The following is a 57671-nucleotide window of genomic DNA, read 5'->3' as shown; positions in this document are numbered from 1 at the left end:
ATTTTGGAGGAGAGAGATATGAAACGAATGCTAAAGATATTGGGGACTGTAGGGATTATAAGCCTTCAATTATGTGGATGCAGCTCACAAGAAAAAGTGCAAGATACAATGAAAAAAGAAGAAACAGTTTATAAAGAAGAGAAAAATAAAAAGGTGACAAAGCCTATACCGGAAAAAGAAGAACAAGCAATTAAAAAGATCATAGACTCCTATATTCAAACTATAAATGAGAAAAATTTTGATGGACATATGGCGCTTTTTTCAACGAAGTCACTAGGGTTGGAGGATACAAAAGCTCAAAAAGTAGCAGAATTTAAAAATAAGAATAAAACAATCAGCTTATTGGAATTTCATGTTGAAAATTTTGATGGGGAGTATGCTGTTGTAAGAACAAAAGAGAAAGAAGAGTCTGTTCAAAAGAAAGTGCGTTACACTGTAGGGAAAGAAAATGACGTATGGAAAATAGAGGATGTGCGTGTGATTGGGGAAGGATAAAAAACATACTAAGAATAGTAGAAGTGAAGAATAGGTCGTGTCAGCTCCTTTCATTTTTCAGTATGATTCAGCTCAGCGAATCGACTATTTATATGTCGGATATCGGCGAGTAGTCTTTAAATCGTGTCGAAGCGCCGATATATTGCAAAGAATGGTCGATAACAGAAAAAAGAACTGACTTCAAAAGGCACTTATGTGCCTTTTGAAGTCAGTTTCTTTTACACAGGTAATAAAATACGATCGGAACATGCCCCAATTTCATCGATATCTTGACGAATAGATGCCATCTTATTGTCAAGTTCTTCAGCTTTCATCGCAGCATCGTGTAATTCATTTTTTAAATACTCAGGGATATTTCCTTCATATTTATAGTACATTTTATGTTCTAGACTTGCCCAGAAATCCATTGCTAACGTACGTAATTGAATTTCTGCAAAAACATCTTGTGTTCCTGAATTTAATGCTAATGGATACTTAATGATCATATGGAGGCTTTTATAGCCGTTTGGTTTTGGCGTTTTTATATAATCTTTAACTTCCACGATCTCCATATCTGTTCGTTTCTCTATCAATTTTTTTAAATAATAAATATCTTCCACGAAACAACATGTAATTCGAATACCGATAATATCGAATAAATGTTGATGGGCGTTTTCGACAGTTGGTGCTAAGTTTTTTCGTTCTAGCTTTTTAATAATACTTTTCGGTTGTTTTAATCGTGTTTTTATATGTTCAAACGGGTTGTAGTCTTCTAGAAACTGAGCTTCCCGGTTCATAATTTCGAATTTTGTTTTCAGTTCTTCAAGAGCAAATGTATAAGGTAATACAAATGCTTTCCAATAGTTAACGGTTGTTTGGTTATAATCCATTTTCTACACACCTTTTTCTTATTTGGAAAATAGGGTTGGTTAAACTAAATACCAAATCATATACGCACATGCTGCGAATGATGAGATCATAAAGCGATAACGTGTTTTCATTTGATGTCCCTCCTTTTTCATGGGATTTATTGTATGTAAACGCTGTATACTCTTTATACTAATCGATTGATGTGAATTTCGTATGAACAAATTGTTTCAGCTTATTGTCTTTTTTGTTTTGTTTATAAAAAATAAGGAGAGACGTGAGCATCTTGCCCGCATAGTAGCGACTTATATGTCGGGAAAAGTATATATAGCGTGGAGTTGTTCGTATATTTGAGTTGCTTTCCAATAATTCCATTAATTCCAAATTTGCCTATATTTTGTGATACGATATAGATATATTTTTTGTCATAGGGGGAACATGATGAATCAAGTAGATAGGAAGAGAGTGCAGCAGGTAGCTCATATTGTTGAAATTCCAAATGATTATACACTTGTTGTTGATGAAGAAAACGTAAATGAAGGTGCTCATTTATTATGGTGGGAGAAACGGGAGAATCCTGAAGAATATATGCAAGTCTGTTTACGAAAAGAAACAGGAGAGCTAATGGAGTTATCAATACATAAAGAGTGTGCTCCAAAGCAGCTAAGTGTAAGTAAAGAGGAAGGAAAACGCATTGCGGATGCATTCTTACAGCAGCATGCACCACATACATACAAAGAATGTACGGTTATTTATATAAATAAAAGAAATGAGAGTGTAGTAATTGAATATAGGCAGGAAGTAAATGGCTATTCGTTGCCTCGAACTGGTTTTGTAGTAGAAGTTGATGGAGATGGAAATGTTATTAAATTTAGAAACGAGGGCATAAAGGAAAAACCAATGTGGCCGAGTTCTATTGTAGAGAAAGAAGTTGTGACAAAGCAGTTGAAGCAAAGACAGGCTATGGAGCCTGTTTTTACACAACTTTCGAATTTGTTGTTTGAATGGGAGGATGGCGAAATAGAAGAAGGCTATTATCTTGTATATGAACCGATTCCTTCACACGCTTTTATTGATGTACAAACTGGAGAGGACTTGCATAATCGTAGTCATTATGTGATTGAAACAAGAGAATTGCCAGTTGTAAGTGAGAAGTCACAACTAGAAGCAAATATTGAACGGTTATTTCATATTGATAAGAACGTTATGAAGAAAGTGCACGAAGAAGAGGGAGAAACAGAGAAGACAATGATTTGGGCAAAGGTACCAGATAAGCAAGAGGGTGCAGAAGAAAATGACAAATCTTTCGATGCTTACTGTAAGAAACAGTTTCATATGTTCAAGTATGATACGTCAATTATCGTGAAAATGGACAAAGGAACAAATGAACTGCTTGAATATTATGAGCGAGGAAACCACCACGGAACACCGGTATTAACCCGTGAACAATGTTTTGAAAAAGCACTGCAATTTTTAGGAAAGGTATTTCCAAATTACGAACAACATCTTCGTGTATGGAGCAATCAAGATGATCCGGATGAAGAAGAGCCAGGACATTTTCATTTTTACGTATATGTAAATGGTGTTCGAATAGAAAGTGAGTTGGTGCGCGTTGTTGTAGATGGAGAAACCGGCCAAATAAGAGTGTATAGCGGCATATCGCAAAGTCTTATTCCAAGATTACTTACTTATGACAAGGAAGTGAAAGTGAGCGAAGAGCAAGCGTTAGAGCGTTATTGTCAATCACTTCAGGCAGAATTAAGATGGTTTGAGGAAAGGGAACAAGAGCTACCTCAATATCGACTTATTTATAGTCAAACAACAGCAGAAAACAATGAAGAGTACAATGGGGATTACAGCAATAGACGAGAAATTCGCTATATAGATGCGAGCACAGGAAAAGCAATTTGGTGGAAAATTTGAAATGACTGTATGTAGATAAGGAATGTTTTTCGCTTTGTCTATCAATCTGTACAGACACAAACAATCACACGCCCACATACATTTAGTAAAGACCACTATTTTTGCGGGGGTGAAGAGTTTGAGTCTGTTCGCCGCAATTGGATATATGATTCGTGAAATGTTTGTTTTCGTATCATATGTCAAAAATAATGCATTTCCACAGCCGTTGTCTCCTGATGAGGAAAGGAAGTACTTAGAGCTTATGGAGCAAGGGGATGCGCACGCAAGAAATCTCCTCATCGAACATAATTTACGTCTTGTGGCACATATTGTGAAGAAATTTGAAAACACAGGAGAAGATGCAGAAGACTTAATTTCCATTGGCACGATTGGCTTAATTAAGGCAATTGAAAGCTATTCGCAAGGAAAAGGAACGAAACTCGCAACATATGCGGCCCGTTGCATTGAAAATGAAATCTTAATGCATTTACGTGTATTAAAGAAAACGAAAAAAGACGTTTCCCTTCATGACCCAATTGGGCAGGACAAAGAAGGGAATGAGATTTCCTTAATCGATATTTTAAAATCAGAGTCAGAAGATGTAATTGATACGATTCAATTAAGTATGGAGCTTGAGAAAATTAAAGAATACATCGATATATTAGATGAACGTGAAAAAGAAGTAATTGTGAACCGATTTGGCCTTGGTATGGAGAAAGAGAAAACGCAGCGTGAAATCGCGAAGGCGCTTGGTATATCGCGGAGCTATGTATCACGCATTGAGAAGCGGGCGTTAATGAAGATGTTTCATGAATTTGTTCGTGCAGAGAAGGAGAAGAAGGGGAAATATTAAAGAAGAAAAGTGCTTGCTTTTATTCGAAAGCAGGCACTTTTTTTATTTAAATAAAATGAAACTCCTATGATAAATCGATGTTCAAGGTTGAAAATGATGGGTTCTATCTGTAATATTAAAAGGTGCTAATAATTTATGATATAGAAACAAGAATAGGAAAAACTATATGTAAGGGTCTTATTACAACATTATATATCATAGTAGGGGGTTTCGCAGTTTGCGACGTACGTTATATCGATTAATGATTGAACTTACAAACGGTCGTTTTACGTCCTATATATTGCGTAAATTTGCACAGTCTCGTTTAAGCTCAATGATTATTCCATCTTATGCGAAGGTATTTCAAATTAAACAAGATGAGATGGAGAAGGGTTTAAAAGAGTATCAAACGCTTCATGAATTATTTACGCGTAAATTAAAAGAGGGTAAACGATCAATTGATACGGAAGAGTCTGCTATTATGAGTCCGGTTGATGGCGTTTTTGCAGATCATGGTCCCATTGATGAGGCAAAAATGTTTGAGATTAAAGGGAAACAGTATTCAATTGTAGACATGCTTGGTACGGACGAAAGGGCAATGCGTTACGCAGGTGGTACATATATGGTTATTTATTTAAGCCCGAGTCACTATCATCGTATTCATAGTCCACTTTCAGGTACAGTTACAGAGCGCTTTGTACTTGGAAGGAAATCATATCCTGTTAATGCAGCAGGTATGAAATATGGAAAAGATACGTTATCTAAAAATTATCGCTCTGTAACAGAGATAGAGAGCGAAGGCGAGCGGATGGCGCTTGTTAAAGTAGGTGCAATGTTTGTAAATAGTATTGAACTGTTGCATGAGAGAGAAACTATGCAAAAAGGTGAAGAGATGGCCTATTTTACCTTTGGTTCCACAGTCGTGCTATTATTTGAAAAAGGTATGGTTGAAGTCGTTCAATCATTAGCTAGTGGACAAGAGGTTCGTGTTGGTGAGAAAGTTGCAACTCGATTATAAAAGAGCCGTCTTATAAGATGGCTCTTTTTACAGGTAAAGCAGTATCTGGGGGATCTCGTTCAACTAATCATAAGCGGTTAAATGTCACCTATGGAAGTTTTACTGTATATATACTCAAGACGATTTTAACAGCTTGTCCTCTAATGAGCGTCTAATGATTTCTTGTTTAATAAGTAAAATGAAGTCAGGATTTAATTTTAATTCTTTTGCTTTATAATAAGACTCAGTGAGTAATTCAGTAGATAACTGTTCCATATGTTTCGCCGTCAAGGCGGTTCACCTCCTGCGAAAAAGGAAATTTGTCTCATTTAATGTACCAAAAATTGTCTTATGTCACAATCTGTTGGTTATCCACATTCTGCCGTGGATAAAATGTGTAAGAATTGTTGATAATTTTCGAATTTGCTGAATATAACAAGAGGAAAATTGTGTACAAGTTTATCCACAGATGTATAATCGAAAAATGCTGTCGAAAAATTTTATCCAATTTTAGCAGATAGTAGCTTTTAGCTGAACTATATAAAACTCCTCAAAGAGGTGAAAGAAATTGAGTTTATTTTTACCGAATGAATACGTGAAAAATGTGTATCATATTCAACCTGAAGAATTGAAAAATCGAGGTATAAAAGGAATCATTACTGATTTAGATAATACCTTGATTGAATGGGATCGTCCGAATGCGACCCCGCAATTGGAAGAATGGTTTGCGAAAATGAAGGAACACGGCATTCAAGTGACAGTTGTTTCGAATAATAACGAACAACGTGTAAAAGATTTTGCTGATCCACTTGGTATTCCGTTTATTCATAGTGCACGTAAGCCGCTTGTTCGTGCTTTTAAACGAGCGCTAACGAAAATGAGTTTGCGTGCCGAAGAAGTAGTTGTAATTGGGGATCAAGTATTAACAGATGTACTTGGAGGTAATCGTGTTGGACTGCACACGATTTTAGTTGTTCCAGTTGCAAAAACAGATGGACTTATGACTCGTTTTAATCGAAAAATTGAGCGTAGAATTATGCGTAGTATGAAGAAAAAAGGTCTAATTAATTGGGAGGAATAAAGTTTGACTGAGACATTTAAATGTATTGGGTGCGGAGTTGGCATCCAAACAGAAAATAAAAATGAAGTAGGTTATGCACCTGCTTCCTCGTTAGAGAAAGAAAGTATCATTTGTCAGCGTTGTTTCCGTTTAAAGCATTACAATGAAATTCAAGATGTGTCATTAACAGACGATGATTTTTTACGCATTTTAAATGGAATTGGACAATCTGATGCATTAGTTGTTAAGATTGTTGATATTTTTGATTTTAGTGGAAGTTGGCTCCCTGGCCTGCATCGCTTTGTTGGGAATAATAAAGTACTTCTTGTTGGAAACAAAGCTGATTTAATTCCAAAATCAGTAAAACAGGAAAAGCTTACACATTGGATGCGCTATAGTGCAAAGCAACTTGGTTTAAAGCCGGAAGATGTTTTCTTAATTAGTGCTGCAAAAGGTCAAGGTATTGAAGAGCTTGCGAGCGCAATTGAACAATACCGTGATGGAAAAGATGTGTATGTTGTTGGATGTACAAATGTCGGAAAATCAACGTTTATTAACCGTATTATTAAAACGTTTAGCGAGGAGACAGAAAATGTCATTACGACATCACATTTCCCAGGTACAACGCTAGACTTAATTGATATTCCGCTTGATGAAACTTCATCTTTATATGATACACCAGGTATTATTAATCATCATCAAATGGCGCATTACGTTGGAAAGCAAAGCTTAAAAATAATTACGCCAACAAAGGAAATTAAGCCGATGGTCTTCCAACTGAATGAAGAACAAACATTATTCTTCGGTGGACTTGCACGACTTGATTATATAAGTGGTGGTCGTCGTTCGTTTACTTGTCATTTATCTAATCGTCTTACGATTCATCGTACGAAGCTTGAAAAAGCAGATGCATTGTACGAAAAGCATGCCGGGGAAATGTTAAACCCGCCAACACCAGAAGAACTTGAGAACATGCCTGAGCTTGTGAAGTATGAGTTTACCATTCATGAACCGAAAACAGATGTTGTATTTTCAGGTTTAGGATGGGTGACAGTGAATGAGGCTGGTGCGAAAATTGCAGCGCATGTACCAAAAGGAGTTAGTGTTTCATTACGTAGATCATTAATTTAAAGTGGTGAGGACTTATGAAACAATTATATGGTGTAATTGGAAATCCAATTGGACATTCCTTATCACCGCTTATGCATAATGATGCATTTGCTCATTTAGAGATGGATGCGCATTATCATGCTTTTCTTGTTCAAGAGAGTGAATTAGACGAAGCGGTGAAAGGATTGAAGGCACTTGGAGTTGTTGGATTTAATGTGACAACGCCGCACAAAGTTTCGATTATGCAGCATTTAGACGAAATTGATCCTTTGGCAAAGCAAATTGGTGCGGTCAATACAGTGCTTCATAAAGAAGGAAAATTAATTGGCTATAATACAGACGGAATAGGGTATGTTCGTTCATTGCAATCTATTAGTAAAGAGCCATTGACGAACAAACGTATCTTACTGCTTGGAGCTGGCGGTGCGTGTCGTGCGATTTATTATTCACTTGCAGATGCTGGTGTGAAAGAGATTGACATTGCCAATCGTACAGTCAGGAAAGCAGAGCAGCTTATTGCAGATTGCAGAAGTGAAGTCGTGTCTTTGGCGCTTTCCTTAGAAGAAGCAACAGATAAACAAGCATTGTATGATATTATCATCCATACAACGACGGTAGGGATGCATCCTCATGTAGAAGATACACCGCTTTGCATTCAAAATTTGAAAAAAGGAAGCATTGTATCTGATATTATTTATAATCCGTTTGAAACGAAGTTATTGCATTGCGCGAAGGAGCATGGAGCGATTGTACAAAATGGCATTGATATGTTTGTCTTTCAAGGCGCACTTGCATTTGAAATTTGGACGGGACGATTGCCGAATATAGAACGAATGAAACAAATAGTAATGAAAAAGCTTGGAGGCTAAATACATGTTAACAGGAAAACAAAAACGATTTTTACGTGCAGAGGCGCATCATTTAACACCAATTTTTCAAGTTGGTAAAGGCGGCGTAAATGAAAATATGGTAAAACAAATTGCAGAAGCGCTAGAAGTACGCGAGTTGATAAAGGTTAGCGTACTACAAAACTGCGAATTTGATCGTCATGAAGTAGCAGAAGAGGTTGCGCAAGGTGCAAAAGCTGAACTTGTACAAGTAATCGGAGGTACAATCGTCTTATATAAAGAATCAAGAGAAAATAAACGTATTGTATTACCAAAAACAAAGTAACGATTTCTAAAAGTTAGTTGAACCAATCGAGTTCGTATAGGTACCTCGTTTTTCATTAATGAGAATGATCACCTATAAGGACGAGGTAAAGGGGCGTTTTCTTTGAAGCGAATCGGGATTATTGGCGGGACATTTGACCCACCTCATAATGGGCATTTGTTAATTGCAAATGAAGTGTATGATGCATTGGGGCTTGATGAGGTTTGGTTTTTACCAAATCAAATCCCCCCTCATAAACGAGATAAGAAAGTTACAAGTGTACGTAATCGTTTAGAAATGATTCATTTAGCAGTTGAACAAGACAAGCATTTCTCTATTTGTTTAGCGGAGCTAGAACGTGAAGGTCCGTCTTACACATATGATACTATGTTACAATTGACAAGGGCGCATCAAAACGTTCAATTTTATTTTATTATTGGCGGGGATATGGTGGAGTATTTACCAAAATGGTATAACATTGATGAATTGTTAAAGATTGTTACGTTTGTCGGTGTTGCTCGTCCTGGTTATACACTTTCTACGCCTTATGATATTGTAACGGTGGAAATTCCGGAATTTGCTATTTCTTCTTCGCTTCTGCGTGAACGTTTTACAAAGAAGAAGACATGCAAATATTTGCTTCCGAAAGGGGTACAGGAATATATTGAGAGGAATGGGCTATATGGATCGAAAACGGGCACTTGAAATTGTAAAACAACAAATGCGTGACAAGCGTTATATTCATACAATTGGTGTTATGGAAACGGCTATTGAACTTGCAAAGCAATATGGTGTTGATGAAAAAAAAGCGGAAATGGCAGCGATTTTTCACGATTATGCAAAGTGTAGATCAGTTTCAGAAATGGAAGAGATTATTAAGCGAGAAAATTTTCCAAAAGATTTATTGCTTTATAATAAAGAATTATGGCATGCGCCGGTCGGGGCATATTTAGTAGAACGAGAAGTCGGTATTACAGATGCTGACATACTACAAGCTATTACGTATCATACGAGTGGACATGAACAGATGACGATGCTTGATAAAGTGATTTACGTGGCGGATTATATTGAACCTAATCGTAAGTTTCCAGGTGTTGAAGAAGCACGGAAGTTAGCGCGAGAAGATCTCAATCAAGCACTATTATATGCTTTAAAGCATACGATACAATTTTTAATGGAAAAGAATCAAACGATTTATCCATTAACATTTCAAACGTATAATGCAGTCATTAAGGAGGACCTTACGAAATGAAGGACAGAGAATTATTAATATTGGCAGCGCGAGCAGCTGATGATAAAAGAGCAGAAGATATTGTTGTGTTGAATATGCAAGGGATTTCCCCACTTGCTGATTATTTTGTAATTTGTCATGGTAACTCTGATAAACAAGTGCAGGCAATTGCTCGTGAAGTTAAAGCACAAGCGCATGAAGCACAGATCGATGTAAAACGCATGGAAGGCTTTGAAGAGGCGCGTTGGGTACTAGTTGATCTTGGTGATGTCGTTGTACACGTATTCCATAAAGATGAGCGTGGTTATTATAATTTAGAACGTCTTTGGGGCGATGTACCGCGCGAAGATGTTACAGAAGAGTTAGGTCAATGAGATACGAACAATTTGCATTGTTATACGATGAGCTAATGAATGATGTCCCATATGAAAAATGGGTAGAATTTACGGAACAAAGCTTGGAGCAAATTGGTAAAACAGATGCGAAAATTCTTGATGTAGCTTGCGGAACGGGGAATGTTACGTTACCTCTTGTACAAAAAGGATACGATGTAATAGGAGTAGATTTATCAGAAGAAATGTTAACAATTGCTCAGCAAAAGTTAGGTGAAGAAGGACAATTTATTCCTTTTTATCAACAAGATATGCGTGAGTTAGATGTTCCAGGCGAGTTCGATTGTGTAACAATTTTTTGTGATTCTTTAAATTATGTACTAGAAGAAGAGGGCATTCGAGAGACATTTCGACGTGTGTATCATCATTTGCGCCCAGATGGTTTGTTTTTATTTGATGTGCACTCTCTTTATAAAATTCATCACGTATTTCAAAATGAAACGTACACAATGAATGAAGATGAAATCTCGCTTATTTGGAACTGTTTCCCAGGTGAAGTGCCAAACAGTGTGGAGCATGATTTGACATTTTTTGTACGAGATGAAGAAGAAGATGTGTATCATCGATTTGATGAATTGCATATGCAGCGTACATATCCTGTTGAGGAGCTGACAAATTGGCTTGAAGCAGCTGGTTTTACCGTTCTTCGTGTAACGGGAGACTTTGAAAGAATGGAAGTCACAGAACAAACAGAGCGAATTTTCTTTGTGGCTACAAAGAATGCATAATAAAAAAAGCAACCGAATGGTTGCTTTTTTTTATTAAATAGTAAAAAATAAAATGCTTTATGAAGGAATATAGTTGTTTTTGTCGTAAAAGATATATTAATGTTTATGAAATTGCTGTTCGATGTGCTCTACATCCTCTTCGTATTTTTCATGTGTTCGTTTTAACACCTTGTTAAATGTATCTCCAATATGTTCTTCTAAAACGCGAATCCCTTCGCCTGTAATTCCTCCTTTTACACAAACTTTTTCCTGTAAAGTCGGCAAGGTGAAAATTTGTTTTTCTAGCAGTTTCCCCATTCCAATAATCATTTCACTCGTTAAAACTGTAGCTTCTTCACGTGTAATATTTGTTTCTTCTACAGATGCGTCAATAAAACGTTGTAATAAGTAGCTGAAAAATGCCGGGCCGCAGCTTGCGATATCGGATGCTACTCTTGTGATATTTTCATCAATGATGGTAGGTTTAGAGATTTTTTGAAACAAGTTCAGTATCTGCTTTTGCCATTCTTGCGAGCAGTTTTTCCCGAATGTGCATAGAGAGACCCCGGCTAATGCACGATTTGTAATACTTGGAATCATACGAGCGACATGACAAGAAACGATCGTTTCTAATTGTTCAGTAGATATGGGACTTGTAATGGAGATTAGACATTTATCGTTAGTAAGAATTGAAGCATGCTTTGTCAAAATAGGATGTATGTCTAATGGTTTTACACAAATAAAAATCAGTTCAGAACGTTCGATTACTTCTTGAATTGTTTTGGCTATATGAATTGAAGGATACTTCTCTTTTATATGATATGCTTTTGCGAAAGTACGATTAATAATAGTAAGACACGAAGGTTTGACAGCGCGGGCTTCGATGCATGCATCAATAAGTATATTCCCCATATTCCCTGTTCCTATTATTCCTATGTTCAATGTTTCATCCCCTCCTTCGTAACATCTTTCTCCTAAACAATATGAAGTTTATTTTGAATTTATGAATTAGAGGTGCAAAATGATGATGAATTTGCCAAGAAAGTGGTTCGTTTTATTTGCAGCAATTGGTATTGTCGTTATTTTATTTTTATGGCAAACAAAACATGGACAAAAACAAGCGGTAATGAAAGTGGAAGCGAATGCGAAAATGGAAGAAAAAAAGGAAAAAACAAAGGGAACGGAATCTAAATTGCAGTCAAAAACGATTCTTGTTGATACGAAAGGAGCTGTAAATCATGAAGGAGTATATGAATTACAAAGCGGGGCGCGAGTGAAAGATGCTGTTGAAAAGGCGGGAGGTTTCTTACCAGAAGCGGATATAACAAAAGTAAATTTAGCGCAGCTTGTCCAAGATCAAATGCTGATTTATGTACCGAAAAAAGGAGAAGCCCTTGCGAATGGAGCACCTTTGTCAGATGGAAAAATACAAATAAACATAGCGACAAAGGAACAGCTTGAAAAAATATCGGGCATTGGTCCTAGAAAAGCAGAAAATATTATCAAGTATCGTGAGCAGCATGGCCCCTTTCAAAAAGTAGAAGATTTATTAGAGGTCGATGGAATTGGTGAAAAATCACTGGAAAAAATGAAAGATGAGATAATTGTTCATTAAATAAACATTGACGGCTATTTTCTTATTTCGCTAAACTATAAGCAGATTAAAAAGTAGGTGAAGATAATGGAGCGAGTTTCTTGGGATCAATATTTTATGACACAAAGTCATTTATTATCACTTCGCAGTACGTGTACAAGGCTTGCAGTTGGCGCGACAATCGTGCGTGATAAACGGATTATTGCTGGTGGCTATAATGGATCGATTGCTGGCGGTGTGCATTGTATAGATGAAGGGTGTTATGTGATCGATAATCATTGTGTGCGTACAATTCATGCGGAAATGAATGCATTGCTGCAATGCGCGAAATTTGGTGCGAAAACGGATGGCGCAGAAATTTATGTCACCCATTTTCCATGTTTACATTGCTGTAAGGCGATTATCCAAAGTGGTATTACAGCCGTGTATTACGCACAAGATTATAAAAATCATCCGTATGCACTTGAATTATTTGAACAAGCAAATGTAAGAATAAAACATGTTCCTCTTGCATTTGACGTGACAACATTAGAAGAACAACAGAAAATGCAGGAGCTAAAACAGCTTTTGTCTTCGTTACAATCTGACGAAATGACGTTAGAACAAATGCAACAAGTATTACAACAAGCAAAAAATATGGTATAAACCGTGAGGTGAGTACGTGTTGCACGGGCAATGGATTTGCGTTGCAATCTCAGTTATCTTTGGGATTGCAACAGCTTATTCCTCTTTTTTTATCATTCCTCTTCTTATATTTGGTTGTTATTGTGTAGTTTGTTTTTTGCGTACTTCTCTGCCGCTACTCTTCTTGATTGTCCTCGTATTTGTTCTTACATATGTATATGCAATCTATGTAGATTCACAAAATCATTCTAAGCTTTCTTTTCAGGAAACAAATGTAACAGGTACCATTCAAAGTACGCCGATTATAAATGGAAATCGCCTTTCTTTCCAGTTGCAAATGAACAATGACGAAACAGTGCAGTTGTTTTATAAAATTCCTTCTCATGAATTAAAAGAAAAATTGAAGCAGTTAACACCTGGTATGGTGTGTACGTTTACTGGTAAGTTGAAAGAACCACCATCTCCTCGTAACTTTTATGCGTTTAATTATAAAGATTATTTGTATAAGCAGCATATTCATGCTCTTTTTGAAGTGGAGTCGATCTCGAATTGTGTGCAAAAAAATAAGTCGTTTGTTCATTGGTTATTTTCGGTGCGAAAAGCAGCTGTTTCTTATATAGGAGAGAATTTTTCTGGGCAATCAGCAGCTTTTATGAATGCTTTATTGTTTGGGGATCGTCAATATATGACGTTTGAAGTTGAAAAACAGTATCAAGAGTTTGGACTTGTTCATTTATTGGCGATATCGGGATCGCACATTGTTTTGTTAACTGCAATATGTTATTTTGTATCACTTCGAATTGGGATGACGCGTGAAAGCACAACAATGTTTCTACTTGTTTGTATTCCGTTATATATGTTTTTGGCAGGGGCCACGCCATCTGTTGTTCGGGCATCTATAGCAGCTGTTATTGTATTCGGAGCCCTTACGCGAGCAGTGCGAGTGTCTGGGATGGATGCTTTAAGTATGACATTAATAATCATGCTTTTTTATGATCCGTATGTATTATTTGACATTGGGTTCCAGTTTTCATTTGTTGGAAGTTTTTCTCTTTTGTTATCTTCATCACGTCTGCTAGCTAACGAAAACGGTATAGTGAAAAATTCTATATACATTTCCGTTATTTCTCAATTAACAAGTATACCTATTCTACTCTATCACTTCGGTTATGTTTCTCCTTACAGTATCCTTCTTAATATGATTTATGTCCCGTTTTTATCTTTACTTGTTTTGCCTGTTTGTATTGTCATTCTTGTATGTCACATATGCCTTCCAATCGTATCTCAATGGTTAGCTAATTTGTTGTCTCTATGTATACATGTTTCGAATGTGATGCTTCGAATGTGCGAAGCTTTACCGTTTGTACGTCTTACCTTTGGAGAAACCGAACCGTTTCTCGTTGCTTTATATTGTATAAGTATTATAACGGTTCTTATATCATGGGAAGGGTTTATGTGGAGAACATATCGTCTGTTATTTCTATCAAGCTTTTTTCTCCTTAGTACATGCCACTATGCCTTTCCATATGTAAATGCATACGGAAGTGTTACTTATATTGACGTCGGACAAGGGGACGCCATTTTAATTCGCCTTCCATACAATCAAGGGACGTATTTAATTGATACGGGCGGAACAATTCCAGTTAAGAAAGAAGAATGGCAGCAGAAAAAACATGAATTTTCTGTTGGGCATGATATTCTCGTTCCTTTTTTACAAAAAGAGGGTGTCCGCACGATTGATAAATTAATTGTGACACATGGAGATATGGATCACGTAGGAGCAGTGCAAGAGGTAATGCAATCTATTACGGTAAAAGAAGTCGTGTTCGGGAAGAAGGTAAAATTTTCTTTGCCTGAGCAACAAATACAACGGCTTGCTGCGCAAAAGAATGTGCCCGTTCGAATTGTAGAAAAAGGAGATAGCTGGAAGGCGGGAGAGGCGGTGTTTTCAGTATTATCACCAAAAGGAGAAGAAAAAGAAGATAATAACCAATCTATTGTACTTTGGACAAAAATAGGGGGACTAACATGGTTGTTTACCGGTGATTTAGAAGAAGCAGGTGAGAAACACTTTATAAAATGGTATCCAGAGCTGCGTGCAGACGTTTTAAAGGTTGGACATCACGGAAGTAAAACGTCATCTTCAGGGCCGTTTTTAGATGCTGTTCAGCCGAAAAAGGCCATTATTTCTGTTGGTGAGAAAAACCGTTATCGACATCCGCATATTGAAGTGTTAGAGCGTTTAAATATGCGTGGAATTGAGGTGTGGAGAACCGATGAACAAGGAGCGATTTCTTATGTTTTCCGAGAGGAGACGGGAACGTTTCGCAGTAAGTTGACATATGATGAAACACAGAAAAAAAAGAAGACTGCCACATGCAGTCTTTAAGAACCGATTAATTTAACGACTGTTGCGATGATAAATAAGGTGGCAAAAAATCCGAACGAAACGATAAAGCCTACACCTGAGTCGACAGCGTCATTACGCTTACTTTGAACGTTTTTTTCAAATTCATTCATCTTTGAATCCCTCCCAACATTCCACTTTAGTATAAAATATTGTCAGAAAAAAATCTACAATTTATCTAGTTAATCGTGGCCTGTAATCTTATTGTTAATAGAAAATTCAAAATGCTAACACTTAACAATTGGTAAAGTCTCTTTTCAAGGTTTTCAGCGGTGGGATAACTGCTGATTAAGGCTCGACTGCTTCAATGCTTTTCCAAGTGTGCTAACAGTTGTCATTCATAGCTTGTAATCTCGGTGCAAACAATAAAATTAAAGGGGTCACCGTTACGAAATAAGAATCCTGGGGCTTATTTTGTAACGTTTTATATAGATCAAGGAACGGGTAGCTGCCTGTTCCTTTGGACTTGTAAAACGGCAGTTGTCACATTACTATAAGTATATAAAGTGTTAGGGAGTAGGAAATGACATGAGTGATATACATAAAAAAATAAAGAAAAAGCAATTTGCTTCGTTATACTTGTTGTATGGGACAGAGGCATATTTTATAAATGAAACGCTCCAGCTTTTAACATTAGAAGCGTTAGCTGAAGAGGATCGTGAGTTCAATGTTGTTACGTATGATTTGGAAGAAACATACATAGAGGAAGTTGTTGAAGACGCACGAACGCTTCCTTTTTTTGGGGAACGTAAAATAATCGTTGTAAAATCACCGTTGTTTTTAACAGCGCAAAAAGCAAAAATTGAGCAAAACGTCAAAGTACTAGAAGAATATATTGCTGAACCTTCACCATTTTCCATTCTTGTGTTTATTGCTCCGTTTGAAAAATTGGACGAGCGTAAAAAAGTTACGAAGCTCTTGAAAAAAACAGCGGATGTAGTAGAAGCGAATGCTCTGCAAGTACAAGATGTACGTAAATGGATTATAAGCCGTACGGAAGAAATGCATATTCAAATAGAAGAAGCGGCAGTCAGTTTACTATTAGAGCTTGTTGGAAGCAATGTAACGATGCTTGCTAAGGAAATGGATAAATTGACATTATATGTTGGAGTAGGCGGTGAAATAACGGCAAAGCTTGTCGCGGAACTCGTTCCAAAGTCTGTTGAACAAAATGTATTTTCTTTAACAGAAAAGGTAGTAAAAAAAGATATTGCAGGTGCGATGCGTATTTTAGAAGGATTATTTACGCAACAAGAAGAGCCGATTAAGCTGCTTGCGCTTCTTGTGAGTCAATTTCGTTTATTATATCAAGTGAAAGAACTTCAGCAGCGTGGTTATGGGCAAAATCAAATTGCATCGCATATCGGTGTACATCCGTATCGTGTGAAGCTGGCTATGAATCAAACAAATTTTTTCTCGTTTGAAGCGTTAAAACGAGTGATTCACGAACTTGCTGAGGCAGATTATAATATGAAGACGGGAAGAATGGATAAACGTCTTGTACTAGAATTTTTTCTTATGCGTTTAAATCATATTGGATAGTGGAAAAATGTTCATGTAGACAACTGCATGAACATTTTTTTGTAAATAAAAAACGACCCATACGGATCGTTTTTAAACGCCTTACGCGTTTACTTGTTTCGCTAAGCGAGATTTTTGACGAGATGCAACGTTTTGGTGGATAAGACCTTTACGAGCTGCTTTGTCAAGTTTTTTAGAAGCTACTTTGTATGCCTCTTTTGCTGTTTCAAGATCGTTATTGTTAACTAAAGCTTCTACAGTTTTAACAGCTGTACGCATGTCAGACTTGATAGAAGCGTTATGTGCACGACGCTCTTCGCTAAGTTTAGCGCGTTTGATAGCAGATTTAATGTTTGCCATATATTTCACCTCCCTGGTGCAATCGAGTGACTCGATTCTTACATAGAACAAGTGATATTCTATCAAACGGAGAAGAGAATTGCAATAGCGAGAACGATGAAATTTCAATATAGGAAAAGAATGACTGAGAATAAATTGGGGAATTCTATATAAATCCAAATTAAAAAAACGGCATAAAACCTCCCTCTTTTTAGATGATTGAGAGCATCTGGCCATGCATAGAAGCGGTCAGGGTCTTTTTCTACCACATGCAAAATTCAAACAAAGGGAGCAAGAAAGTAGCAGATTCCTTTTTTCTGCATAGCAGCAATCTATATGTCGAAAATTTGTGGGGGATGAAGAAAACTCTCACTGATGGAAGTTTCACTTTAAATATGAATAGTGGAGGAGATTGTATGAGTGAACCGCTTGATTTAAGTAAATATGGGATTCGAACAGATCTTGCATTAGAAGCCCATCAAATGCTGCAAGAGAAGCAAGAAGAAAAAACAGCGATTCAAGGTGTGATTGTAAAAGAGCGCGAAGAAGAAGGGATTACAATTACAAAGGTGACGATTGATGAAAGTGCTGCTCCGGCGATGGGAAAGAAACCAGGAAATTATTTAACTTTAGAAGTGCAAGGAATTCGTCAGCAAGATACAGCGCTGCAACAAAAAGTAGAAGAGATTTTTGCAAAGGAATTTTCGCATTTTCTAAAAGAGATTGGAATAAATGAAGAAGCAAGTTGTTTAATTGTGGGGCTTGGTAATTGGAATGTAACGCCGGATGCCTTAGGTCCAATTGTTGTAGAGAATGTCCTTGTTACGCGCCATTTGTTTCAGTTGCAGCCGGAAAGTGTTGAGGAAGGGTTTCGACCTGTCAGTGCAATTAGACCGGGTGTTATGGGAATTACAGGTATTGAGACGAGCGATATGATTTATGGTGTTATTGAAAAGACGAAACCAGACTTTGTCATTGCGATTGATGCACTTGCTGCTCGTTCTATTGAGCGAGTTAATAGTACGATCCAAATTTCGGATACTGGTATTCATCCTGGCTCTGGTGTTGGGAATAAACGAAAAGAATTGAGCAAAGATACGCTAGGTATACCGGTGATTGCAATTGGTGTTCCGACCGTTGTAGATGCAGTTTCAATTACAAGTGACACAATTGATTATATTTTAAAGCATTTTGGGCGTGAACTGCGTGAGGGAGGAAAACCATCTCGTTCTTTACTTCCAGCCGGTTTTACATTTGGTGAGAAGAAGAAGTTGACACAAGAAGATATGCCAGATGAAAAAAGCCGCAATATGTTTTTAGGGGTTGTTGGTACGTTAGAAGAAGAAGAGAAGAGAAAGCTAATTTATGAAGTGCTAGCACCGTTAGGACATAACTTAATGGTAACACCTAAAGAAGTAGATGCGTTTATTGAAGATATGGCGAATCTAATTGCGAGTGGTTTGAACGCAGCTCTTCATCATCAAGTTGATCAAGACAACACAGGGGCATATACGCATTGATTGGAAAAGGAGAAATAAGAAGTGGAGCAGTTTACACGCAAATGCATCATTGTCGTTGTTAGTGCATTTCTTATAACGTTAGCGGGTATGCAAGTTGCTAATAGCGGATTGAAACGAATGAAAGGTTATCATAATCCAACATATGAACAAATTGCTCATATAACAGGCGCAAACTACGGGGATAGAGAAAAAGAAATTTTTGGGAATGTATTTTCCGTTGAGGAAAAACAAAAGCAACTAGAAGAATTAAAAAGCTTTAATATGTTTGAGAGTATGGGAAGAGGATTGACTTCTTTAGTACAACGTGTCATTTGCAGCATAACATATATGATTGTTGATAAAATAAAAGGTGCATTTCATTAATGCACAGTGTAAAAAAGGCGGCTATCTTACGGACAAGTAGGATAGCTTTTTGTATTTTTAGGAAAGGTTTGTCTATTGTTTACGAATTGCATATGATAAAAGTAAGAGTACTTGCTTATAACGCTGCACCAGTTTTCATTGAATCTTTTTCCTGGTATTGATATAATCAGTGCTAGTGTATATTGGCGAGATTAGTAGGAGTGATAAATAGATGAACAAAGAAGAAAGAGCAAAAAGGCAGTCTAACATTCGTAACTTTTCCATTATTGCTCACATTGATCACGGGAAGTCAACGTTGGCAGACCGTATTTTGGAGAAAACAAATGCGTTAACACAACGCGAGATGAAAGCACAGTTGCTTGACTCCATGGATTTAGAGCGTGAGCGCGGGATTACAATTAAATTAAATGCAGTACAATTAACGTATAAAGCGAAAGACGGAGAAGAATATATTCTTCACTTAATTGATACACCAGGTCACGTCGACTTCACGTATGAAGTGTCTCGTAGTTTAGCGGCTTGTGAAGGTGCGATACTTGTTGTGGATGCGGCGCAAGGAATTGAGGCGCAAACATTAGCAAACGTATATTTAGCACTTGATAATAATTTGGAAATTTTACCGGTTATTAACAAGATTGACTTACCAAGCGCTGATCCAGAACGTGTTCGTCAAGAGGTAGAGGATGTAATTGGCTTAGACGCATCAGAAGCTGTGCTTGCTTCTGCAAAAGCGGGGATTGGTATTGAAGAGATTTTAGAACAAATCGTTGAAAAAGTACCAGCTCCAGCAGGTGATTCGGAAGAACCATTACAATGTATGATTTTCGATTCTTTATATGATCCGTACCGCGGTGTAATTGCTTATATCCGTGTTGTAAACGGTACAGTAAAAGTTGGCGATAAAGTACGTATGATGGCAACAGGTAAAGAGTTTGAAGTAACAGAAGTAGGTGTGTTCACACCGAAAACAACGCAGCGTGAAGAATTAACAGTAGGTGATGTAGGCTTCTTAGCAGCATCGATTAAAAATGTTGGTGATACGCGTGTAGGTGATACGATTACACATGCAAAACGTCCAGCGGCAGAACCTTTACCAGGGTATCGTAAATTAAACCCAATGGTATTCTGTGGTTTATATCCAATTGATTCTGCACGTTATAATGATTTACGTGATGCATTAGAAAAGTTAGAATTAAATGACTCTGCTCTTGAATTTGAACCAGAAACGTCTCAAGCACTTGGATTTGGTTTCCGCTGTGGATTCTTAGGCTTACTTCATATGGAAATCATTCAAGAACGTATTGAACGTGAATTTAAAATTGATTTGATTACAACAGCACCAAGTGTTATTTATAAAGTATATTTAACAAACGGTGAAGACATGACAGTTGATAACCCATCTAACATGCCAGATCCGCAATCTATTGATCGTGTGGAAGAACCGTATGTAAAAGCATCTATTATGGTTCCGAATGATTATGTTGGAGCGGTTATGGAAATTTGCCAAGGAAAACGCGGGACGTTTATTGATATGCAATATTTAGATGAAACACGCGTTACTTTGACATATGAAATTCCACTTTCTGAAATCGTATATGATTTCTTCGATCAATTAAAGTCGAATACGAAAGGATATGCATCCTTTGATTACGAGCTAATTGGTTATAAACCGTCTAAGCTTGTGAAGATGGATATTTTATTGAATGCTGAACAGGTCGATGCGTTATCTTTCATTGTGCATCGTGACTCAGCATATGACCGTGGAAAAGTAATTGTAGAAAAGTTAAAAGAGTTAATTCCAAGACAGCAGTTTGAGGTGCCTATACAAGCGACAATCGGAAATAAAGTCGTGGCGCGTTCTACAATTAAGGCGATGCGTAAAAACGTATTAGCAAAATGTTACGGTGGTGACATTTCTCGTAAACGTAAACTTCTTGAAAAACAAAAAGAAGGTAAAAAACGTATGAAGTCTGTTGGTTCTGTAGAAGTACCGCAAGAAGCATTCATGGCTGTACTGAAAATGGATGATAACTAATAAAAAGAAGCCGTACAAACGGCTTCTTTTTATTTAGGAAGTAGAAATCTAAAGTTTTGGTTAATATTTAGACATCTTTGTATCTCTCCTATACAATAGTGGTGATACTTTTGATTGTAAAAGGAAGAATCAGAATGGAGAAAGTTCGCATAGGATTACAGAAGTAAATAAACCTCCGAAGTGCGGAGGTTTTCTTTTTAGAAAGGTAGGAACAGAATTTGATACAAGCTGCATATATTCATATTCCGTTTTGTCAGCATATTTGTCACTATTGTGATTTTAATAAAGTGTTTATTGAACGTCAGCCAGTTGAACAATACTTGCAATATTTAGAGAAAGAAATTGTGAATACAATCAACAAAACGCCTTTTAAAGAAATGAAAACGATTTTTGTTGGTGGAGGAACGCCAACAGCGCTAAATATGGAACAGACAAAGCAATTGCTAGATATTATTAATCGTCGTTTACGGCCGTTTGCGCCAAATTGTGAACTAACTTTTGAAGCGAATCCGGGAGATTTACCAAAAGAGAAATTAAATCTTCTACAAGAAGGCGGCGTAAACCGGATTAGTTTTGGTGTTCAAACGTTCCGAGATGAATTGCTGAAAAAAATTGGGCGCGGGCATACGAGAGAAGATGCGTTTGTAGCGATTCGTGAGGCGCAGGAAGTTGGTTTTACAAATATTAATGTTGATTTAATTTATGCATTGCCAGGGCAAACGATAGAAGACGTGAAAGAAACGTTAGAGATTGCATTTACCCTTGGGGTTCAACATTTCTCAGCGTATTCTTTAATTGTGGAGCCGAAAACGGTCTTTTATAATTTAATGAATAAAGGAAAGCTGAGACTCCCAGGTGAAGACAATGAGGCTAAAATGTATGAAATTGTGATGGATGAGATGGCGAAGCATGGTTATCAGCAGTATGAAATTAGTAATTTTTCAAAAGAGGGTTATGAAAGTAGACATAACCTAACTTATTGGAATAATGATGAATACTACGGTTTCGGAGCTGGCGCTCATAGTTACGTAAATGGCGAGCGTATTCAAAATGTAGGTCCACTAAAACAATATTTTACGAAAATTGATGAGACAGGTTTGCCGTATTTAGATGTTCATACAGTAACAACCCAAGAAAAAATGGAAGAAGAGTTATTCTTAGGGCTTCGAAAAACAGCAGGCGTTTCGAAAGTGGAATTCAGCAAAAAATTCGGCGTAGAGATGAACGATATCTTTGCAAAACAGTTACGTCATAATAAGGAACATGAATTGCTTCAAGAAACAAATAATCATGTCTGTTTAACAAGAAAAGGGAAGTTATTAGGAAATGAAGTCTTTCAATCATTCTTAGTGGATTAAACGCTGTGTCCCGCTCAAACAGACGGTACAAAGAGGTAAATCGAGAAGAAAAACCGTCTGTAAGAGCCCGATTGGCTCAGCTAATTAGCAGCGAAAATCGTGCTGCTAAAAGTTTCACCTTATCCCATCACGTTTCCGTTGACAATTCAATATCAATTTTGGTAAGTTAGTAATAGATTTAGCACTCGAAACATAAGAGTGCTAACAGAGGTGATGATGAAATGCTTACGGAACGTCAGCTCTTAATTTTACAGACGATAATTGACGATTTTATCGGATCAGCACAACCTGTTGGATCAAGAACATTATCTAAAAAAGAAGAAATCACATTTAGCTCAGCAACAATTCGAAATGAAATGGCTGACTTAGAAGAATTAGGGTTTATTGAAAAAACACATAGTTCTTCAGGGCGCGTTCCTTCTGAAAAAGGGTATCGCTTTTATGTAGATCATCTTCTTGCACCGCAACATTTGCCTAGTGAAGATGTTATACAAATTAAAGACTTGTTCGCTCAAAGAGTTTTTGAAGCAGAAAAGCTTGCGCAGCAATCAGCGCAAATTTTATCAGAGCTCACGAATTATACGGCAATTGTTCTTGGGCCAAAAGTTAGTGCGAATAAGTTGAAAAATGTGCAAATACTTCCGCTTGGACATCAAACAGCGGTTGCAATTATTGTAACTGATACAGGACATGTGCAAAGTAAAACAATCACGGTTCCGGAATCTGTTGATTTGCAAGATTTGGAAAAAATGGTTAACATTTTGAATGACAAGTTGTCTGGTGTACCGATGTCAGAACTGCATAATAAAATCTTTAAAGAAATTGTAATGGTTTTGCGTCAGTACGTTCATAATTATGATAGCGTCATGAAGATGTTAGACGGTACATTTCAATTTCCATTATCTGAAAAAGTATATTTTGGTGGAAAAACAAATATGCTTGCGCAGCCTGAATTCCATGATATTCAAAAGGTCAGATTATTATTCAATATGATTGAAAATGAAGATGCTTTTTATGATATCTTAAAGAGTAAACAAATTGGCATTCAAGTGAAAATTGGCCGTGAGAATTCTTCAGCTGCTATGGAAAATTGTAGTTTGATTTCTGCGACATACTCGATTGGAGATGAGCAACTTGGAACAATTGCGATTTTAGGACCGACAAGAATGCAATATTCTCGTGTCATTAGTTTGTTGCAATTGTTTACAAGACAATTTACAGATGGACTGAACGGTTTGTATAAACCGGAATAATAAGAAACTTCCATTTGTGGCGGGGGTATATTCCGCTACATATGATTAGTTGGATACAAGAAATTAGATAGCTGGGTTTGTACTAAGGTGTGCCTGCCCTGCCTTTTTAAGGAGGTGAAAGTTGTGGAAGAGCGTAATGAACAAATGGTAGAAGAAGTAAAAGAAGCGCAAACAGAAGAAGCTGTAGCTCCAGAAAATGGCGAAGAAACTGTTGTGGAAAAAAATGAATCTTCTCTTTTACAAGAAAAAGTAGATGAATTACAAGCGAAATTGTCGGAAACGGAAGGTCGCATGATTCGTCTACAAGCCGATTTTGAAAACTATAAGCGCCGCGTTCAATTAGATAAGCAAGCGGCTGAAAAATATAGATCACAAAACCTTGTATCAGATATTTTGCCGGCTCTTGATAACTTTGAAAGAGCAATGCAGGTGGAAGCAAATGATGACCAAATGAAATCTTTATTACAAGGGATGGAAATGGTATATCGTCAGTTGCAAGAAGCATTAGCAAAAGAAGGTGTTGAAGCGATTGAAGCTGTTGGAAAGCAGTTCGATCCGCATGAACATCAAGCTGTTATGCAAGTGGAAGACAGTGAATTTGAATCAAATGCGGTTGTGGAAGAATTCCAAAAAGGTTATAAACTGAAAGATCGTGTGATTCGACCATCAATGGTAAAAGTAAATCAATAATTACATAAATATAGGAGGTTTCGTCATGAGTAAAATCATCGGTATAGACTTAGGTACAACAAACTCTTGTGTAGCTGTTATGGAAGGCGGAGAGCCAAAAGTTATTCCAAATCCAGAAGGTAATCGTACAACTCCTTCTGTTGTAGCTTTCAAAAATGATGAGCGTCAAGTAGGGGAAGTAGCGAAGCGTCAAGCAATTACGAATCTGAATACAATTATCTCAATTAAGCGTCATATGGGTACAGATTACAAAGTAAATGTAGAAGGTAAAGAATATACGCCTCAAGAAATTTCTGCAATCATTTTACAAAACTTAAAAGCTTCTGCTGAAGCATACTTAGGTGAAACAGTAACAAAAGCTGTTATCACAGTACCAGCATACTTTAACGATGCAGAGCGTCAAGCGACAAAAGATGCAGGTCGCATTGCTGGTTTAGAAGTAGAACGTATTATTAACGAACCAACAGCAGCAGCGCTTGCTTACGGTTTAGAAAAACAAGACGAAGAACAAAAAATCTTAGTATATGACTTAGGTGGCGGTACGTTTGACGTATCTATTCTTGAGTTAGCAGATGGAACATTTGAAGTTATTTCAACTGCTGGTGACAACCGTCTTGGTGGTGACGACTTTGACCAAGTGGTCATTGATCATTTAGTAGCTGAATTCAAAAAAGAAAATAACATTGATTTAAGCCAAGATAAAATGGCACTTCAACGTTTGAAAGATGCAGCTGAAAAAGCGAAGAAAGATCTTTCTGGTGTAACGCAAACACAAATTTCATTACCGTTCATTAGTGCAGGTCCTGCAGGTCCATTACACTTAGAGTTAACGTTAACAAGAGCGAAATTTGAAGAGCTTTCAGCAAACCTTGTTGAAAGAACATTAGAACCAACTCGTCGTGCGTTAAAAGACGCTGGTCTTTCTCCAAGCGAACTTGATAAAGTAATTCTTGTTGGTGGTTCTACTCGTATTCCAGCTGTACAAGAAGCGATTAAACGTGAAACTGGTAAAGAACCATATAAAGGTGTAAACCCTGATGAAGTTGTAGCGTTAGGTGCTGCAGTACAGGGCGGTGTACTTACTGGTGATGTAAAAGACGTTTTATTATTAGACGTAACTCCGCTTTCTTTAGGTATTGAAACAATGGGCAGCGTGTTTACAAAATTAATTGAGCGTAACACAACAATCCCAACAAGTAAATCACAAGTGTTCTCAACAGCTGCTGATAACCAACCAGCAGTAGACATTCACGTATTACAAGGTGAGCGTCCAATGGCAGCGGATAACAAAACGTTAGGTCGCTTCCAATTAACAGACATTCCACCAGCACCACGTGGCATTCCGCAAATCGAAGTAACGTTCGATATTGACGCGAACGGTATCGTAAACGTACGTGCGAAAGATTTAGGAACAAGCAAAGAACAAACAATTACAATCCAATCTTCTTCAGGTCTTTCTGATGATGAAGTAGAACGTATGGTAAAAGAAGCAGAAGCAAATGCTGATGCTGACCAAAAACGTAAAGAAGAGGTTGAACTTCGCAATGAAGCGGATCAACTTGTATTCCAAACTGATAAAGTTGTAAAAGATTTAGAAGGCAAAGTAGATGCAGCTGAAGTAGCGAAAGCAACAGAAGCAAAAGATGCATTAAAAGCGGCAATCGAGAAAAATGATCTTGATGAAATCCGTGCGAAAAAAGATGCACTTCAAGAAATCGTACAACAATTAACTGTAAAATTATATGAGCAAGCTCAAGCTGCTGCAGGAGCACAGCAAGCAGACGGTGCACAAGGTAATGCAGGCGCAAAAAACGATAATGTAGTAGATGCTGAGTTTGAAGAAGTAAAAGAAGATAAATAATCAAATAAGTAAGATGACAAAAAGTCAAAGTCAAGCGTGCCTTGGCTTTGGCTTTTTTCACGAAGAGTATACATGAAGTCTTTTGTGAGAGAGTCCAATGTTTTTCTTTTTGCATACTGTAAGTGAGGAAACAGTGTTGCAAAGCACTTTCTTTCGATGTTAAAATTACGTTTATGTGAAAGGATTCGGGGGTAACAAACTTATGAATAAACGAGATTACTATGAGGTGCTCGGCATTAGCAAGGGTGCTTCGAATGATGAGATTAAAAAAGCATATCGTCGTTTGGCGAAAAAGTATCATCCAGATGTAAGTACTGAAGAAAATGCAATTGAAAAATTTAAAGAAGTGCAAGAAGCATACGAAGTGTTAAGTGATGATTCAAAACGTGCGCAGTATGATCAATTTGGTCATGCTGGTCCAAATCAAGGCTTTGGTGGAGGCGACTTCGGTGGTGGCTTTGGCTTTGAAGACATCTTCAGTTCATTCTTTGGTGGTGGAGGCGGTAGACGCCGTGATCCAAATGCACCGCGCCAAGGTGCAGATCTTCAATATCAAGTGACTTTAGATTTTGAAGAGGCGATTTCTGGTAAGGAAATGGATATTGAAATTCCAGCTGAAGATCCTTGTAATACATGTAACGGTAGTGGAGCAAAACCTGGGACTTCTAAGGAAACATGTTCACATTGTTCTGGAACAGGTCAAGTTAGCGTGGAGCAAAACACACCATTTGGTCGTATTGTGAATCGTCAAAGTTGTAGACATTGCTCTGGAACAGGTCAAATTATTAAAGAGAAATGTACAACATGTCATGGATCTGGAAAACTACGTAAACGCAAAAAAATTAATGTTAAAATTCCAGCAGGTATTGATAACGGTCAACAAATTCGCGTTACTGGTAAAGGGGAAGCTGGTATAAATGGCGGTCCGGCAGGAGACTTATATGTAGTCGTTCGCGTGAAAGATCATGAATTCTTCCATCGCGAAGGTGATGATATTATTTGCGAAATGCCATTAACATTCGCGCAAGTAGCACTTGGGGATGAAGTGGAAGTTCCAACTGTGCAAGGAAAAGTGAAATTAAAAATTCCAGCGGGAACACAAACAGGAACAGAATTCCGTTTAAAAGGAAAAGGTGCTCCAAACGTACGCGGATATGGGCAAGGTGATCAATACGTAGTTGTACGTGTTATAACACCAACGAAATTAACATCGCATCAAAAGGATTTATTAAGAGAATTTGCAGGTCAAGAAGATCAAGATGATAGCCTATTTGGAAAGCTTAAGCGAGCTTTTAAAGGGGAATAATGGAAATAAAAAATGGAGTTGGTAAATTGTGAAATGGTCAGAAATTAGTATTCATACAACAGAGTACGCGGTAGAAGCAATCTCGCATATTTTACACGAAGCAGGTGCAAGTGGTGTTGCGATTGAAGATCCTGCGGAATTAACGAAAGAGCGTGAACAACAATTTGGCGAGATTTATGCATTAAATCCGGCTGAATATCCGGAAGAAGGTGTGCTTGTAAAAGCGTATTTCCCAAAGAATGATGCCCTGCAAGAAACAATTACAAATGTAAAATTGTCTATTGATTTGTTACCTTCTTATGGAATCGAGATTGGAGCAGCAACTGTATCTGTTAATGAAGTAGATGAAGAGGATTGGGCTACTGCTTGGAAAAAGTATTACCATCCAGTGAAAATTTCTGATACATTTACAATTGTGCCAACGTGGGAAGAGTATACTCCTTCCTCACCTGAAGAAAAAATTATTGAACTAGATCCAGGAATGGCATTTGGTACGGGAACGCATCCGACAACAACGATGTGCATCCGTGCTTTAGAGAAAACTGTTCAGCCGGGAGATACTGTTATTGACGTTGGAACGGGTTCTGGTGTATTAAGTATTGCAGCTGCTAAATTAGGTGCTGCTTCTATTCAAGCATACGACTTAGATCCGGTTGCGGTAGAAAGTGCGGAAATGAATGTCCGATTAAATCATACAGAAAATGTTGTAACTGTTGGACAAAACAGCTTACTAGAGGGCATTGAAGGACCTGTAGATTTAATTGTCGCAAATTTACTAGCGGAAATTATTTTACTATTCCCAGAAGATGCAGCGAAAGTTGTGAAGCAAGGTGGATTGTTCATAACGTCTGGTATTATTGCTGCAAAAGAAAAAATTGTAACATCCGCGTTAGTAAATGCTGGTTTTACAGTAGAAGAAGTGTTAACGATGGAAGATTGGGTAGCGATTATTGCGCGTAGAGGGTAAGATAAAGTGAAACTTCAGTCAGTGGAAGTCTTAGCTCACGAATAGCGGGATAAAGTCTCCCTGATTAAGTGTTTATGGATGATGTAAGCGGAAAGTCTCTCGCTGAAAGCAGCGGGGGACTTACCATTTGTTTCGTCTAAATCATACTGTTTGGCTCTTTTCGTAAGCACTCGTTTACGAAAAGAGCTAAACTTTACTAAGGTGATAAAATGCAGCGTTATTTTGTAGAAGAACAAAATGTAAATGAATTGGCCATTCGTATTGTAGGAGATGATGTGCATCACATCGGAAGAGTAATGCGTATGACGCCTGGTGATCAAATTTATTGTTGTACAAGTGGAAAAACAGCAATTTGTACAATTGCTGAAATTACCAATGAATTTGTAAATGCGACTATTGTAGAATGGATAGAGATGTCAACTGAGCTTCCTGTTTTTGTGACAATTGCAAGCGGATTGCCTAAAGGTGATAAGCTTGAGTTGATTTTACAAAAAGGAACTGAACTTGGAGCAGCAGCCTTTTTACCGTTCCAAGCATCAAGGTCTATTGTGAAATGGGATGCGAAAAAAGCTGGGAAAAAAGTAGAGCGTTTTAATAAAATTGTCAAAGAGGCAGCTGAGCAGTCTCATCGCAGTGAGATTCCGACTGTGTATGCACCTGTTTCTTTTAAAGAGCTTCTCGCGATGAGCAAAGATTATGATAGCTGCCTTGTTGCGTATGAAGAGGAAGCGAAACAAGGTGAAAAATCAAACTTCGCTAAGGTTTTAACGAATTTAAAACCAGGACAAAAGGTGCTCATTGTATTTGGACCAGAAGGTGGTCTAACGGAAGAAGAAGTATCTTCTCTTTCTGAGCATGCTTTTGTACCATGTAGTTTAGGACCAAGAATATTGCGGACAGAAACAGCGCCTTTATACGCGCTAAGTGCCGCTTCTTATCATTTTGAATTAATGGGGTGAGTATATATGGCAACTGTTGCGTTTCATACGTTAGGTTGTAAAGTAAACCACTACGAGACAGAAGCAATTTGGCAACTGTTTAAACAAGGTGGTTATGAGCGAACTGAATTTGAAAAAACAGCTGATGTGTATGTAATTAATACATGTACTGTAACAAATACAGGGGATAAAAAAAGTCGTCAAGTTATTCGTCGTGCCGTTCGTCAAAATCCTGATGCGGTAATTTGTGTAACGGGATGTTATGCACAAACATCTCCAGCTGAAATTATGGCAATTCCAGGTGTAGATATTGTAGTCGGAACACAAGACCGTGAGAAAATGCTTGGCTATATTGAAGATTATCGCAATGAACGTCAGCCGATTAATGCTGTGCGTAACATTATGAAAACACGTGTATACGAAGAATTGGACGTACCATATTTTACAGATCGTACGCGTGCATCTTTAAAAATTCAAGAAGGATGTAACAACTTCTGTACGTTCTGTATTATTCCGTGGGCTCGTGGTTTAATGCGTTCTCGTGATGGACAAGAAGTTATTCGCCAAGCGCAGCAATTAGTAGAGGCTGGCTATAAAGAAATCGTCTTAACAGGTATTCATACAGGTGGATACGGTGAGGATATGAAAGATTATAATTTAGCGGGACTACTTCGTGATATGGAAGCGCAAGTAACAGGTTTAAAACGCCTTCGTATTTCTTCTATTGAAGCAAGTCAAATTACAGATGAAGTAATTGAAGTACTGCGAGATTCTAAAGTTGTTGTCCGTCATTTACACATTCCGCTTCAATCTGGGTCGAATACAGTGTTGAAACGTATGCGTCGTAAATATACAATGGAGTTTTTCCAAGAGCGTTTAGACCGCTTAAAAGAAGCGCTGCCAGGACTTGCAATTACATCTGATGTTATCGTTGGTTTCCCAGGTGAAACAGAAGAAGAATTCATGGAAACGTTCAATTTCATTAAAAATAATCGTTTCTCTGAACTTCATGTATTCCCATATTCAAAACGTACAGGAACACCAGCAGCACGCATGGATGATCAAGTGCCAGAAGAAATTAAGAACGAGCGTGTACACCGCTTAATTGCATTGTCAGATCAATTAGCGAAAGAATATGCATCACAGTTTGAAGGTGAAGTTCTTGAAATTATTCCAGAAGAACCATTTAAAGAAGCTGATCGTGAAGGGTTATATGTAGGATATACAGATAATTACTTAAAAGTTGTCTTTGAAGGTTCTGAAGAATTAATCGGTAAATTAATTAAAGTAAAAATTACGAAAGCTGGTTATCCTTACAATGAAGCACAGTTTGTTCGTGTGCTAGAAGATGCATCTCCAAAAGAATCAGCAAGTGCGTAACAAAAAAGCATGCAAACACTTTTGTTTGTATGCTTTTTTATTTGCTGGAGAAGTTAAAATATGAAAACGCTATACGTTATGTTATAATGCGGAAGGTTAAAGTTGTCAGACGACTGATAAGTAAAAAAATTACTACGTAAAAGTTGAGGAAGGGGCATTTTTAAATGAACTATGCAAAGTTAATTGATCATACGGCATTAAAACCAGATACAAAAAAAGAAGTAATCGTGACTTTATGTGAAGAGGCGAAACAGCATGATTTTGCTTCTGTATGTGTAAATCCAACGTGGGTTGAAACGGCAGCAGAACTGCTAAAAGGAACAGATGTAAAAGTTTGTACAGTAATTGGTTTTCCTCTTGGAGCAAATACACCAGAAACAAAAGCGTTTGAAACAACGGATGCGATTGCAAAAGGTGCAACTGAAGTTGATATGGTAATTAACATCGGTGCGTTAAAAGATAAAAACGATGCGTTAGTAGAACGTGACGTTCGCGCTGTTGTAGAGGCTGCAAAAGGAAAAGCGCTTGTAAAAGTAATTATTGAAACATGCTTACTAACAGAGGAAGAAAAAGTTCGTGCTTGTGAATTATCTGTAAAAGCAGGTACCGATTTCGTAAAAACATCAACAGGATTTTCAACAGGCGGTGCAACAGTTGAAGATATTGCATTGATGAGAAAAACTGTAGGACCAAATATCGGTGTAAAAGCATCAGGCGGTGTTCGTGACGAAGCAGGCATGGATGCAATGGTAGAAGCAGGTGCAACGCGAATCGGAACAAGTTCTGGCGTAGCGTTAATAAGCGGAAAAACAGCAACAACTGATTATTAAAATAAAAGCGAAAGCCGCTCGTATAGAACATGAGGGCGTTGGAGCTCTTAACGCAGAGGCGTTTTTTGCCTCGTAGGAAAGAGTGAAACGACCGATTGTTCTAGCGGCTGTAGCTGGATAATATAAAAGCGGAGCCGACTGTTTAGTCCTGTTGGCTAAGGTTCTTTCACGCAGAAGGTGTTCTTTACCTTCTCGCGTGGAAGGTTCTTAGACGTGAAGGACTAGGAGGCGCAGCTGGATAAAATAAAGGCGAAAAAAGACAGAAACCCATTCTTTTAGGTGGACGAGAGCATCTGGCCGTGCATAGAAGCGGTCAGGGCTTTTTTCTGCCACATGCGAAGTTAGACAAAGGGAGCAAGCGAGTGCAGTCTCCTTTTTCTACATAGCCGCTTTTGATCTCGTTTGGCAGGTTACGGTGCAGTGCTTAGAGGATGAGAAAGCAGAGGCGAACATTTCGATAGAATCATATTGAATTGTTATAGAAATATATATCGAAAATGTACGTTTTGTGAAAAAAGAAGAGCAAGTACTCTGCTTTTCTTTTATCAGATAGTTGACCTAAAAGTATAAAATGTATTATAATCGTAAAAGACATGCTGAGAAAGTGTTTACTTTTTGCATGCTGAAATTAGGATGTAAGTGGATGTTTCGGAGGGAGGGAAAGAGAATGTCAAAAACAGTCGTTCGTAAAAACGAGTCTTTGGAGGATGCACTTCGCCGTTTTAAAAGATCAACTTCTAAAGCTGGTACGCTTGCTGAAGCAAGAAAACGCGAGTTCTATGAAAAGCCAAGTGTAAAACGTAAGAAGAAATCTGAAGCGGCAAGAAAGCGTAAATTCTAAGAGAGGGTGTAATTTATGAGTCTTCTCGGTCGTTTAAACGATGATATGAAACAAGCGATGAAGAATAAAGAAAAAAATAAATTAACCGTTATTCGTATGGTTAAGGCTGCTTTACAAAATGAAGAAATTAAACTGCAGAACCCTCTTACAGAAGAAGAGGAACTAACAGTTTTAGCTCGTGAAGTAAAACAGTATAAAGACTCCCTCCTTGAGTTTGAAAAAGCGGGTCGTGAAGACCTTGTCGATAAACTAAAAAGCGAAATTCAGATTTTAGAAACATATTTGCCAGAGCAATTGACAGAAGAAGAATTGCTTGCTGTTATTCAGCAAGCTATCTCTGAAGTTGGTGCAGCTTCTAAAGCTGATATGGGCAAAGTGATGAGTAATGTTTTACCGAAAGTAAAAGGTAAAGCAGATGGCTCACAAGTGAATAGGCTTGTTTCACAACTATTAGCATAAAAAAGCGTCTCATTTATAATGAGACGCTTTTTTATGTTTTTTTTCAATTTGGACGTGATATTACAAGCCTTTTTTTCATACATATGGGATGAGAGGGGGGTCTTCGATGAGAAAGTTGCAGCAAATGAAAAATTGGATTACGAAGCAGATAGACCTACCTGCAGATGTATTCATGGATCTGCCGAGAATTACACTTGTTGGGCAGGTACATATTTATATAGAAAATCATCGTGGATTATTGGTATTTAGTGATAAAGAGGTACGACTTTTATTAAAACAAGGACAATTATTAATAAAAGGAGATTCTTTTGTAATTAAGACAATTCTTCCAGAAGAGCTTTTGCTTGAAGGGACCATTGAACAAGTCCTATTTTTAGAAGATGAAAAAAAGGGAAAATAAAATGAAGCTGTTATTCATGAGATGTTTTATTGAACGGATCAAAGGTAAGTGGTCAGGTAGTATATACTTCTTAGTCCTCCTCCTACTGACTGGATTGTATGAGCGGAGTAAAGTTATACAGTTGGTGCAGGTCTCTTAAAGGGCTGCGCCTTTTTTAGAAAGCTGATGGAGGCGAGCTATGAAAAATCAGTGGTTTACAAAATGGATTGGGTATGTAAAAGTGCGAATTCAAGGAAGGGGAGCAGAACGATTTATTAACGAATGTGTACGAAGAGACATTTTAGTTTGGGATGTCAAGAAAGTTGCAGATGATACACTTGTCTTTTGTATGTTGCTTCGAGATGTGAAGCGATTACGCCCGATTTACCGTAAAAATGAGTGTAATCTATATTTTATTGGACGCTACGGAGTTCCGTTTTGGAATAAGCGTTTACTTCGGAATAGTGGTTTTCTTGTTGGTTTTCTCTTATTTTTTTTAAGTGTCATTGTTATGTCAAATATGGTATGGAAAATAGAGGTAACAGGGGCGAAGCCAGAGACGGAATATATAATGATGAAAGAATTAGACAAAATGGGTATTAAAAAAGGGAAGCTTCAATTTCAAATGCCGAGTGTAGAAAATATACAGCGTTATTTGACTGATAATATTAACGCTATAACATGGGTTGGTTTGGACGTAAAAGGCACGACATATCATTTTAAAATAGTTGAAAAAAATGAGCCGAAGAAAGAAGAAGAACAGGTGCCGCAACATTTAGTCGCCAAAAAAGAAGCGATTGTTACAAAAATGTTTGTTGAGATTGGAAAACCAATTGTTATGAAAAACGATTATGTGCAAAAAGGACAACTTCTTGTGTCAGGAATGTATGGGAAAGAAGAGAGTCCTACGATTGTTTCGGCTAAAGGTGTTGTATTTGGTGAAACTTGGTACAAGTCTGAAGTGGAGGTACCTCTAAAAACGAAATTTCAAGTTTATACAGGAAAATCATATAATGAACATTATCTTACTTTTGGAAATATGAAAATAAAAATATGGGGATTTCAGCATGATAAGTATAAGCAGTCTAAAACTGAGACAGTAAGGCATGATGTGAAATTGCTTGGTTTTACACTGCCGATTGCTTACGAAAAAGCGATTGTACGTGAAGAGGAAGAGGCAAATCGTGAATATACAGAAAAGCAAGCAATGGTAGTTGCGGAGGAGATGGGTCAAAAAGAATTAAAGAAAAAATTGGATGAACGTGCTATGATTATAGGGAAGAAAGTTTTGCATAAACAGGTTGAGAATGGGAATTTGAAATTATTGCTGCATTATACTGTGATTGAGAATATTGCAGAGGCTCAACCGATATCAGAATCCGATATTCAAGGAGATTGAGTAATTAATGGCTGAACAATTAGTAGAGATGAATCAACAATTGGAAAACCATAATGAAGCAATTGCTTTGTTTGGAGTAAATGATGCGCATTTAAAAATAATTGAGAATGAACTTGAGGTATCGATTGTTACGAGAGGTGAATCTGTTCGTGTTTCCGGGACGAATGAAGCAGTAGCTCTTGTTGAAGGGATATTACAACAACTTCTAGTTGTTATTCGCAAGGGTATATCGATTTCTGAGCGTGATGTAGTCTATGCGATTCAACTTGGGCGTCAAGGGAATCTGGCTCATTTTGAAAAGTTATACGAAGAGGAGATCTTTAAAACAGCAAAAGGTAAGTCCATTCGTGTGAAAACGATGGGACAAAGGCAATATATTTATGCCATTAAGAAAAATGACATGGTGTTTGGAATGGGACCGGCTGGTACTGGTAAAACATATTTAGCTGTAGTAATGGCTGTTCGAGCATTAAAAAATGGCTATGTAAAAAAAATTATTTTAACAAGACCTGCTGTGGAAGCTGGCGAAAGTCTCGGATTTTTACCTGGGGATTTGAAAGAAAAAGTGGACCCGTATTTACGACCACTTTATGATGCTCTTCATGATGTACTTGGGCAAGAACATACGCAAAGAATGATGGAACGCGGCATCATTGAAGTTGCTCCGCTAGCGTACATGAGAGGACGTACACTCGATGACGCATTTGTAATTTTAGATGAGGCGCAAAATACAACGGGTGCACAAATTAAAATGTTTTTAACACGTCTTGGATTTGGCTCGAAAATGGTTGTAACAGGAGACCCATCTCAAATTGATTTACCAAAAGGTGTGAAATCTGGGCTTTCTATTGCAGCGAATATTTTAGACCATGTGCCTGGTCTTTCGTTTGTTAAACTTGAGCAGTCGGATGTTGTTCGTCATCCGCTCGTACAGCGTATTATTGAAGCATATGATAAAATGGAATGATCCTGCTTGTAAGGATCATTTCTTTTTATCATGATTGGTTCAACTAACTTTCTAAAAAAGAACGCTCTAGAAGGAAGTTTCACTGTACATTTTATAGATAAACCCATTTTAATTTTTCGACATACAAGTCACTGCAAGTGCAGAATCCAATTTGACTGCTACTTGTTGGTAGGAAAAGGCCCTGACCGCTTCTATGCGCGGCCGAATGCTCACGCCCTCCTCTAAAAGAAAGTGGTTTTATGTCGTTTTTTACCTTGCATGCATATAGATATTGTAAACAGGTTGGCTAATGCTTTATTTTTTATTATCATAAATAAAGAAAAGAGTGTTTCACTTAATATTTCGAGAGGAGAAGGTATTGTAATTATGTCAAGGTTTCAAGAAGTTGCTAAGTGGTTTCGTAATTTACAGCATTCGAAAAAACTGAGCTGGATTTCTTATGTTTTAATAGGAGCAGTGTTATTTTTTGCACTGATGAATAATGTAAAACCGGAACAACTCAATATCAAAATGTTGTCTATTTCCAAAAAGACAATTCATTCTCCGATAAAAATTGAGGATAAAGTAACAACAGAAAAGAAAAAGAGAGAAGCGGCTCAAAAGGTTGAAGATCAGTATACATATCGAAATGAATTTAAGCAAAACAGGATCGATGTTGTGAATTCAGTCTTTGATGCAATTAAAGAGGTGGATGCAGAGTCAAATGCAATCGCTTCAGCGCCAGAGGGACAACATAAATTGTCGGCGGTAGAACGATTGGACAAGTTAAAAAAGAAACTTCCAACGGAGTTAACGAAAAGTTTGTCTGATCAAGTGTTATTACAATTTTTAGGTGCAACGGAAGATCAGCTTCTTATGGCGAAGGAATCAACTGTTACAGCTGTTAATAGTTTAATGAGCTCCCATATTAAAATGAATGAAGTAGATCAGTTTAAAGACCGCATTACGGACGAGTTAAAAAACGTAAATGTCAGCAATGAATTGAAACAAGCAATTACTGCGCTTGGACAGTATGCGATTGTACCTAACTATTTTTATGATTCGAATGCAACGAAAGAAAGAAAGCAATTGGCAATCGATCAAGTAGCTCCTGTTTATATTTTACAAGGTCAAATTCTTGTAAAAGAAGGAGACACAATTACAAGAGAAGCGTATGAACAGTTAAAGTTAGTGGGGTTATTAGATCAAAGTAATTCGTTTCAGCCTTATTTAGGATTAGCAATTTTTATTGGCGTTCTTTTATTTTTCATGCATAAGCAATTTGTAGCGTTTTTAAAGCCGATAAGAGAGGACAAGCCATATATTTTAGCGTATACAACAATTGTCGCTATTACAGTTGTTTTAATGAAAATTATTAGTTTGTTTCAAAAGTTAGAATATGTCGGTATTGCTTATATTGCTCCAGTTGCAATGGGGACTATATTAGTAAAATTGATGATTGGTGATCGATTTGTTTTTATAACAAGTGTGATTTTTTCGGTGTGCGGAAGCATTTTATTTAATGAAGGTGTAACAAGTACACTTAATTATGCAGTCGGGATTTACGTATTGCTAAGCTCGCTTTCGGTTAGTATTTTCTTGCGGCAAAAACATCGTCGCACAATGCTACTGCAAGTTGGGATACTAGTATCGATTTTAAATGTTGTTGTATTAGCAGCTTTATTGTTACTACGTAATGGAAACTTTTCGGTAATTGAGATTGGAACGCATTTATTAATGGCAGCGGCGTCTGGAATTATTTCATCTATTTTAGCGATGGGAATATTGCCGTATTTAGAAAGTGGCCTTGGCCTTGTTTCTAGCATGAAATTGATAGAATTGGCAAGCCCGAACCATCCGTTGCTTCGTAAAATTCTGTTAGAGGCACCAGGAACGTATCATCATAGTGTTATGGTTGCAAATTTATCGGAAGCAGCATGTGAAGCTGTGGGAGCGAACGGTGTACTAGCGCGTGTAGGGGCATATTATCATGATATTGGAAAAACGGTGCAGCCGCATTTCTTTATTGAAAATCAAATGGGCATAGCGAATCCCCATGATCGGTTAGATCCTGAAACAAGTAGAGATATTATTATCGCTCATGTTACAAATGGAGTGAAAATGTTAGAAGAACATTATATTCCACAAGAGATTATTGATATTGCGGCCGAGCATCATGGAACAACTTTGTTAAAATATTTTTACTACAATGCAATGCAAGAAGATAAAGAGAAATATACAGAAGAAATGTTTCGTTATCCAGGGCCAAAAGCAACATCTAAAGAATCAGCAATTGTTGGGATTGCTGATAGTGTAGAAGCGGCAGTTCGTTCGATGAATGCGCCAACACCTGAGCAAATTGATAATCTTGTTCGCAGCATTATTAAAGATCGTTTACAAGATGGTCAATTCAGTGAATGTAATTTAACATTTAAAGAACTGCAAATTGTTGGAAAAACATTATGTGAAACATTAAATGGAATTTTCCACTCGCGGATTAAGTATCCGGAATTAACAGAAGAAAAGGTGAAATAAATGGGATTAATAATCGACTTTATTGATGAAACGGAAGAAGTGAAAGAAGAGTATGTTGAAATGATTCAACAATTAGTTGAAAAAGCTGCAGAGATAGAATCTGTAGAGGATGGAACAGAGCTTTCGATTACATTTGTTAATAATGAACGTATTCAAGAAATTAACCGTGAATACCGTGATAAAGATCAGCCGACAGACGTAATTTCTTTTGCAATGGAAGATATGGGTGAAGGCGAAATGGAGATTGTTGGTGTAGAAATGCCGCGCATGTTAGGTGATATTATTATTTCTATTCCGAGAACGAAAGAGCAAGCTGAAGAATATGGTCATTCTTTTGATCGTGAACTTGGTTTTTTAGCGGTGCACGGCTTTTTACATTTGCTTGGCTACGATCACATGACAGAGGAAGAGGAAAAGGTTATGTTTGGAAAGCAAAAAGACATTCTTGATGCATTTGGATTAGGTAGATGAAAAAAGGAAAACTTATAAATAGTTTTCGCTATGCGTTTGCTGGCATTTTCTTTTGTCTTCGTTATGAACGAAATGTAAAAATTCATTGTTTAGCAGCGTGTATAGTTAGTTTTCTCGGCTTTTATTTTCATGTTACAAAAACAGAATGGCTTATTTTGCTTTTGACTATTGGTATTGTCTTTGCGCTAGAACTTGTGAATACAGCGGTGGAGAAAACGGTTGATTTAGTAACGATGGACGTGAAGCCCCTTGCTAAAATAGCAAAAGATGCAGCAGCAGGTGCGGTATTATTTTTCTCGATTATTGCCGTTGTAATTGGTGCTATTATCTTTGGACCGTATATGATATAGTTGCATTCCAACGATTTTTATCTTTTCATATCGTGAGTGGAAAGGAAGAGAAACGATGAACAACAAAGAATTAATTCAAGAAGCGATTGAAGCACGTAAACAAGCATATGTACCGTATTCTAAATTTCAAGTAGGTGCCGCCCTTTTAACGACAGATGGTAAGGTATACCGTGGTTGTAATGTTGAGAATGCATCGTATGGTTTATGTAACTGTGCGGAAAGAACAGCGCTATTTAAAGCGATTTCTGATGGAAGCACAGAATTTACTGCAATTGCAGTTGTAGCAGATACAAAACGTCCGGTACCTCCATGTGGAGCGTGTCGTCAAGTTATGGTAGAATTGTGTAAGTCAAATACAAAAGTATACTTGACAAATTTACATGGTGACATACAAGAAACAACAGTAGGAGAATTGTTGCCAGGAGCATTTTTAGCGGAGGATTTACATGAATAGAGAAGGTTTTAAATCAGGTTTTGTCTCTATTATTGGGAGACCAAACGTTGGGAAATCAACATTTTTAAATCACATTATCGGTCAAAAAATTGCGATTATGAGTGATAAACCACAAACAACACGTAATAAAATTCAAGGTGTGTACACAGAAAATGATGCGCAAGTCGTATTTATTGATACACCAGGTATACATAAACCAAAGCATAAGCTTGGCGATTTTATGGTTAAAATGGCGCAAACGACCATAAAAGAAGTAGATATTGTTCTATTTATGGTCAACGCAGAAGAAGGTTTTGGACGCGGTGAAGAGTTTATCATCGAAAAATTACAAGAAACGAAACAACCGGTATTTTTAGTTATAAATAAAATTGATCAAGTTCATCCAGAAGAGCTTCTCGGACTAATTGATCGATATCGTACGTTATATAATTTTGCTGAAATTGTGCCAATTTCAGCATTACAAGGAAATAATGTTGATGCGTTAATTGGAGCAATTAAAAAGTATTTACCAGAAGGGCCTCAATATTATCCGGAAAATCAAGTAACGGATCATCCGGAGCGCTTTATTATTGCGGAACTTATTCGTGAAAAAGTATTGCATTTAACACGTGAGGAAGTGCCGCATTCAGTTGCGGTTGTTATTGATGCAATTCAAAAGCGTGAAGGCGGAGCGATTTATGTGAATGCCACAATCATTGTAGAACGTCCGTCGCAAAAAGGAATTGTAATCGGAAAACAAGGTAAGATGTTAAAAGAAATTGGAAAAAGAGCACGCTTTGATGTAGAGTCGCTTCTTGGTTCAAGAGTATTTTTAGAACTGTGGGTAAAAGTGCAGAAAGATTGGCGCAATAAAATGTCCCATTTACGTGATCTTGGCTTCCGTGAAGATGAATATCTATAAGGTGAAACGATTTTTCTTACGTTTACTTAGTTGAACAAATAGAGCTTTTCATGCTCGCAAATAGCAAGATAAAAGCTGTATAATTTAGAAAAATTTTTCTCACATGAAAATGAACAAAATGGGTCATTTTAATAGCAAAGAAAGAAATTGGATTACATGAACGCTCACTGAGAAAGGTGGATTCTTATGTTAGATTTTACCTGGAAAGTTTTCTCGAAAACAGGAAGCATTGAAACTTATCTTCTTTTGAAAGAAATGGAAAAAGGTGTAGAAGATGAGATGCAACAGCATGAAGAAATACAAGTAGAGCTGGATTCTCCAATTTCCTAACCCATTTTGTTCGAACCTTGGATGGTGACGAACATGTTTCAAAAAATTGAGGGAATAGTCATTCGAACGATTGATTATGGAGAAACAAACAAAATTGTAACTATCTTTTCTCGTGAATTAGGGAAAGTTAGTGCGATGGCGAGAGGCGCTAAAAAGCCTAAAAGCAGATTGTCATCCATTTCTCAATTATTAACTCATGGCCATTTTCTTATTCAAATGGGTTCTGGTTTAGGAACATTGCAGCAAGGTGAGATTATTTCTTCTATGAGAGAAATTCGCGAAGATTTATTTTTAACTGCTTATGCGTCATTTATTGTTGAGTTGACTGATAAAGCGACAGAAGAGAAAAAACATAATCCGTATTTATTCGAAATGTTATATCAAACGTTGCATTATATGACCGAAGGGGTTGACCCGGAAATTTTAGCGCTAATCTATCAAACGAAGATGCTGCCAGTTCTAGGGCTTAACCCGCACTTTGATACTTGTGCAATTTGTCATCAGTCAACAGACTTTGTCGCCTTTTCTGTTAGAGAAGGCGGCTTTCTGTGTAAATATCACGCTGAGCAAGATCCGTACCGTATTTCAATTAGCGAAGCTATTCACAAGCTGCTTAGATTATTTTATCATTTCGACTTAGCACGTCTTGGAAATGTCTCTGTGAAAGCAGAAACAAAAAAACAAATGCGCACAGTATTGAATATGTATTATGATGAATACTGTGGGATATATTTGAAATCAAGACGTTTTTTAGATCAACTTGATAAATTTCAAATATAGAGGACCGTATTCAGGTCCTTTTTACATACTTTCTTTTTCGAATGATATATTTAGTATATAATATTTAAGAGATAGTATAACATTTTTCGTTTTGTACTGAAGGTGGTGATTACCATAGAACTGAATAAGCGCCAAGAACATATCATTCAGATTGTAAAAGACAACGGTCCAATTACTGGAGAATCAATTGCGGAACAATTAAATTTAACAAGAGCAACACTTAGACCAGATTTGGCTATTTTAACGATGGCTGGCTATTTAGAAGCGCGTCCTCGCGTCGGATATTTTTACACTGGAAAAACAGGTGGACAACTGCTATCAGAGGCGGTTAAAAAGATTGCCGTTCAAGATTATCAATCTAGGCCAGTTGTGGTTGATAAAAATGTTTCGGTATATGATGCGATTTGTACAATGTTTTTAGAAGATGTCGGTACTTTATTTATCGTTGATCAAAATACATTGTTAGTCGGTGTTGTTTCTCGAAAAGATTTGTTAAGAGCAAGCTTAGGAAAGCAGGATTTAGCATCATTACCGGTAAATATTATTATGACAAGAATGCCGAATGTTACGATGTGTCGTAAGGAAGATAGCTTGTATGATGTTGCAATGGATTTAATAGAAAAACAGATTGACTCTGTTCCAGTTGTAAAAGAGACGAAACAGGGATTAGAAGTTCTTGGTCGAATTACAAAAACCAATATTACGCGTGCATTTGTTGATTTAGTAAATCATGAGTAAAGGCAATTCGTTTAAAGTGAGGTAATGCAATGAATAGTAAAATCGTATATGTCGTGTCTGATTCAGTTGGAGAAACAGCTGATTTAGTTGTTCGAGCAGCTATGGGACAATTTCCATTTACGCCGGATCTTAGACGTGTGCCGTATGTAGAAGATACAGGAACGTTAAAAGAAGTTATTTCTATCGCTAAAAGTAATAATGCTCTTATTTGTTTTACATTAGTAAAGCCTGATATGCGAAAGTATTTACGGGAAGAAGCAGAAAAAGAAGGCGTAGAAGTGTATGATATTATCGGTCCTCTTATCGATCAAATTGAAGGTATAACAAAACAAACTCCAAGGTATGAGCCAGGGGTTGTCCGAAAGCTGGATGAAGAGTATTTCAAAAAAATCGAAGCAATTGAATTTGCTGTGAAATATGACGATGGTAGAGATTCACGCGGTCTTTTAAAAGCTGATATTGTATTAATTGGAGTTTCTCGCACATCGAAAACACCGCTTTCACAATATTTAGCGCATAATAAGCGATTAAAGGTTGCTAATGTTCCTCTCGTACCAGAAGTAGATCCGCCAGAGGAATTATATCATGTACCGAAAGAAAAATGTTTTGGGTTAAAAATAACGCCTGATAAATTAAATAATATTCGCAAAGAACGTTTAAAATCTCTTGGATTAAGTGATGGAGCAAATTATGCAAATATTGAACGCATTAAAGAAGAGATTAAACATTTTGAACGGATTGTAAGTAAAATAGGTTGCCCGGTTATTGATGTATCGAATAAGGCAATTGAAGAAACAGCAAATATTATTGTAAATGCAGTGCAAAACCAAAGAATGTTTTAGCACATTTACCAACGGTGAATGTGCTTTTTTCGCTCCACTATAAAATTTAACAGGATATGTAGCTAAGTTTAGAGAAATGTATTATAATAAAAAATTGTGATAAAAACATTTGTTTTACGTTTAGACTTCAATTTTTCAGAATAAACTAGTGATAGGTTTTGGAAATGTCATGCTTTTACGTAAAATCGACAAAAATCTGAACAAGAAAACGCACATTATGGAAGGATTCACAAAAGGGATGTAGAATAGAGAAATATGCAAAACATCACTCGAATTTATGTTGATGCAGATGCATGTCCAGTGAAGGAAGAAATTATGCGCGTTGGTGCAAAATTTCATGTCGATATTTGGTTTATCGCATCCTACGCCCATCAGTCAAGAAGTCAGAAGGGAAATTGGATATATGTAGATTCTGCACAAGATGAGGTGGATTTTTGTATCTATCAACGTGCAAAAGCGGGAAATCTCATTATCACACAAGATATGGGACTTGCTGGTCTTCTTGTTAAAAAAGGAGTATATGTATTATCTCCGCGCGGCACAATTGTGCCCGATGAACATATGGATACAATTTTATATAATCGATACGTATCTGTGAAATTACGCAGACAAGGAACCTTTACAAAAGGGCAAAAAGCGTTTTCTAAGCGTGATCGACAATATTTTTTATCTAGTTTAGAAAAAAATTTGTCGAATAATAAAGGAATCCTTTAATTTGTATCGAATACAAAATACGACACGGAGATGGAGTTATGGGGAACAGAATTCCCGAGGAAGTTGTAGAACAAATTCGTACATCATCGGATATTGTTGAAGTGATTGGTGAATATGTGCAGCTAAAAAAACAAGGTCGAAATTATTTTGGGCTTTGTCCTTTCCATGGTGAAAACTCACCGTCGTTTTCGGTTTCTGCTGATAAGCAAATTTTTCATTGTTTTGGATGCGGAGAAGGGGGAAATGTTTTTTCTTTCTTAATGAAAATAGATGGACTGGCATTTGTGGAAGCTGTGCAAAAGTTAGGTGAGCGAAATGGTATTCCTGTTGCTAACTTTACATCAGAGCTAGAGCAAACAAAAAATATATCTGATGATAGCACGATTATGTTGCAAGCCCACGAGCTTTTGAAAAAGTATTATCATCATCTCTTAGTAAATACAGAAGAGGGTAAACAACCGCTTGCGTATTTATTAGATCGAGGCATTACAAAAGAAATGATTGCAAAGTTTGAAATTGGGTATGCCACTCCTGCTTGGGATGCAGCGGAGAAAATCTTACAAAAAAGAGGTTTTTCACCAGCTGTTATGGAGCAAGCCGGATTACTTGTTCGCAGTGAGAAGGATGGCAGTTATCATGATCGTTTTCGTGGACGAGTGATATTTCCAATTCATACACTGCAAGGAAAAGTATCTGCTTTTAGTGGACGGGCATTAGGGGATGATACTCCTAAATATTTAAATAGTCCAGAGACACCTATTTTTCATAAAAGCAAGCTGCTATATAATTTTCATCAAGCAAGGCCATTTATTCGAAAGCGAGGACAAGTTCTTCTCTTTGAAGGATATGCGGATGTTTTAGCTGCTGTGAAAAGTGGGATTGAAGAATCTGTTGCAACAATGGGAACTGCTTTAACTGAGGAGCAGGCGAAGCTTTTGCGGCGCAATGTTGAAACTGTTGTTCTTTGCTATGATGGTGATAAAGCAGGACAAGAGGCAACAATGAAAGCAGGACAATTGTTATTGCAAACCGGTTGTGAAGTGAAAGTTGTCTCTATGCCAGATAAATTAGACCCTGACGAATATGTACAGCGTTATGGAACAACAGCGTTTCAAAAACTTGTACAAGCAAGTATGAGTTTTATTGGATTTAAAATAAATTATCTTCGTTTAGGGAAAAATTTGCAAGATGAATCTGGAAAAGAAGCTTATGTGAAAAGTGTTTTAAAAGAGTTAGCGTCATTGCAAGATGCAATGCAAGCGGAATCGTACTTGAAGGCATTGTCACAGGAATTTGCTTACTCAATGGAAACACTGCTGGGGCAATTGCACCAATATCGCAAAGAACAAAAGGTGCAGCAAAAACAGACAAAGCCAATTGCACAGCCTTCTCAAATTGTTCATGTGAAGCCGAAATTTTCTGGTTTTGAAAGAGCTGAAAGAGAGCTTATTTATCACATGTTACAGAGTGAAGATATCGCTTTTCGTATCGAACCTCATATAGAAGATTTTCATACAGAAGAACATAAAGGGATTTTATATGAGCTATACGCATATTATGAAAAGGGAAATGAACCGTCAGTCGCAAACTTTCTAAGTTGGCTTTCTGATGAAAAGTTGAGAAATATTGTGACTAATATTTCAACAGATGAAATGATTAATCCTGAGTTCTCAGAAGAGTTGCTGCATGGCAATGTAGACGCGCTGCGTCGGCAGAAGCAAAAGTTGAAGAAAATGGAAAATATTATCATGCTAAAGCAAATGGAAAAAGAAGATCATTTAGCAGCAGCACGATTTTTCCAAGAATATTTACAAAAACGAAAAGCAAAAAAATAGCTTTTTGTATAAAAACTTACTATAATCATTGTTTGTATCTCACGTAAGGAGGGGAACAAATGGCTGATAAACCAGCTCGTTCTAAACAAATTGAAACTGATATGACACTTGAGCAAGTGAAAGAGCAACTCACAGAGCTCGGAAAAAAACGTGGCGTTCTTACATATGAAGAGATCGCAGAACGCATGAGTGGATTTGATATTGAATCCGATCAAATGGATGAATATTATGAATATTTAGGTGAACAAGGAATCGATTTAGTTGGCGACAGCGATGAAGACCCAAATACTCGTCAATTAGCCAAAGCTGAAGAAGAGTTTGACTTAAATGATTTAAGTGTACCACCAGGTGTGAAAATTAATGATCCTGTTCGTATGTACTTAAAAGAAATTGGTCGTGTTGACTTACTATCTGCTGAAGAAGAAATTGCTCTTGCAAAACGTATTGAAGAAGGCGATGAAGAAGCGAAACGCCGTCTTGCAGAAGCAAACTTACGCCTAGTTGTAAGTATTGCAAAACGTTATGTTGGCCGCGGTATGCTTTTCCTAGACTTAATTCAAGAAGGGAATATGGGTCTAATTAAAGCAGTTGAAAAGTTTGATTACCGCAAAGGATATAAATTTAGTACGTATGCAACGTGGTGGATTCGTCAGGCCATTACACGTGCAATTGCGGACCAAGCAAGAACAATTCGTATACCAGTTCATATGGTTGAAACAATTAATAAATTGATTCGTGTTCAACGTCAATTATTACAAGATTTAGGTCGTGAGCCATCTCCAGAAGAAATTGGTGAAGAAATGGATCTTGCTCCTGAAAAAGTACGCGAAATCTTAAAGATTGCACAAGAGCCTGTATCTCTTGAAACACCAATTGGTGAAGAGGATGACTCTCATTTAGGTGATTTTATTGAAGACCAAGAAGCAACATCTCCTGCAGACCATGCAGCATATGAATTGCTAAAAGAGCAATTAGAAGATGTACTAGATACATTAACAGATCGTGAAGAAAATGTTCTTCGTCTTCGCTTTGGTTTAGACGATGGACGAACTCGTACGCTTGAAGAAGTTGGGAAAGTATTCGGCGTTACGAGAGAGCGTATTCGTCAAATTGAAGCAAAAGCACTTCGTAAATTAAGACACCCAAGCCGTAGCAAACGCTTGAAAGATTTCTTAGAATAGAGCTTTGTATAAAGTTTACTTCATGAATGTGAAGTAAACTTTTTTCTTTTGTTAATTTTTATTAAAAATTATTTGTCAGTAGCAATTACAATTCTTGTAATTTATTTTACAGAATTGTCTTTTGATTTGCAAATAGTCATTTTTCGATTTTTCGATTAATTTCGTGTATTCTTTACAAAAATATTTGGAGAATGTAACTGTTTATGATGAGAAAAGAGGATATTTGGCATAAAATTACGTGAATTTGTAGTTGGATAATTAATTGAATATGCGGAATATTTTTGACATATTGTAGTTTGGTCTTTTCTGGTAGATTGTTTTCAAGTACAATAGAAATGACTGAATCATCAAACTATTAGGGGAGATAGAGGGGGAAAAAGAAAAAATGAAGCGTAATCCGTTGATTCCATTTGCTCTTATTGCTGTATTGGGAATTATTGTTATGTTTGTATTTTCATTTCAAGGCTTGCATAAATCAAAGGAACTAGCTGACGCGCAGAAAAACGGGGGAAAAACGACACAAACAGCAGCAAAACCAGAAGAGATTGTAAAGCAAAGTTGTACAAGTTGTCATGGTGAGCAATTGCAGGGAGCAGTCGGTCCTAATTTACAAAAAGTTGGCGGTAAGCTCTCGAAAGATCAAATCCAAGAAGTGATTGTAAAAGGAAAAGGAAATATGCCACCAGGTATTATTCCAGCGGATCAAGCAACGAAAGTAGCGGATTGGTTATCAAAGAAAAAATAATAGTGGATTACATAGTAGCTCTTTACGCGCCTAAGTAAAGAGCTTTTTTATTTGTAAGACATTGAATTTAAAAATAAATGGTTGATAAGCGGAGTAAAATGATTTATCTACTTGCAATCACAACTATAAATTCTATATCATGGAGACAGACTGAAAGAGAAGGAGCAATTGAAATAAATGAATGAAGTAAAGCTTTCAAAACGATTAGAAGAAGTGGCACTTGAAATTCCAGCGGGTTCCACTGTTGCAGATATTGGCTCGGATCATGCTTATTTACCTTGCTATACAATTTTACATCATATTGCCGTGCAGGCAGTAGCAGGAGAGGTTGTAGAAGGTCCATTTCGTTCTGCACAAGCTACAGTAGCAGAATGCGGATTGCAAGACAAAGTGAGCGTACGTAAAGGGAATGGTTTAGAAGTCATCGCGCCAGGTGAAGTAGATGTAATTACAATTGCAGGTATGGGCGGTGCGCTAATTCGTGATATTTTAGAAAATGGAAAAGAGAAGCTAAAAGGTGTGACACGTTTAGTTTTACAACCAAACATCGCTGCACATCATATTCGTGAATGGTTTATTGAGAATGGCTGGGAATTAATCAAAGAAAAAATCGTAAAAGAAGACGGAAAGATTTACGAAATTTTAGTAGGAGAACAGGGCGATGTTCTAGCACCCTACAAGGAGAAAAAAGAAGAAGCTTTATTCATAGGACCATTTTTAATGAAAGAGAAAAATGAAGTGTTTGTAGAAAAATGGGAAAGTGAACGAAAAAACTTTGAGAACATTTGTAAGCAATTAGAGCGTGCCACAGAAACAGAAGAGACAAAAGCGAAACGTGCAGAAGTGTTAGAGAAGATCCGTATGATTGAGGAGATTTTATCATGAGTAAAACGCCTAATGGATACGAAATCATTTCTTTGTTTGAAAGTATGTACCCGAAACATTTAGCGGTCGAGGGTGATAAAGTTGGATTACAAATTGGTGCATTAAATAAACCGGTAGAGAATGTGTTAATTGCGCTTGATGTAACAGAAGAAGTTGTACAAGAAGCAATTGAAAAAGGGGTAAATTTAATTATTGCCCATCATCCGCTTATTTTTAATCCGCTTAAAGCAATACTTACAGAGCAAGCATACGGGCGTATTATCGAAATGTGTATAAAAAACGATATAGCAATTTATGCTGCTCATACAAATGTTGATATCGCAAAAGGCGGTGTGAACGATTTGTTGGCAGATGCGTTAGGATTGCAGGAAACAGAGGTGCTTGTTCCCACTCATACAGAAGAAATGAAAAAGCTAGTTGTATTTGTTCCTTCTTCGCATGTAGAAACAGTACGTCAAGCAATTGGTGATGCAGGAGCAGGATATATCGGAAACTATAGTCATTGTACGTTTAATAGTGAAGGTAAGGGTACATTTTTACCACAAGAAGGGACGAATCCGTATATCGGAGCGGCAGGGCGTTTAGAACAGGTAGAAGAAGTTCGTATTGAAACGATTATCCCAGCGTCGTTGCAACGTAAAATTATGAAGGCGATGCTTGGCGCACACCCATATGAAGAAGTGGCATACGATATTTATCCGCTAGAGAACAAAGGTGAAACGTTAGGACTTGGAAAAATTGGCTACTTGCCGCAAGAAATGACATTACAACAATTTGCGGAACATGTGAAACAATCCCTTGATGTAAAGGGAGCTCGTGTTGTCGGTAACTTACAGCAAACGGTGAAGAAAATAGCTGTACTTGGCGGAGACGGAAATAAGTATATAAAGCAAGCGAAGTTTAAAGGGGCAGACGTATATGTAACGGGAGATATGTATTATCACGTTGCGCATGATGCGATGATGCTCGGATTAAATATTGTAGACCCAGGGCATAACGTAGAAAAAGTAATGAAAAAAGGTGTACAAAAACAATTGCAAGAAAAAGTGGATGCGAAAAAATTTACTGCGCGTATTCATGCTTCCGAATTACATACAGATCCATTTACATTTGTATAGAATGAAAAAAATCGGTCCTTTTTTCGGCTATCGACCGTTCTTTGTAATATATCGATGATTCGACATACAAGTGGTCGATTCGCTGAGCTGACTAAAAAGCCCACTTTTTAGTCAGCTTATTCTATATAAGAATAAAGAGGCTGTTCCAAAAGTGAAACTTTTGGAACAGCCTCTTGTTTGTATCATCCTGCAATTTGCGAGCAAAAAACCTTTACTGATGAAAAGTTTATTTTGCTTTAACTTTTGGTAAGATTTTTTGTAATGGTACGTTTCGCTTACGTTCCCACGTTGCAGGGTTTGTTGGATCGTACTGTTCAAAGAATGCAATTACTTCTTTTGTAATAGGCGTTGGTGTAGAAGCACCTGCTGTAATAGCGACTGTTTCTACACCTTGTAGCCATTCTAATTGAATTTCACTTACATCGGCAACGCGGTACGCTTTTGTATTAGCAATCTCTTCAGATACTTGTGCAAGACGATTAGAGTTGTTACTTTTTGGATCGCCAACGACAATCGTTAATTCAGCAACATTTGCTTGTTTTGCAACAGCTTCTTGACGCACTTGCGTAGCAAGGCAAATTTCTTTATGAAACTCTGCTGTTGGAAACTTTTCTTGAATTTTCTCCATAATATGTTGAACATCCCATTGACTCATCGTCGTTTGGTTTGTAACTAGAATTTTTTCCGTTGGAATGATAAGTGTTTCAAGGTCTGCTTCTTTCTCGATAAGATGGACAATATCCGGGGCAATTCCGACTGCACCTTCAGGTTCAGGGTGTCCTTTCTTACCGATATAAATAATATGGTAGCCTTCGTCTTTTTTTGCTTCAATTAAGTCGTGTGTTTTTGTAACGTCAGGACATGTTGCGTCAATTGTTGTTAAACCCTTTTCCCTGGCGCGTTGCTTTACTTCTGGAGATACACCGTGAGCTGTAAAAATAACAGTTCCAGACTCGATTTTTTCTAAAATATCTAAGCGACTTGGGCCATCAAGTGTAATGATGCCATCTTCCTCAAATGCATCTGTTACATGTTTGTTGTGGACAATCATGCCTAAGATATAAATTGGTCTTGGTAATGTTTTATCGAGCGCTGCATTGCGCGCAATGACCATCGCGTCTACAACGCCGTAGCAATAGCCGCGAGGAGAAATTTTAACGATTTTCATGTAATTAATCCGCTCCTTTAAAAAAGGATTTGTTTTTATAAAGCTAATCCTTTTCATTATAAAGGAGAAGAAAGCAGATGACAAAGAAATGTTATACGTATAGCTTTGGTTTAGGGGTAGTAGACTGTACGTTTTCTACTACTGCCTCATCCTCAATTATGATTTTAGGAGCAATTGGTTCTCTTGTAATAGGTATTTTTTTAGATGGAGTGGAAGGGGAGACCGCGACTACTTCTGTTTGTTTTTCGGCTACTTCTGTTTGTTTTTCCTCAGTGTTTTTTCCGGATGAAAGTATCTTCATGATGCTAGGAATGTTGCGGACAATCGGTCCATATTGCTGCACGACAGGACCAACGGACTGGGCCATTTGGACAACTTTTTCAACGTTGTTTATCATTCCAGTTGGATTTGAAATAAAGTTCGTGAAAAAACTGCCAATTCCACTAGATGCGTTTCCTGCTGTTCCTCGTGTTTCACCTTCTGCCATCATTTGAGGCTGCATCATTTGTTGTTGCTGTTTTGGAGGGTGCATATATGGCTGGTTGTGTCGGTATTGTGCATTTGGGTATGTTTCCAATTGTCTATAAGGGGGCATCATATACATATAATCTGTAGCGGGATTGCGTTTTTGAAACAATTTTGCAAGAATTCCTTTTTTCTTAGGCATCATCGGTTGCATGCCTTGTGTTGGGTACATGGTATGAGGATAGGGAGATTGCGTGTACATTTGTTGATAGGGAGGGGATTTCATATACATTAGGAAATCCTCCTTTCTTCAATTAGGTAATATACACTACAATATGCAATGGAGAGAAAGAAGGTTAGTTTTTCTGTTGAAATGCTGAATTATAGATGGATAAGTTAAAAAAGATATAAAAAACCCTCTTTGTTTTAGGCGGGCGAGAGCATCAGACCATGCATAGAAACGGTCAGGGCTTATTTCTGCCACGTGCGAGGTTTAAAACAGAGGAGGCGAGCGAGTGCAGGTCATGTTGTGTGCTGCAAAGCTAGACAAAGATGTCGGAAAATGAAAATGGATATATATAAAGATAGATTTTACTGATAGATTTCGATATAATGGTAACTTGACTGATTAATGAACGCAGTAGAAATAAGAAAGAAGGTGGAATGTATGACAGTGCAAACATTTACACAGTATAATTTTCAACCATTTTTAATAGATGCAATTCGTGAATTACGTTTTTCAGAGCCAACAGAAATTCAACAAAAGATTTTTCCGGTTGTGAAAAAGGGCGTTAGTATTATTGGACAATCACAAACAGGATCTGGAAAAACGCATGCATATTTACTTCCAACATTAAATCGTATTGATGCAACTAGAGAAGAAGTACAACTTGTAATTACAGCTCCAACTCGTGAGTTAGCGCAGCAAATTTATGCAGAAATCGTCAAGTTAACAAAGTTTTGTGAAGAAGACAAAATGATTACAGCTCGCTGTTTTATCGGTGGAACAGATAAACAACGTTCAATTGAAAAATTGAAGAAACAACCGCATGTTGTGGTGGGAACACCAGGGCGTATTAAAGATTTAGTGGAAGAACAAGCGCTATTTGTACATACGGTTTCTGCAATTGTTGTCGATGAAGCAGATTTAATGCTTGATATGGGCTTTATTCATGATGTGGATAAAATTGCATCGCGTATGCCTAAAAATTTGCAAATGCTTGTTTTCTCAGCGACAATTCCACAAAAGTTAAAACCATTTATGAAGAAATATATGGAGAATCCAGAGCATATTCATATTAATCCAAAGCAAATAGCAGCGATTAATCTTGAACATCATCTTATTCCGTCAAGGCACCGTAATAAAGTTGAACTTGTCAAAAATCTGTTACTGCAATATCAGCCGTATTTAGCAATTGTTTTTACGAATACAAAGAAAATGGCAGAAGAAGTAGCGAACGGTTTAACGGAACGTGGTTTAAAAGTTGGGCGTATTCACGGTGATTTATCACCGCGTGATCGTAAGAAAATGATGAAACAAGTCCGTGATTTAGAATTTCAATATATTGTAGCGACAGATTTAGCTGCACGTGGTATTGATATTGAGGGAATTAGTCATGTTATTAACTACGAAATTCCATCTGATTTAGATTTCTTTATTCACCGTGTAGGTCGAACAGCACGTGCTGGATATTCTGGTATCGCGGCAACAATTTATGACCAAGCGGATGAAGAAGCATTAAATACGTTAGAAAAGCAACGTCATATTGAATTCGAACATGTGGACTTACGTGCAGGTGAGTGGGTTGAATTAGGGCCTCGCCGTCGCCGTCAAAGCCGTAAAAAGCCAAATGACCAATTAGATGCTATGGCACAAAAAGTTGTGAAAAAACCGAAAAAAGTAAAGCCGAACTATAAGAAAAAGCTTGAATGGGAACGCGAAAAAATTAAGAAAAAATATAACAAAAAGAAAAGATAAGGATTTTTCCTTATCTTTTTTTTACGGAGAAATTAATATATAAATCCGGTTTGATTTTTCGACATCTTTGTCTAGCTTTGCCTCCCAAGCCATTTAAAAAATGCTTTTCTGCCTTGTTTTCATAGAGTGACTGAGTAGTTACGGTTTTTTAACTTGTGTATAGTGTCAGATTTCTACAAATTATGCTATCATTATAGCTATTGCATTTATAAGAGGTGATTACATGTTGAAAATTGGATCTCACGTTTCGATGAGTGGAAAGAAAATGTTATTAGCAGCTAGTGAAGAAGCTGTGTCATACGGTGCAACAACGTTTATGATCTATACAGGGGCACCGCAAAATACGCGAAGAAAACCGATTGAAGAGTTAAATATAGAAGCAGGCCGTAAACATATGGAATTGCACGGAATTGAAGAAATCATTGTTCATGCACCATATATCATTAACATCGGTAACACAACGAAACCTGAAACATTCCAACTAGGTGTTGATTTTCTTAGCATGGAAATTGAAAGAACATCAGCATTAGGTGTTGCAAAGCAAATTGTACTCCATCCCGGAGCTCATGTTGGAGCAGGTGCGGATGCAGGAATCCAAAAGATTATTGAAGGATTAAATGAAGTATTAACAACTGATCAAACAGTGAACATTGCGCTAGAAACAATGGCTGGAAAAGGAACAGAGTGTGGACGTAGCTTTGACGAGCTTGCGAGAATTATCGATGGTGTAACACATAATGAGAAATTATCAGTTTGCTTCGATACATGTCATACGCATGATGCTGGTTATGATATCGTTAATGATTTCGACGGCGTTTTAAATGAGTTTGATAAAATGATTGGTATTGATCGTTTACAAGTATTACACATTAATGATAGCAAGAATGAGTGCGGCGCTAAAAAAGACCGTCATGAAAATATCGGTTTCGGTCACATTGGTTATAAAGCATTGCATCACATTGTTCATCATCCACAATTACAGAATGTGCCAAAAATTCTTGAAACACCATATGTAGGTGAAGATAAAAACGATAAAAAGCCACCGTATAAATTTGAAATTGAAATGCTGAAAAACGGTGTGTTTGATGAAGAGATTCTTCAGAAAATTAAAGGACAATAAAAAAGGGGAGCACCCCTTTTTTATTTTGTCCTGCTATTTTGGATAGTTACATCACATTGATGGAAGTTTCAATTTATTAATTTTTGAAATAGGGTATTAATTTGTTGTGCGGTAGCAGGAGAAGTAACCGTTGCAATTTGTTTTAAAAGTTGTAATCTTTCTTGGATATCATAAATATTAATCTGTTTTCCTTGAATTAATGTGACAATTTTATCTGCTTGTTCGCTTGTTATAGGCACTTCATATTCTTTACTGTATTTTAATAATTCCTTAGAAGTCATATTGTTTATTTTTTTATTTACAAACTGTTGAATGAGGTTCATGTTGCACCCTCCTTTATTTTGTCCTCATATCCGAATATATGTAAAATATGCTTGTGTATATTCCAAAACAGTTAGTTTTCTCATCAAAATAGGGAGGGTATGTTATAATAAAGGGGAAAATAAATAGATACTTAAGGAGGTAATATGGCAGAACAACAGCATAAAAAGGAAAGTATAATTCATCTTGTGTATCGTCTTGTTATGATTGTCATAGGTGCTGGCTGTGCAGCTGTGGCACTTGAGCTGTTTTTAATTCCGAACAAAATTATTGATGGTGGTATAATCGGTGTTTCCCTCATATTAGATTTCCTTACACCAAATATTTGGTGGCTAAGCTTTTCCACTTTAGTTGTAATCCTCAATTTACCGTTTATGTACTCAGGTTATAAGCAAATCGGAAAAACATTTATGTTATCTTCTGTTTTTGCAGTCGTATGTTTAGCCTTGATTGAGTCAACATTACATTCCATTCAGCCTTTTACAACAGAGCCCATTTTGGCGACTGTCTTTGGAGGATTAATTTTAGGTGTTGGTGTTGGGCTTGTGATTAGGCACGGAGGTTCATTAGATGGAGCGGAAATTTTAGGTATTTTACTAACAAAGAAATTACCGTTTTCTGTCGGTGAATTTGTTATGTTTATGAATATTTTCGTTTTTGCTTGGGCGGCAGTTGTATTTGGTGTAGAACAAGCAATGTATTCCGTTATGACGTACTATATTGCATTTAAAACGATTGATACGGTTATCCAAGGTTTAGATGAAACAAAAGCAGTAATTATTGTTTCGGACCATTATGAAGAGGTATCAAACGCAATTTTACATCGACTTGGCCGCGGGACAACGAAGTTAGTTGGAAAAGGTGGCTATACGGATAAAGAAAAAGAAGTTATCTATGCAGTTATTACACGTTTAGAGGTAACGAAGCTAAAATCGATTGTTCATGAAGTAGACGAAAATGCCTTTATTACCATTATGAATACACAAGAAACAAAAGGTGCAAAATTTAAATCAGCAATTCATTAAAAGCGGAGAGATTTTCTCTGCTTTTTGTTATAATAGATAAGTTGTCTAAAATGAGAGGTATATTTTAGGGCAGATTGGTTTACAACTCGTAATGAGCTATAATATAATTTAAATAAATATAAATCGGAATCATTCTGAATTAAAATAGGTGAGATATGATGAATTATATATTAGAAATAAAGGATTTAACCTTTCGTTATGAAGAGCGAAATGTGTTAGAGGATATTCAATTGCAAGTTCCTAAAGGAGCTTTTTTAGGTTTAGTAGGACCGAATGGATCAGGGAAATCTACATTATTGAAATGTATATTAGGAATTTTAAAACCGAAACAAGGAACGATTCGGTTGTTTGGTATGGATAGTAAAAAATTTAAAGATTGGAATAAAGTTGGCTATGTCTCTCAAAAGGCAAATAGTTTCAACTCTGGATTCCCAGCAACTGTATTTGAAGTTGTTTCGATGGGACTTGTTTCTAAGAAAGGCTTGTTTCGATTCTTAACAAAGATGGATAAAGAGAAAGTGACAAAAGCGATTGCTGATGTTGGAATGAGTGAGTTTATGAATCGGAATATTGGCGAGCTTTCTGGTGGCCAACAGCAACGTGTTTTTATTGCGCGCGCACTTGTAAGTGAACCGGAATTATTAATTTTGGACGAGCCTACTGTCGGTGTTGATGTGAAAAATGTAGAAAGTTTTTATGAAATGCTAGAACATTTAAATAAGCATTTAGGGATTACACTTATTCTTGTCACTCATGATATGGGAGCTGTCACAGAGAAGGTTACACATGTCGCTTGCTTAAATCAACGTTTACATTTCCACGGAAATATAGATGCGTTTCAAAAGTTAGAAGATGCCGAAATGTCATTATTATACGGTTATCATGTTCATCGTTTAGAGCATGATCACGAGCATCATGGGGGGATACGATGATACAGGACTTTTTGCAATATGATTTTTTACGAAATTCTTTATATGCTGGAGTTTTAATTGGACTTGTTGCCCCAATGCTTGGCGTCTTTGTTGTTATTCGTCGTTTATCGTTGATTGCTGATGCATTAAGTCACGTTACGTTATCAGGTATTGCAGCGAGTTTATTACTAGAAAAAACCGTATTTACAGGTGGTTTTTTAAATCCATTATATATGGGGATGATATTTTCTATTGGCGGCGCGCTGCTCATTGAAAAATTAAGAACGGTATATAAACATTTTCAGGAACTAGCAATTCCTATTATTATGTCAGCTGGTATTGGGATTGGTGTCATTTTCATTTCTCTTGCCAATGGATTTAATACAGATTTATTTAGTTATTTGTTTGGTAGTGTGAGCGCAGTTACAAGTAGTGATTTGCTTATTATTGGATTTGTTGCTGTGATTGTAGTTGCAGTCATTATATTATTATATAAAGAACTGTTTTTATTATCTTTTGATGAAGAATACGCTGTAGCGACAGGTTTACGTGCAAAATGGATTCACTTTATTTTTATAATTTTAGTTGCACTTGTTATTGCGATTTCAATGCGTGTTGTCGGTATTCTGCTCGTTTCATCGTTAATGACATTACCAGTTGCAGCAAGTATCCGAATTGCGAAAGGTTTTAAGCAAACAATCTTTTTCTCCATTGTATTTGGTGAAATTGCAGTAATCGGAGGCATGTTAGCTTCTTATCAACTTGACCTTGCTCCAGGTGGCACAATTGTTGTGTTATCAGTTCTTATTTTAATCGGTGCAATCTTATGGAAGAAGAAAAAAACTGCGTAAAGTAGGGATAACTATGAATCTTACAGAAGCTTTACACCATATGAAAGAGAAGGGTTATAAACATACTGGGAAAAGAGAAGACATGTTGCGTTTATTCGCCAATCATAATAAATATTTGACGGCAAGAGATGTTTTAGCCAATATGAAAAGTGATTATCCGGGACTTAGTTTTGATACCATTTATCGCAACCTAACTCTGTTTGTAGAAATCGGTATTTT

At 37.0% G+C, this 57671-nt stretch carries 62 protein-coding genes (1 of these 62 cut by a window edge); 54 read left to right on the top strand and 8 right to left on the bottom strand.

What is annotated here, in order from left to right; all coding sequences use genetic code 11:
- The first annotated feature begins 108 nt into the window (after positions 1 to 108).
- Complete coding sequence (locus BR72_RS02970) at positions 109 to 495, top strand: Cif family virulence factor (protein ID WP_231559656.1); 387 nt, start codon at positions 109 to 111, stop codon at positions 493 to 495.
- Positions 496 to 713: 218 nt separating this feature from the next.
- Here the strand turns inward: BR72_RS02970 and BR72_RS02965 are convergent, their stop codons facing one another.
- The gene (locus tag BR72_RS02965) at positions 714 to 1364 is read right to left on the bottom strand and encodes a GTP pyrophosphokinase (protein WP_035429882.1); all 651 of its coding nucleotides are present in this window, start codon (positions 1362 to 1364) and stop codon (positions 714 to 716) included.
- Positions 1365 to 1779: 415 nt separating this feature from the next.
- Here BR72_RS02965 and BR72_RS02960 point away from each other — a divergent pair, with 415 nt between their 5' ends.
- The 3 genes from BR72_RS02960 (at position 1780) to BR72_RS02950 (ending at position 5093) form a co-directional block, all read left to right on the top strand.
- Positions 1780 to 3264 carry a YcdB/YcdC domain-containing protein gene (locus tag BR72_RS02960; protein WP_035429880.1) on the top strand — a complete coding sequence of 495 codons (1485 nt, stop codon included), beginning with the start codon at positions 1780 to 1782 and terminating at the stop codon, positions 3262 to 3264.
- A gap of 118 nt (positions 3265 to 3382) precedes the next feature.
- Positions 3383 to 4096, top strand: a complete 714-nt coding sequence (gene sigK, locus BR72_RS02955; protein WP_035429877.1) for an RNA polymerase sporulation sigma factor SigK — start codon at positions 3383 to 3385, stop codon at positions 4094 to 4096.
- A gap of 217 nt (positions 4097 to 4313) precedes the next feature.
- Complete coding sequence (locus BR72_RS02950) at positions 4314 to 5093, top strand: phosphatidylserine decarboxylase (RefSeq protein WP_035429875.1); 780 nt, start codon at positions 4314 to 4316, stop codon at positions 5091 to 5093.
- Positions 5094 to 5207: 114 nt separating this feature from the next.
- Here BR72_RS02950 and BR72_RS02945 read toward each other — a convergent pair whose 3' ends face one another.
- Positions 5208 to 5363: a sporulation histidine kinase inhibitor Sda gene (locus tag BR72_RS02945; RefSeq protein WP_139207688.1), complete on the bottom strand. Its 156-nt coding sequence runs from the start codon at positions 5361 to 5363 to the stop codon at positions 5208 to 5210.
- Between the two features lie 277 nt (positions 5364 to 5640).
- On the opposite strand from BR72_RS02945, the gene BR72_RS02940 reads away from it, so the two are divergent.
- The 8 genes from BR72_RS02940 (at position 5641) to BR72_RS02905 (ending at position 10745) form a co-directional block, all read left to right on the top strand.
- The gene (locus tag BR72_RS02940; RefSeq protein ID WP_035429874.1) at positions 5641 to 6153 is read left to right on the top strand and encodes a YqeG family HAD IIIA-type phosphatase; all 513 of its coding nucleotides are present in this window, start codon (positions 5641 to 5643) and stop codon (positions 6151 to 6153) included.
- A 3-nt stretch (positions 6154 to 6156) separates the two neighbouring features.
- On the top strand, positions 6157 to 7263 hold the full coding sequence (gene yqeH / locus BR72_RS02935) for a ribosome biogenesis GTPase YqeH (RefSeq protein ID WP_035429872.1): 1107 nt from the start codon (positions 6157 to 6159) through the stop codon (positions 7261 to 7263).
- A 14-nt stretch (positions 7264 to 7277) separates the two neighbouring features.
- Positions 7278 to 8111 carry a shikimate dehydrogenase gene (gene aroE, locus BR72_RS02930; protein ID WP_035429869.1) on the top strand — a complete coding sequence of 278 codons (834 nt, stop codon included), beginning with the start codon at positions 7278 to 7280 and terminating at the stop codon, positions 8109 to 8111.
- A gap of 4 nt (positions 8112 to 8115) precedes the next feature.
- Complete coding sequence (yhbY, locus tag BR72_RS02925; RefSeq protein WP_035429866.1) at positions 8116 to 8415, top strand: ribosome assembly RNA-binding protein YhbY; 300 nt, start codon at positions 8116 to 8118, stop codon at positions 8413 to 8415.
- 102 nt (positions 8416 to 8517) lie between these two features.
- Positions 8518 to 9099 carry a nicotinate-nucleotide adenylyltransferase gene (locus BR72_RS02920; RefSeq protein ID WP_035429862.1) on the top strand — a complete coding sequence of 194 codons (582 nt, stop codon included), beginning with the start codon at positions 8518 to 8520 and terminating at the stop codon, positions 9097 to 9099.
- On the top strand, positions 9077 to 9646 hold the full coding sequence (yqeK, locus tag BR72_RS02915) for a bis(5'-nucleosyl)-tetraphosphatase (symmetrical) YqeK (protein ID WP_035429859.1): 570 nt from the start codon (positions 9077 to 9079) through the stop codon (positions 9644 to 9646). The genes BR72_RS02920 and yqeK overlap by 23 nt, the downstream gene beginning before the upstream one ends.
- Complete coding sequence (gene rsfS, locus BR72_RS02910) at positions 9643 to 9999, top strand: ribosome silencing factor (protein ID WP_035429856.1); 357 nt, start codon at positions 9643 to 9645, stop codon at positions 9997 to 9999. The genes yqeK and rsfS overlap by 4 nt, the downstream gene beginning before the upstream one ends.
- Positions 9996 to 10745, top strand: a complete 750-nt coding sequence (locus BR72_RS02905) for a class I SAM-dependent DNA methyltransferase (protein ID WP_035429854.1) — start codon at positions 9996 to 9998, stop codon at positions 10743 to 10745. Before rsfS ends, BR72_RS02905 begins: the two co-directional genes overlap by 4 nt.
- A 96-nt stretch (positions 10746 to 10841) precedes the next feature.
- Here BR72_RS02905 and comER read toward each other — a convergent pair whose 3' ends face one another.
- Positions 10842 to 11666 carry a late competence protein ComER gene (gene comER, locus BR72_RS02900; protein ID WP_035429851.1) on the bottom strand — a complete coding sequence of 275 codons (825 nt, stop codon included), beginning with the start codon at positions 11664 to 11666 and terminating at the stop codon, positions 10842 to 10844.
- 79 nt (positions 11667 to 11745) lie between these two features.
- Between comER and BR72_RS02895 the strand changes: the two genes are divergently transcribed.
- From BR72_RS02895 to BR72_RS02885, 3 genes are all read left to right on the top strand, one after another.
- Positions 11746 to 12339, top strand: coding sequence for a helix-hairpin-helix domain-containing protein (locus tag BR72_RS02895; protein ID WP_035429849.1), 594 nt, complete (start codon positions 11746 to 11748; stop codon positions 12337 to 12339).
- A 66-nt stretch (positions 12340 to 12405) separates the two neighbouring features.
- Positions 12406 to 12963, top strand: a complete 558-nt coding sequence (locus tag BR72_RS02890) for a ComE operon protein 2 (protein ID WP_035429846.1) — start codon at positions 12406 to 12408, stop codon at positions 12961 to 12963.
- A gap of 19 nt (positions 12964 to 12982) precedes the next feature.
- On the top strand, positions 12983 to 15331 hold the full coding sequence (locus BR72_RS02885) for a DNA internalization-related competence protein ComEC/Rec2 (RefSeq protein WP_035429844.1): 2349 nt from the start codon (positions 12983 to 12985) through the stop codon (positions 15329 to 15331).
- On the opposite strand, the gene BR72_RS25180 is transcribed toward BR72_RS02885, so the two are convergent.
- Positions 15328 to 15462 carry a YqzM family protein gene (locus BR72_RS25180; RefSeq protein ID WP_035429843.1) on the bottom strand — a complete coding sequence of 45 codons (135 nt, stop codon included), beginning with the start codon at positions 15460 to 15462 and terminating at the stop codon, positions 15328 to 15330. The genes BR72_RS02885 and BR72_RS25180 overlap by 4 nt on opposite strands.
- A 415-nt stretch (positions 15463 to 15877) precedes the next feature.
- Here BR72_RS25180 and holA point away from each other — a divergent pair, with 415 nt between their 5' ends.
- Positions 15878 to 16891, top strand: a complete 1014-nt coding sequence (gene holA, locus BR72_RS02875; protein ID WP_035429841.1) for a DNA polymerase III subunit delta — start codon at positions 15878 to 15880, stop codon at positions 16889 to 16891.
- A gap of 81 nt (positions 16892 to 16972) precedes the next feature.
- Here holA and rpsT read toward each other — a convergent pair whose 3' ends face one another.
- Positions 16973 to 17230 (bottom strand): 30S ribosomal protein S20, encoded by a 258-nt coding sequence (gene rpsT / locus BR72_RS02870; RefSeq protein ID WP_020062230.1) that lies wholly within the window; start codon positions 17228 to 17230, stop codon positions 16973 to 16975.
- A gap of 395 nt (positions 17231 to 17625) precedes the next feature.
- Here rpsT and gpr point away from each other — a divergent pair, with 395 nt between their 5' ends.
- The 32 genes from gpr to BR72_RS02715 all read left to right on the top strand — a co-directional run bounded on the left by gpr (position 17626) and on the right by BR72_RS02715 (position 49613).
- The gene (gene gpr, locus BR72_RS02865; protein WP_035429840.1) at positions 17626 to 18729 is read left to right on the top strand and encodes a GPR endopeptidase; all 1104 of its coding nucleotides are present in this window, start codon (positions 17626 to 17628) and stop codon (positions 18727 to 18729) included.
- Positions 18730 to 18750: 21 nt separating this feature from the next.
- The gene (locus BR72_RS02860) at positions 18751 to 19092 is read left to right on the top strand and encodes a DUF3679 domain-containing protein (RefSeq protein ID WP_035429838.1); all 342 of its coding nucleotides are present in this window, start codon (positions 18751 to 18753) and stop codon (positions 19090 to 19092) included.
- Between the two features lie 211 nt (positions 19093 to 19303).
- A complete protein-coding gene (gene lepA, locus BR72_RS02855) occupies positions 19304 to 21127 on the top strand; it encodes an elongation factor 4 (protein ID WP_035429837.1) in 1824 nt (607 codons plus the stop codon).
- Positions 21128 to 21345: 218 nt separating this feature from the next.
- The gene (gene hemW, locus BR72_RS02850) at positions 21346 to 22485 is read left to right on the top strand and encodes a radical SAM family heme chaperone HemW (RefSeq protein WP_035429834.1); all 1140 of its coding nucleotides are present in this window, start codon (positions 21346 to 21348) and stop codon (positions 22483 to 22485) included.
- Positions 22486 to 22706: 221 nt separating this feature from the next.
- Complete coding sequence (gene hrcA, locus BR72_RS02845; RefSeq protein WP_035429831.1) at positions 22707 to 23738, top strand: heat-inducible transcriptional repressor HrcA; 1032 nt, start codon at positions 22707 to 22709, stop codon at positions 23736 to 23738.
- A 123-nt stretch (positions 23739 to 23861) separates the two neighbouring features.
- Entirely contained in the window at positions 23862 to 24428 is a 567-nt protein-coding gene (gene grpE / locus BR72_RS02840; protein ID WP_035429828.1) for a nucleotide exchange factor GrpE, read from the top strand.
- 25 nt (positions 24429 to 24453) lie between these two features.
- Positions 24454 to 26289, top strand: a complete 1836-nt coding sequence (gene dnaK, locus BR72_RS02835) for a chaperone protein DnaK (protein WP_035429827.1) — start codon at positions 24454 to 24456, stop codon at positions 26287 to 26289.
- Between the two features lie 202 nt (positions 26290 to 26491).
- Positions 26492 to 27595 carry a molecular chaperone DnaJ gene (gene dnaJ, locus BR72_RS02830; RefSeq protein ID WP_035429824.1) on the top strand — a complete coding sequence of 368 codons (1104 nt, stop codon included), beginning with the start codon at positions 26492 to 26494 and terminating at the stop codon, positions 27593 to 27595.
- A gap of 28 nt (positions 27596 to 27623) precedes the next feature.
- Positions 27624 to 28562 (top strand): 50S ribosomal protein L11 methyltransferase, encoded by a 939-nt coding sequence (gene prmA / locus BR72_RS02825; RefSeq protein ID WP_035429823.1) that lies wholly within the window; start codon positions 27624 to 27626, stop codon positions 28560 to 28562.
- A gap of 209 nt (positions 28563 to 28771) precedes the next feature.
- Positions 28772 to 29521, top strand: coding sequence for a 16S rRNA (uracil(1498)-N(3))-methyltransferase (locus BR72_RS02820; protein WP_035429819.1), 750 nt, complete (start codon positions 28772 to 28774; stop codon positions 29519 to 29521).
- Between the two features lie 6 nt (positions 29522 to 29527).
- Positions 29528 to 30880: a tRNA (N(6)-L-threonylcarbamoyladenosine(37)-C(2))-methylthiotransferase MtaB gene (gene mtaB, locus BR72_RS02815; RefSeq protein ID WP_035429816.1), complete on the top strand. Its 1353-nt coding sequence runs from the start codon at positions 29528 to 29530 to the stop codon at positions 30878 to 30880.
- Positions 30881 to 31044: 164 nt separating this feature from the next.
- Positions 31045 to 31710 (top strand): deoxyribose-phosphate aldolase, encoded by a 666-nt coding sequence (gene deoC, locus BR72_RS02810; protein WP_035429813.1) that lies wholly within the window; start codon positions 31045 to 31047, stop codon positions 31708 to 31710.
- A 667-nt stretch (positions 31711 to 32377) separates the two neighbouring features.
- The gene (rpsU, locus tag BR72_RS02805; RefSeq protein ID WP_020062243.1) at positions 32378 to 32551 is read left to right on the top strand and encodes a 30S ribosomal protein S21; all 174 of its coding nucleotides are present in this window, start codon (positions 32378 to 32380) and stop codon (positions 32549 to 32551) included.
- A gap of 15 nt (positions 32552 to 32566) precedes the next feature.
- Entirely contained in the window at positions 32567 to 33010 is a 444-nt protein-coding gene (locus tag BR72_RS02800; protein WP_035429808.1) for a GatB/YqeY domain-containing protein, read from the top strand.
- A gap of 106 nt (positions 33011 to 33116) precedes the next feature.
- Positions 33117 to 33410: a sporulation protein YqfC gene (gene yqfC / locus BR72_RS02795; protein WP_035429805.1), complete on the top strand. Its 294-nt coding sequence runs from the start codon at positions 33117 to 33119 to the stop codon at positions 33408 to 33410.
- 178 nt (positions 33411 to 33588) lie between these two features.
- The gene (yqfD, locus tag BR72_RS02790; RefSeq protein ID WP_035429801.1) at positions 33589 to 34788 is read left to right on the top strand and encodes a sporulation protein YqfD; all 1200 of its coding nucleotides are present in this window, start codon (positions 33589 to 33591) and stop codon (positions 34786 to 34788) included.
- A gap of 7 nt (positions 34789 to 34795) precedes the next feature.
- Positions 34796 to 35755 carry a PhoH family protein gene (locus BR72_RS02785; RefSeq protein ID WP_035429798.1) on the top strand — a complete coding sequence of 320 codons (960 nt, stop codon included), beginning with the start codon at positions 34796 to 34798 and terminating at the stop codon, positions 35753 to 35755.
- Between the two features lie 366 nt (positions 35756 to 36121).
- On the top strand, positions 36122 to 38269 hold the full coding sequence (locus BR72_RS02780; protein ID WP_035429967.1) for an HD family phosphohydrolase: 2148 nt from the start codon (positions 36122 to 36124) through the stop codon (positions 38267 to 38269).
- On the top strand, positions 38270 to 38740 hold the full coding sequence (gene ybeY, locus BR72_RS02775; RefSeq protein ID WP_035429795.1) for an rRNA maturation RNase YbeY: 471 nt from the start codon (positions 38270 to 38272) through the stop codon (positions 38738 to 38740).
- Entirely contained in the window at positions 38737 to 39090 is a 354-nt protein-coding gene (locus tag BR72_RS02770; protein WP_035429791.1) for a diacylglycerol kinase family protein, read from the top strand. Before ybeY ends, BR72_RS02770 begins: the two co-directional genes overlap by 4 nt.
- Before the next feature lie 55 nt (positions 39091 to 39145).
- Positions 39146 to 39544: a cytidine deaminase gene (locus BR72_RS02765; RefSeq protein WP_035429788.1), complete on the top strand. Its 399-nt coding sequence runs from the start codon at positions 39146 to 39148 to the stop codon at positions 39542 to 39544.
- A complete protein-coding gene (era, locus tag BR72_RS02760) occupies positions 39537 to 40445 on the top strand; it encodes a GTPase Era (protein WP_035429785.1) in 909 nt (302 codons plus the stop codon). Before BR72_RS02765 ends, era begins: the two co-directional genes overlap by 8 nt.
- A 186-nt stretch (positions 40446 to 40631) precedes the next feature.
- A complete protein-coding gene (locus tag BR72_RS25175; protein WP_081904761.1) occupies positions 40632 to 40775 on the top strand; it encodes a YqzL family protein in 144 nt (47 codons plus the stop codon).
- 33 nt (positions 40776 to 40808) lie between these two features.
- On the top strand, positions 40809 to 41555 hold the full coding sequence (gene recO / locus BR72_RS02755) for a DNA repair protein RecO (RefSeq protein WP_035429782.1): 747 nt from the start codon (positions 40809 to 40811) through the stop codon (positions 41553 to 41555).
- Between the two features lie 105 nt (positions 41556 to 41660).
- Positions 41661 to 42293, top strand: a complete 633-nt coding sequence (locus tag BR72_RS02750; RefSeq protein ID WP_090996208.1) for a transcriptional regulator CcpN — start codon at positions 41661 to 41663, stop codon at positions 42291 to 42293.
- Between the two features lie 29 nt (positions 42294 to 42322).
- On the top strand, positions 42323 to 43135 hold the full coding sequence (locus BR72_RS02745) for a pyruvate, water dikinase regulatory protein (RefSeq protein WP_035429776.1): 813 nt from the start codon (positions 42323 to 42325) through the stop codon (positions 43133 to 43135).
- Positions 43136 to 43390: 255 nt separating this feature from the next.
- Positions 43391 to 43849: a YaiI/YqxD family protein gene (locus BR72_RS02740; RefSeq protein ID WP_035429775.1), complete on the top strand. Its 459-nt coding sequence runs from the start codon at positions 43391 to 43393 to the stop codon at positions 43847 to 43849.
- A 38-nt stretch (positions 43850 to 43887) separates the two neighbouring features.
- On the top strand, positions 43888 to 45684 hold the full coding sequence (dnaG, locus tag BR72_RS02735) for a DNA primase (RefSeq protein ID WP_035429773.1): 1797 nt from the start codon (positions 43888 to 43890) through the stop codon (positions 45682 to 45684).
- 59 nt (positions 45685 to 45743) lie between these two features.
- The gene (rpoD, locus tag BR72_RS02730) at positions 45744 to 46865 is read left to right on the top strand and encodes an RNA polymerase sigma factor RpoD (RefSeq protein WP_020062259.1); all 1122 of its coding nucleotides are present in this window, start codon (positions 45744 to 45746) and stop codon (positions 46863 to 46865) included.
- Between the two features lie 385 nt (positions 46866 to 47250).
- Positions 47251 to 47610: a cytochrome c550 gene (gene cccA / locus BR72_RS02725; protein WP_035429769.1), complete on the top strand. Its 360-nt coding sequence runs from the start codon at positions 47251 to 47253 to the stop codon at positions 47608 to 47610.
- 177 nt (positions 47611 to 47787) lie between these two features.
- Positions 47788 to 48495, top strand: coding sequence for a tRNA (adenine(22)-N(1))-methyltransferase (locus BR72_RS02720; RefSeq protein ID WP_035429768.1), 708 nt, complete (start codon positions 47788 to 47790; stop codon positions 48493 to 48495).
- Positions 48492 to 49613: a Nif3-like dinuclear metal center hexameric protein gene (locus BR72_RS02715; protein WP_035429766.1), complete on the top strand. Its 1122-nt coding sequence runs from the start codon at positions 48492 to 48494 to the stop codon at positions 49611 to 49613. The genes BR72_RS02720 and BR72_RS02715 overlap by 4 nt, the downstream gene beginning before the upstream one ends.
- A gap of 226 nt (positions 49614 to 49839) precedes the next feature.
- Here the strand turns inward: BR72_RS02715 and BR72_RS02710 are convergent, their stop codons facing one another.
- Together BR72_RS02710 and vrrA are read right to left on the bottom strand one after the other, a co-directional pair.
- Positions 49840 to 50781, bottom strand: a complete 942-nt coding sequence (locus BR72_RS02710) for a 4-hydroxy-3-methylbut-2-enyl diphosphate reductase (protein ID WP_035429765.1) — start codon at positions 50779 to 50781, stop codon at positions 49840 to 49842.
- Between the two features lie 91 nt (positions 50782 to 50872).
- Positions 50873 to 51538, bottom strand: a complete 666-nt coding sequence (vrrA, locus tag BR72_RS02705) for a VrrA/YqfQ family protein (protein WP_035429763.1) — start codon at positions 51536 to 51538, stop codon at positions 50873 to 50875.
- A 375-nt stretch (positions 51539 to 51913) separates the two neighbouring features.
- On the opposite strand from vrrA, the gene BR72_RS02700 reads away from it, so the two are divergent.
- Together BR72_RS02700 and BR72_RS02695 are read left to right on the top strand one after the other, a co-directional pair.
- Entirely contained in the window at positions 51914 to 53224 is a 1311-nt protein-coding gene (locus tag BR72_RS02700; protein ID WP_035429762.1) for a DEAD/DEAH box helicase, read from the top strand.
- A gap of 223 nt (positions 53225 to 53447) precedes the next feature.
- A complete protein-coding gene (locus tag BR72_RS02695) occupies positions 53448 to 54344 on the top strand; it encodes a deoxyribonuclease IV (RefSeq protein WP_035429760.1) in 897 nt (298 codons plus the stop codon).
- Positions 54345 to 54412: 68 nt separating this feature from the next.
- Here BR72_RS02695 and BR72_RS02690 read toward each other — a convergent pair whose 3' ends face one another.
- Positions 54413 to 54667 carry a DUF2624 domain-containing protein gene (locus tag BR72_RS02690; protein ID WP_035429758.1) on the bottom strand — a complete coding sequence of 85 codons (255 nt, stop codon included), beginning with the start codon at positions 54665 to 54667 and terminating at the stop codon, positions 54413 to 54415.
- Positions 54668 to 54811: 144 nt separating this feature from the next.
- Here BR72_RS02690 and BR72_RS02685 point away from each other — a divergent pair, with 144 nt between their 5' ends.
- The 4 genes from BR72_RS02685 to BR72_RS02670 form a co-directional block, all read left to right on the top strand.
- A complete protein-coding gene (locus tag BR72_RS02685) occupies positions 54812 to 55690 on the top strand; it encodes a YitT family protein (RefSeq protein ID WP_035429756.1) in 879 nt (292 codons plus the stop codon).
- A 158-nt stretch (positions 55691 to 55848) separates the two neighbouring features.
- Complete coding sequence (locus BR72_RS02680) at positions 55849 to 56622, top strand: metal ABC transporter ATP-binding protein (protein ID WP_035429755.1); 774 nt, start codon at positions 55849 to 55851, stop codon at positions 56620 to 56622.
- Positions 56619 to 57452: a metal ABC transporter permease gene (locus BR72_RS02675; protein WP_035429754.1), complete on the top strand. Its 834-nt coding sequence runs from the start codon at positions 56619 to 56621 to the stop codon at positions 57450 to 57452. The genes BR72_RS02680 and BR72_RS02675 overlap by 4 nt, the downstream gene beginning before the upstream one ends.
- A 13-nt stretch (positions 57453 to 57465) precedes the next feature.
- Positions 57466 to 57671 carry the 5' portion of a Fur family transcriptional regulator gene (locus BR72_RS02670; protein WP_035429752.1) on the top strand. 208 nt of this gene lie beyond the right edge of the window, so the window shows 206 of its 414 coding nt (coding positions 1-206); its start codon is at positions 57466 to 57468; the stop codon falls past the right edge of the window.

The sequence above is a fragment of the Bacillus sp. UNC322MFChir4.1 genome (genome assembly GCF_000746135.1).
Taxonomy (GTDB): domain Bacteria; phylum Bacillota; class Bacilli; order Bacillales; family Bacillaceae_G; genus Bacillus_A.
The sequence above is the reverse complement of the archived record's forward strand: the minus strand, read 5'-3'. Positions and strand labels throughout refer to the sequence as shown.

Bases quoted from the DNA above. Each gene is read 5' to 3' on its own strand.
- BR72_RS02970 (WP_231559656.1), top strand. From the start codon at position 109: ATGAAAAAAGAAGAAACAGTTTATAAAGAAGAGAAAAATAAAAAGGTG.
- BR72_RS02965 (WP_035429882.1), bottom strand. From the start codon at position 1,364: ATGGATTATAACCAAACAACCGTTAACTATTGGAAAGCATTTGTATTA.
- BR72_RS02960 (WP_035429880.1), top strand. From the start codon at position 1,780: ATGATGAATCAAGTAGATAGGAAGAGAGTGCAGCAGGTAGCTCATATT.
- aroE (WP_035429869.1), top strand. From the start codon at position 7,278: ATGAAACAATTATATGGTGTAATTGGAAATCCAATTGGACATTCCTTA.
- yhbY (WP_035429866.1), top strand. From the start codon at position 8,116: ATGTTAACAGGAAAACAAAAACGATTTTTACGTGCAGAGGCGCATCAT.
- yqeK (WP_035429859.1), top strand. From the start codon at position 9,077: ATGGATCGAAAACGGGCACTTGAAATTGTAAAACAACAAATGCGTGAC.
- rsfS (WP_035429856.1), top strand. From the start codon at position 9,643: ATGAAGGACAGAGAATTATTAATATTGGCAGCGCGAGCAGCTGATGAT.
- BR72_RS02905 (WP_035429854.1), top strand. From the start codon at position 9,996: ATGAGATACGAACAATTTGCATTGTTATACGATGAGCTAATGAATGAT.
- BR72_RS02895 (WP_035429849.1), top strand. From the start codon at position 11,746: ATGATGATGAATTTGCCAAGAAAGTGGTTCGTTTTATTTGCAGCAATT.
- BR72_RS02890 (WP_035429846.1), top strand. From the start codon at position 12,406: ATGGAGCGAGTTTCTTGGGATCAATATTTTATGACACAAAGTCATTTA.
- BR72_RS25180 (WP_035429843.1), bottom strand. From the start codon at position 15,462: ATGAATGAATTTGAAAAAAACGTTCAAAGTAAGCGTAATGACGCTGTC.
- holA (WP_035429841.1), top strand. From the start codon at position 15,878: ATGAGTGATATACATAAAAAAATAAAGAAAAAGCAATTTGCTTCGTTA.
- rpsT (WP_020062230.1), bottom strand. From the start codon at position 17,230: ATGGCAAACATTAAATCTGCTATCAAACGCGCTAAACTTAGCGAAGAG.
- gpr (WP_035429840.1), top strand. From the start codon at position 17,626: ATGAGTGAACCGCTTGATTTAAGTAAATATGGGATTCGAACAGATCTT.
- lepA (WP_035429837.1), top strand. From the start codon at position 19,304: ATGAACAAAGAAGAAAGAGCAAAAAGGCAGTCTAACATTCGTAACTTT.
- hrcA (WP_035429831.1), top strand. From the start codon at position 22,707: ATGCTTACGGAACGTCAGCTCTTAATTTTACAGACGATAATTGACGAT.
- dnaK (WP_035429827.1), top strand. From the start codon at position 24,454: ATGAGTAAAATCATCGGTATAGACTTAGGTACAACAAACTCTTGTGTA.
- dnaJ (WP_035429824.1), top strand. From the start codon at position 26,492: ATGAATAAACGAGATTACTATGAGGTGCTCGGCATTAGCAAGGGTGCT.
- BR72_RS02820 (WP_035429819.1), top strand. From the start codon at position 28,772: ATGCAGCGTTATTTTGTAGAAGAACAAAATGTAAATGAATTGGCCATT.
- mtaB (WP_035429816.1), top strand. From the start codon at position 29,528: ATGGCAACTGTTGCGTTTCATACGTTAGGTTGTAAAGTAAACCACTAC.
- deoC (WP_035429813.1), top strand. From the start codon at position 31,045: ATGAACTATGCAAAGTTAATTGATCATACGGCATTAAAACCAGATACA.
- rpsU (WP_020062243.1), top strand. From the start codon at position 32,378: ATGTCAAAAACAGTCGTTCGTAAAAACGAGTCTTTGGAGGATGCACTT.
- BR72_RS02800 (WP_035429808.1), top strand. From the start codon at position 32,567: ATGAGTCTTCTCGGTCGTTTAAACGATGATATGAAACAAGCGATGAAG.
- yqfC (WP_035429805.1), top strand. From the start codon at position 33,117: ATGAGAAAGTTGCAGCAAATGAAAAATTGGATTACGAAGCAGATAGAC.
- yqfD (WP_035429801.1), top strand. From the start codon at position 33,589: ATGAAAAATCAGTGGTTTACAAAATGGATTGGGTATGTAAAAGTGCGA.
- BR72_RS02785 (WP_035429798.1), top strand. From the start codon at position 34,796: ATGGCTGAACAATTAGTAGAGATGAATCAACAATTGGAAAACCATAAT.
- BR72_RS02780 (WP_035429967.1), top strand. From the start codon at position 36,122: ATGTCAAGGTTTCAAGAAGTTGCTAAGTGGTTTCGTAATTTACAGCAT.
- ybeY (WP_035429795.1), top strand. From the start codon at position 38,270: ATGGGATTAATAATCGACTTTATTGATGAAACGGAAGAAGTGAAAGAA.
- BR72_RS02770 (WP_035429791.1), top strand. From the start codon at position 38,737: ATGAAAAAAGGAAAACTTATAAATAGTTTTCGCTATGCGTTTGCTGGC.
- BR72_RS02765 (WP_035429788.1), top strand. From the start codon at position 39,146: ATGAACAACAAAGAATTAATTCAAGAAGCGATTGAAGCACGTAAACAA.
- era (WP_035429785.1), top strand. From the start codon at position 39,537: ATGAATAGAGAAGGTTTTAAATCAGGTTTTGTCTCTATTATTGGGAGA.
- BR72_RS25175 (WP_081904761.1), top strand. From the start codon at position 40,632: ATGTTAGATTTTACCTGGAAAGTTTTCTCGAAAACAGGAAGCATTGAA.
- recO (WP_035429782.1), top strand. From the start codon at position 40,809: ATGTTTCAAAAAATTGAGGGAATAGTCATTCGAACGATTGATTATGGA.
- BR72_RS02745 (WP_035429776.1), top strand. From the start codon at position 42,323: ATGAATAGTAAAATCGTATATGTCGTGTCTGATTCAGTTGGAGAAACA.
- BR72_RS02740 (WP_035429775.1), top strand. From the start codon at position 43,391: ATGCAAAACATCACTCGAATTTATGTTGATGCAGATGCATGTCCAGTG.
- dnaG (WP_035429773.1), top strand. From the start codon at position 43,888: ATGGGGAACAGAATTCCCGAGGAAGTTGTAGAACAAATTCGTACATCA.
- rpoD (WP_020062259.1), top strand. From the start codon at position 45,744: ATGGCTGATAAACCAGCTCGTTCTAAACAAATTGAAACTGATATGACA.
- cccA (WP_035429769.1), top strand. From the start codon at position 47,251: ATGAAGCGTAATCCGTTGATTCCATTTGCTCTTATTGCTGTATTGGGA.
- BR72_RS02720 (WP_035429768.1), top strand. From the start codon at position 47,788: ATGAATGAAGTAAAGCTTTCAAAACGATTAGAAGAAGTGGCACTTGAA.
- BR72_RS02715 (WP_035429766.1), top strand. From the start codon at position 48,492: ATGAGTAAAACGCCTAATGGATACGAAATCATTTCTTTGTTTGAAAGT.
- BR72_RS02710 (WP_035429765.1), bottom strand. From the start codon at position 50,781: ATGAAAATCGTTAAAATTTCTCCTCGCGGCTATTGCTACGGCGTTGTA.
- vrrA (WP_035429763.1), bottom strand. From the start codon at position 51,538: ATGTATATGAAATCCCCTCCCTATCAACAAATGTACACGCAATCTCCC.
- BR72_RS02700 (WP_035429762.1), top strand. From the start codon at position 51,914: ATGACAGTGCAAACATTTACACAGTATAATTTTCAACCATTTTTAATA.
- BR72_RS02695 (WP_035429760.1), top strand. From the start codon at position 53,448: ATGTTGAAAATTGGATCTCACGTTTCGATGAGTGGAAAGAAAATGTTA.
- BR72_RS02690 (WP_035429758.1), bottom strand. From the start codon at position 54,667: ATGAACCTCATTCAACAGTTTGTAAATAAAAAAATAAACAATATGACT.
- BR72_RS02685 (WP_035429756.1), top strand. From the start codon at position 54,812: ATGGCAGAACAACAGCATAAAAAGGAAAGTATAATTCATCTTGTGTAT.
- BR72_RS02680 (WP_035429755.1), top strand. From the start codon at position 55,849: ATGAATTATATATTAGAAATAAAGGATTTAACCTTTCGTTATGAAGAG.
- BR72_RS02675 (WP_035429754.1), top strand. From the start codon at position 56,619: ATGATACAGGACTTTTTGCAATATGATTTTTTACGAAATTCTTTATAT.